55 protein-coding genes and 1 tRNA gene (2 of these 56 cut by a window edge) are annotated in these 56658 nt (G+C 61.6%); 21 read left to right on the top strand and 35 right to left on the bottom strand.

Features of this window, described 5'->3' with window-relative positions:
- The 4 genes from CHEJ32_RS0108680 to CHEJ32_RS0108665 form a co-directional block, all read right to left on the bottom strand.
- On the bottom strand, positions 1-246 hold the start of the coding sequence (locus tag CHEJ32_RS0108680) for an AAA family ATPase (RefSeq protein WP_028033521.1). The gene continues 270 nt to the left of window position 1, outside the view; only the first 246 of its 516 coding nucleotides appear in the window; the start codon lies at positions 244-246; the stop codon falls past the left edge of the window.
- Positions 247-377: 131 nt separating this feature from the next.
- Positions 378-1208, bottom strand: a complete 831-nt coding sequence (locus CHEJ32_RS0108675; RefSeq protein WP_028033520.1) for a sulfite exporter TauE/SafE family protein — start codon at positions 1206-1208, stop codon at positions 378-380.
- 5 nt (positions 1209-1213) lie between these two features.
- Positions 1214-2077, bottom strand: a complete 864-nt coding sequence (locus CHEJ32_RS0108670; protein WP_028033519.1) for an NAD(P)-dependent oxidoreductase — start codon at positions 2075-2077, stop codon at positions 1214-1216.
- 107 nt (positions 2078-2184) lie between these two features.
- Entirely contained in the window at positions 2185-2883 is a 699-nt protein-coding gene (locus CHEJ32_RS0108665; protein WP_028033518.1) for a fumarylacetoacetate hydrolase family protein, read from the bottom strand.
- A gap of 222 nt (positions 2884-3105) precedes the next feature.
- On the opposite strand from CHEJ32_RS0108665, the gene CHEJ32_RS0108660 reads away from it, so the two are divergent.
- From CHEJ32_RS0108660 to CHEJ32_RS0108615, 10 genes are all read left to right on the top strand, one after another.
- Positions 3106-4140, top strand: coding sequence for an ABC transporter substrate-binding protein (locus CHEJ32_RS0108660; protein WP_028033517.1), 1035 nt, complete (start codon positions 3106-3108; stop codon positions 4138-4140).
- Positions 4140-4958, top strand: coding sequence for an ABC transporter ATP-binding protein (locus tag CHEJ32_RS0108655; protein ID WP_028033516.1), 819 nt, complete (start codon positions 4140-4142; stop codon positions 4956-4958). Before CHEJ32_RS0108660 ends, CHEJ32_RS0108655 begins: the two co-directional genes overlap by 1 nt.
- Positions 4955-5803 carry an ABC transporter permease gene (locus tag CHEJ32_RS0108650; RefSeq protein WP_028033515.1) on the top strand — a complete coding sequence of 283 codons (849 nt, stop codon included), beginning with the start codon at positions 4955-4957 and terminating at the stop codon, positions 5801-5803. Before CHEJ32_RS0108655 ends, CHEJ32_RS0108650 begins: the two co-directional genes overlap by 4 nt.
- Before the next feature lie 28 nt (positions 5804-5831).
- A complete protein-coding gene (locus tag CHEJ32_RS0108645) occupies positions 5832-6557 on the top strand; it encodes a GntR family transcriptional regulator (RefSeq protein WP_198023841.1) in 726 nt (241 codons plus the stop codon).
- A gap of 323 nt (positions 6558-6880) precedes the next feature.
- On the top strand, positions 6881-7621 hold the full coding sequence (locus CHEJ32_RS0108640) for a FadR/GntR family transcriptional regulator (RefSeq protein ID WP_028033513.1): 741 nt from the start codon (positions 6881-6883) through the stop codon (positions 7619-7621).
- 35 nt (positions 7622-7656) lie between these two features.
- Entirely contained in the window at positions 7657-8646 is a 990-nt protein-coding gene (locus tag CHEJ32_RS0108635) for a TRAP transporter substrate-binding protein (RefSeq protein ID WP_156936647.1), read from the top strand.
- A 98-nt stretch (positions 8647-8744) separates the two neighbouring features.
- The gene (locus CHEJ32_RS0108630) at positions 8745-9212 is read left to right on the top strand and encodes a TRAP transporter small permease (RefSeq protein ID WP_028033511.1); all 468 of its coding nucleotides are present in this window, start codon (positions 8745-8747) and stop codon (positions 9210-9212) included.
- A 5-nt stretch (positions 9213-9217) separates the two neighbouring features.
- On the top strand, positions 9218-10495 hold the full coding sequence (locus CHEJ32_RS0108625) for a TRAP transporter large permease (RefSeq protein ID WP_028033510.1): 1278 nt from the start codon (positions 9218-9220) through the stop codon (positions 10493-10495).
- Between the two features lie 20 nt (positions 10496-10515).
- On the top strand, positions 10516-10962 hold the full coding sequence (gene rpiB, locus CHEJ32_RS0108620; RefSeq protein WP_028033509.1) for a ribose 5-phosphate isomerase B: 447 nt from the start codon (positions 10516-10518) through the stop codon (positions 10960-10962).
- Positions 10963-11265: 303 nt separating this feature from the next.
- Positions 11266-12270 carry a YncE family protein gene (locus CHEJ32_RS0108615; RefSeq protein ID WP_245261030.1) on the top strand — a complete coding sequence of 335 codons (1005 nt, stop codon included), beginning with the start codon at positions 11266-11268 and terminating at the stop codon, positions 12268-12270.
- 402 nt (positions 12271-12672) lie between these two features.
- Here the strand turns inward: CHEJ32_RS0108615 and CHEJ32_RS0108610 are convergent, their stop codons facing one another.
- Positions 12673-14274, bottom strand: a complete 1602-nt coding sequence (locus CHEJ32_RS0108610) for a Na/Pi cotransporter family protein (RefSeq protein WP_256375667.1) — start codon at positions 14272-14274, stop codon at positions 12673-12675.
- Positions 14275-14422: 148 nt separating this feature from the next.
- Complete coding sequence (locus CHEJ32_RS28050; protein WP_371179794.1) at positions 14423-14539, bottom strand: hypothetical protein; 117 nt, start codon at positions 14537-14539, stop codon at positions 14423-14425.
- Here CHEJ32_RS28050 and CHEJ32_RS28045 point away from each other — a divergent pair.
- Together CHEJ32_RS28045 and CHEJ32_RS0108600 are read left to right on the top strand one after the other, a co-directional pair.
- Positions 14539-14850, top strand: a complete 312-nt coding sequence (locus CHEJ32_RS28045) for a hypothetical protein (RefSeq protein WP_371179793.1) — start codon at positions 14539-14541, stop codon at positions 14848-14850. The genes CHEJ32_RS28050 and CHEJ32_RS28045 overlap by 1 nt on opposite strands.
- Positions 14851-15255: 405 nt before the next feature.
- Positions 15256-16287, top strand: coding sequence for a LacI family DNA-binding transcriptional regulator (locus CHEJ32_RS0108600; RefSeq protein WP_028033505.1), 1032 nt, complete (start codon positions 15256-15258; stop codon positions 16285-16287).
- A gap of 6 nt (positions 16288-16293) precedes the next feature.
- Here the strand turns inward: CHEJ32_RS0108600 and CHEJ32_RS0108595 are convergent, their stop codons facing one another.
- The 8 genes from CHEJ32_RS0108595 to CHEJ32_RS28040 all read right to left on the bottom strand — a co-directional run bounded on the left by CHEJ32_RS0108595 (position 16294) and on the right by CHEJ32_RS28040 (position 25574).
- The gene (locus CHEJ32_RS0108595) at positions 16294-17127 is read right to left on the bottom strand and encodes an inositol monophosphatase family protein (RefSeq protein ID WP_034658091.1); all 834 of its coding nucleotides are present in this window, start codon (positions 17125-17127) and stop codon (positions 16294-16296) included.
- Positions 17128-17163: 36 nt separating this feature from the next.
- On the bottom strand, positions 17164-18036 hold the full coding sequence (locus CHEJ32_RS0108590) for an inositol monophosphatase family protein (RefSeq protein ID WP_028033503.1): 873 nt from the start codon (positions 18034-18036) through the stop codon (positions 17164-17166).
- Positions 18037-18075: 39 nt separating this feature from the next.
- A complete protein-coding gene (locus CHEJ32_RS0108585; protein ID WP_028033502.1) occupies positions 18076-19200 on the bottom strand; it encodes an ABC transporter substrate-binding protein in 1125 nt (374 codons plus the stop codon).
- 64 nt (positions 19201-19264) lie between these two features.
- Positions 19265-20392 (bottom strand): ABC transporter substrate-binding protein, encoded by a 1128-nt coding sequence (locus CHEJ32_RS0108580; RefSeq protein ID WP_028033501.1) that lies wholly within the window; start codon positions 20390-20392, stop codon positions 19265-19267.
- Positions 20393-20492: 100 nt separating this feature from the next.
- Positions 20493-21644 carry an ABC transporter substrate-binding protein gene (locus tag CHEJ32_RS0108575; RefSeq protein WP_034658090.1) on the bottom strand — a complete coding sequence of 384 codons (1152 nt, stop codon included), beginning with the start codon at positions 21642-21644 and terminating at the stop codon, positions 20493-20495.
- Between the two features lie 24 nt (positions 21645-21668).
- Positions 21669-22838, bottom strand: a complete 1170-nt coding sequence (locus CHEJ32_RS24245; RefSeq protein ID WP_051469552.1) for an ABC transporter ATP-binding protein — start codon at positions 22836-22838, stop codon at positions 21669-21671.
- Between the two features lie 9 nt (positions 22839-22847).
- Positions 22848-24698, bottom strand: a complete 1851-nt coding sequence (locus CHEJ32_RS0108565) for an iron ABC transporter permease (RefSeq protein ID WP_028033499.1) — start codon at positions 24696-24698, stop codon at positions 22848-22850.
- Positions 24699-25208: 510 nt separating this feature from the next.
- Positions 25209-25574, bottom strand: coding sequence for a GtrA family protein (locus CHEJ32_RS28040; RefSeq protein WP_198023840.1), 366 nt, complete (start codon positions 25572-25574; stop codon positions 25209-25211).
- Here CHEJ32_RS28040 and CHEJ32_RS24240 point away from each other — a divergent pair.
- On the top strand, positions 25494-26549 hold the full coding sequence (locus CHEJ32_RS24240; RefSeq protein ID WP_084032729.1) for a glycosyltransferase family 2 protein: 1056 nt from the start codon (positions 25494-25496) through the stop codon (positions 26547-26549). The two genes, CHEJ32_RS28040 and CHEJ32_RS24240, sit on opposite strands and share 81 nt — an antisense overlap.
- A 1078-nt stretch (positions 26550-27627) precedes the next feature.
- On the opposite strand, the gene CHEJ32_RS0108550 is transcribed toward CHEJ32_RS24240, so the two are convergent.
- Positions 27628-28827 carry an MFS transporter gene (locus CHEJ32_RS0108550; RefSeq protein WP_028033498.1) on the bottom strand — a complete coding sequence of 400 codons (1200 nt, stop codon included), beginning with the start codon at positions 28825-28827 and terminating at the stop codon, positions 27628-27630.
- Between the two features lie 12 nt (positions 28828-28839).
- Positions 28840-29664 carry an aldo/keto reductase gene (locus CHEJ32_RS0108545; RefSeq protein ID WP_028033497.1) on the bottom strand — a complete coding sequence of 275 codons (825 nt, stop codon included), beginning with the start codon at positions 29662-29664 and terminating at the stop codon, positions 28840-28842.
- 167 nt (positions 29665-29831) lie between these two features.
- Between CHEJ32_RS0108545 and CHEJ32_RS0108540 the strand changes: the two genes are divergently transcribed.
- Complete coding sequence (locus tag CHEJ32_RS0108540) at positions 29832-30749, top strand: LysR family transcriptional regulator (RefSeq protein ID WP_028033496.1); 918 nt, start codon at positions 29832-29834, stop codon at positions 30747-30749.
- A 312-nt stretch (positions 30750-31061) separates the two neighbouring features.
- Here CHEJ32_RS0108540 and CHEJ32_RS0108535 read toward each other — a convergent pair whose 3' ends face one another.
- Positions 31062-32027, bottom strand: coding sequence for an NmrA/HSCARG family protein (locus tag CHEJ32_RS0108535; RefSeq protein ID WP_245261039.1), 966 nt, complete (start codon positions 32025-32027; stop codon positions 31062-31064).
- Between the two features lie 11 nt (positions 32028-32038).
- Between CHEJ32_RS0108535 and CHEJ32_RS0108530 the strand changes: the two genes are divergently transcribed.
- Both CHEJ32_RS0108530 and CHEJ32_RS0108520 read left to right on the top strand, forming a co-directional pair.
- Entirely contained in the window at positions 32039-32452 is a 414-nt protein-coding gene (locus CHEJ32_RS0108530; RefSeq protein WP_028033494.1) for a helix-turn-helix domain-containing protein, read from the top strand.
- Positions 32453-33081: 629 nt separating this feature from the next.
- Positions 33082-34101, top strand: a complete 1020-nt coding sequence (locus CHEJ32_RS0108520; protein ID WP_245261027.1) for a Tim44 domain-containing protein — start codon at positions 33082-33084, stop codon at positions 34099-34101.
- A 241-nt stretch (positions 34102-34342) separates the two neighbouring features.
- Here CHEJ32_RS0108520 and CHEJ32_RS0108515 read toward each other — a convergent pair whose 3' ends face one another.
- The 6 genes from CHEJ32_RS0108515 to CHEJ32_RS0108490 form a co-directional block, all read right to left on the bottom strand.
- Complete coding sequence (locus tag CHEJ32_RS0108515; protein ID WP_028033492.1) at positions 34343-35311, bottom strand: ABC transporter permease; 969 nt, start codon at positions 35309-35311, stop codon at positions 34343-34345.
- The gene (locus CHEJ32_RS0108510) at positions 35308-36306 is read right to left on the bottom strand and encodes an ABC transporter permease (RefSeq protein WP_028033491.1); all 999 of its coding nucleotides are present in this window, start codon (positions 36304-36306) and stop codon (positions 35308-35310) included. Before CHEJ32_RS0108510 ends, CHEJ32_RS0108515 begins: the two co-directional genes overlap by 4 nt.
- Positions 36303-37844: a sugar ABC transporter ATP-binding protein gene (locus CHEJ32_RS0108505; protein WP_028033490.1), complete on the bottom strand. Its 1542-nt coding sequence runs from the start codon at positions 37842-37844 to the stop codon at positions 36303-36305. The genes CHEJ32_RS0108510 and CHEJ32_RS0108505 overlap by 4 nt, the downstream gene beginning before the upstream one ends.
- Before the next feature lie 71 nt (positions 37845-37915).
- Positions 37916-38896: an ABC transporter substrate-binding protein gene (locus CHEJ32_RS0108500; RefSeq protein ID WP_028033489.1), complete on the bottom strand. Its 981-nt coding sequence runs from the start codon at positions 38894-38896 to the stop codon at positions 37916-37918.
- A gap of 128 nt (positions 38897-39024) precedes the next feature.
- Positions 39025-40686, bottom strand: coding sequence for a GMC family oxidoreductase (locus CHEJ32_RS0108495; RefSeq protein WP_028033488.1), 1662 nt, complete (start codon positions 40684-40686; stop codon positions 39025-39027).
- On the bottom strand, positions 40679-41440 hold the full coding sequence (locus CHEJ32_RS0108490) for an FCD domain-containing protein (protein ID WP_028033487.1): 762 nt from the start codon (positions 41438-41440) through the stop codon (positions 40679-40681). The genes CHEJ32_RS0108495 and CHEJ32_RS0108490 overlap by 8 nt, the downstream gene beginning before the upstream one ends.
- Before the next feature lie 253 nt (positions 41441-41693).
- On the opposite strand from CHEJ32_RS0108490, the gene CHEJ32_RS0108485 reads away from it, so the two are divergent.
- A complete protein-coding gene (locus CHEJ32_RS0108485; protein ID WP_028033486.1) occupies positions 41694-42788 on the top strand; it encodes a mandelate racemase/muconate lactonizing enzyme family protein in 1095 nt (364 codons plus the stop codon).
- A gap of 54 nt (positions 42789-42842) precedes the next feature.
- Here the strand turns inward: CHEJ32_RS0108485 and CHEJ32_RS0108480 are convergent, their stop codons facing one another.
- The 3 genes from CHEJ32_RS0108480 to CHEJ32_RS0108470 all read right to left on the bottom strand — a co-directional run bounded on the left by CHEJ32_RS0108480 (position 42843) and on the right by CHEJ32_RS0108470 (position 44820).
- Positions 42843-43151, bottom strand: a complete 309-nt coding sequence (locus tag CHEJ32_RS0108480) for a hypothetical protein (RefSeq protein WP_028033485.1) — start codon at positions 43149-43151, stop codon at positions 42843-42845.
- Positions 43152-43196: 45 nt separating this feature from the next.
- Positions 43197-43832 (bottom strand): SGNH/GDSL hydrolase family protein, encoded by a 636-nt coding sequence (locus CHEJ32_RS0108475; RefSeq protein WP_034658089.1) that lies wholly within the window; start codon positions 43830-43832, stop codon positions 43197-43199.
- 130 nt (positions 43833-43962) lie between these two features.
- Complete coding sequence (locus CHEJ32_RS0108470; RefSeq protein ID WP_028033483.1) at positions 43963-44820, bottom strand: alpha/beta fold hydrolase; 858 nt, start codon at positions 44818-44820, stop codon at positions 43963-43965.
- Between the two features lie 204 nt (positions 44821-45024).
- On the opposite strand from CHEJ32_RS0108470, the gene CHEJ32_RS24235 reads away from it, so the two are divergent.
- Both CHEJ32_RS24235 and CHEJ32_RS0108460 read left to right on the top strand, forming a co-directional pair.
- Entirely contained in the window at positions 45025-45504 is a 480-nt protein-coding gene (locus CHEJ32_RS24235) for a DoxX family protein (RefSeq protein ID WP_084032728.1), read from the top strand.
- Between the two features lie 99 nt (positions 45505-45603).
- Positions 45604-46083, top strand: coding sequence for a VOC family protein (locus CHEJ32_RS0108460; RefSeq protein WP_028033482.1), 480 nt, complete (start codon positions 45604-45606; stop codon positions 46081-46083).
- A 369-nt stretch (positions 46084-46452) separates the two neighbouring features.
- Here the strand turns inward: CHEJ32_RS0108460 and CHEJ32_RS0108455 are convergent, their stop codons facing one another.
- Positions 46453-46728, bottom strand: a complete 276-nt coding sequence (locus tag CHEJ32_RS0108455; RefSeq protein WP_028033481.1) for a DUF2277 domain-containing protein — start codon at positions 46726-46728, stop codon at positions 46453-46455.
- Between the two features lie 1016 nt (positions 46729-47744).
- A tRNA-Leu gene (locus tag CHEJ32_RS0108435) sits at positions 47745-47829 on the bottom strand.
- Positions 47830-48002: 173 nt separating this feature from the next.
- On the opposite strand from CHEJ32_RS0108435, the gene lipB reads away from it, so the two are divergent.
- Positions 48003-48785 carry a lipoyl(octanoyl) transferase LipB gene (lipB, locus tag CHEJ32_RS24230; RefSeq protein WP_084032727.1) on the top strand — a complete coding sequence of 261 codons (783 nt, stop codon included), beginning with the start codon at positions 48003-48005 and terminating at the stop codon, positions 48783-48785.
- A gap of 406 nt (positions 48786-49191) precedes the next feature.
- On the top strand, positions 49192-49545 hold the full coding sequence (locus tag CHEJ32_RS0108420; protein WP_028033480.1) for a VOC family protein: 354 nt from the start codon (positions 49192-49194) through the stop codon (positions 49543-49545).
- Between the two features lie 142 nt (positions 49546-49687).
- Here CHEJ32_RS0108420 and CHEJ32_RS0108415 read toward each other — a convergent pair whose 3' ends face one another.
- The 7 genes from CHEJ32_RS0108415 to CHEJ32_RS0108385 form a co-directional block, all read right to left on the bottom strand.
- Positions 49688-50377: an ABC transporter ATP-binding protein gene (locus tag CHEJ32_RS0108415; protein ID WP_028033479.1), complete on the bottom strand. Its 690-nt coding sequence runs from the start codon at positions 50375-50377 to the stop codon at positions 49688-49690.
- The gene (locus CHEJ32_RS0108410; RefSeq protein ID WP_028033478.1) at positions 50378-51661 is read right to left on the bottom strand and encodes a lipoprotein-releasing ABC transporter permease subunit; all 1284 of its coding nucleotides are present in this window, start codon (positions 51659-51661) and stop codon (positions 50378-50380) included. It lies immediately after the preceding gene.
- On the bottom strand, positions 51658-52986 hold the full coding sequence (gene proS / locus CHEJ32_RS0108405; protein WP_028033477.1) for a proline--tRNA ligase: 1329 nt from the start codon (positions 52984-52986) through the stop codon (positions 51658-51660). Before proS ends, CHEJ32_RS0108410 begins: the two co-directional genes overlap by 4 nt.
- A gap of 376 nt (positions 52987-53362) precedes the next feature.
- Positions 53363-53632 carry a DUF1467 family protein gene (locus CHEJ32_RS0108400; RefSeq protein ID WP_028033476.1) on the bottom strand — a complete coding sequence of 90 codons (270 nt, stop codon included), beginning with the start codon at positions 53630-53632 and terminating at the stop codon, positions 53363-53365.
- Between the two features lie 189 nt (positions 53633-53821).
- Entirely contained in the window at positions 53822-54226 is a 405-nt protein-coding gene (gene mce, locus CHEJ32_RS0108395) for a methylmalonyl-CoA epimerase (RefSeq protein ID WP_028033475.1), read from the bottom strand.
- Between the two features lie 8 nt (positions 54227-54234).
- Entirely contained in the window at positions 54235-55902 is a 1668-nt protein-coding gene (locus CHEJ32_RS0108390; RefSeq protein WP_028033474.1) for a ribonuclease J, read from the bottom strand.
- A 14-nt stretch (positions 55903-55916) separates the two neighbouring features.
- Positions 55917-56658: the 3' portion of a biotin--[acetyl-CoA-carboxylase] ligase gene (locus CHEJ32_RS0108385; protein WP_028033473.1), read on the bottom strand. The gene runs 83 nt beyond the window's last position; 742 of the gene's 825 nt are visible here — the last part of the coding sequence; its start codon lies off the right edge, out of view — the gene reads right to left on this strand; the stop codon is at positions 55917-55919.

Below are 56658 nucleotides of genomic sequence, written 5' to 3'. Positions count from 1 at the left end.
CGTGGTGAATCCCGCTCCGACAAAGCGGCGCACCGCATCCATGGCGATGTCCTGCCGCAGATGGAGCTGCGCGATGGCTTCGGTGCTGAGCACAGGCCCCATCACGGCGCCTCCCTTGGCAATCATGCGCAGGAACGCGTCCCCGCCGACATGGGCAGATTTTTCGAAGCGCTGCACGAGCGCCTTGGCAACGGTAGACTTGCCGGCAGCCATTGCCCCGGTGACGACGTAGAGCGGTGCAGTCATTTGATGTCCTGGGTCAGTTCAAAAGCGAGCCTGGCAGCGCGGCACCTGCCATCCGAATAGGCTCAACCAATGCGCGGAGCCAAGCTCTTTTTGGCAGCGCCGGCGTACCAGCTGGTACAGGGTACGCCAGGCTATCCCAGGAGATCCCAAAGAAAACGAAGGGACACCAAAAGGAGGAACAAGCCGAATGCGGTCTCAAGCGTGCGTTTCGGCAGGGCATGCGCCAAGGCTACGCCCAGACGCGTGGTGAGAAGCGAGGTTGGGATCGTCAGGGCGAAAGCAGCCAGCGAAACGAAGCCGATGGCGTCCGGAGGAAGGTCGGGCCGGCCATAGCCGGCAATCATGTATCCCAGCGTTCCCGGAATTGCGATGAGGACGCCGACGCCCGCCGCGGTGGACACCGCCCGGTGGATGGGCACGCCGTGCAGCGTCATCACCAGGTTCGACACCGCCCCGCCGCCGATACCCATCAGCGCGGATACGAGCCCGATCGCGGCGCCATAGATGCGCAGCACGCCTTTTGACGGCAGTTCCTCGCGTAAGCGCCACCCCTTTCCGCCCGTGAGCAGCTTTGCCGCATTCACCGTCGCCACTCCGACGAAGACCGCCTGAAAAACCGCTGGATCGGCGTAACGCGCGATGGCGGCCCCAAGCAGCACGCCGACAAGCACCGGCACCGCCCAGATGCGCAGGAGCGCCATGTCCACGGTTCCCTTGGCATGATGCGCCCGAGCCGAACTTATCGAGGTCGGCACGATCACGGCCAGCGATGTTCCAACGGCGAGGGGCATAGCCACCTCGGGATTATAGCCAAGGACGCCGAAGATCTCGTAGAAGACCGGGACTGATATGGCGCCTCCGCCAATCCCGAACAGGCCGGCGAGGAAGCCGATCGCCGCACCGGCCACCACAAGGGCGGCGATCAGGGCGAAAAGCGTCTGTGGATCAGCGAATATCTCCAAGGCACTTAACCCAGAAGCATGCGCGTGAGGCTCGCGCCGTCGAAACGGCCGAGTCCTTCCGCGAGCGCGCGAGCGTAACTGGCTCTTACCGTCTGGGATATCGGCAGCTCTTTGCCGCCCGCGGCCGCGAAGCGCAATGCCAGGTCGAGGTCCTTGGCCAGACCGGAAATGTCGAAGGTGCCCGGCTGGTCCTTACCGCCCAGCGTATCCACCACGACCTGGGCGCGGTTCTTCAGCACAGCCGGCCCGGCCGAACTGTCCGCGATCAGTCCCACCGCCTTCTCCGCCGGGATCCCCGCATCGTCCAACAAGACCAACGCCTCCGCCAGCGTCTGCCAATAGATCGCCAGCGGCAGGTTGATGGCGAGTTTCATCTGCGCGCCGCTGCCTACCGGCCCGAGATGCTCGACGCGGCGGCAAAGTTGCTCCAGAACGGGCCTTGCACGGGCGAATGCGGCATCCGACCCGCCTGCCATTCCGAGAAGTTGCCCCTTCAGCGCGGGGGCGACCGTGCCGCCGACCGGACAGTCGACGAAGTCTGCTCCGGCAGCAGCAATTTTCGCCCCCACCGCGCGGCTTTCGTCCGGCAGGATCGTGGACATGTCGATGACGAGCCGCCCACCGATGCCGGCAGCGATCAGCCCATCGGCGACCGCGTTTACCGCGGTGCCGTTCGTCAACGAGATCAGAATGACGTCCGATCCGGCCAGTGCAGCAAGGTCGGACGCGAGGCCAGCGCCCGCTTGCGCGGCCTCTGCGGTGCGCGCCGGCGTTCGGTTCCAGATCGTCACCTCGTGCCCGGTTTCGATAAGGCGGCGCGCGAACGCTGTGCCCATCCGGCCGGCACCAGCAATTCCGATAAGGCTCATTGTCTTCCCCCTCCCCCTCAATCCAGGGACCAACGTCGTCCCGCCGGCCCGCAGCCCTTCGATGATCCGCCTCGCCTGCCCTCGGCGGGGGCGAGGCGGTCACGCAGTCACACTGCGGGTGCCCCTATGCGAAGCTGCATCGGGGCGAGCCCGTCGACGGAGCAGTCGAGCACATCTCCCGTCACCACGGCCCCGACCCCCGCCGGCGTTCCCGTCATGATGATGTCGCCGGGCATGAGGCGGTGCTGCTCGGAAAGCTTGGCGATGATCTCGTCGATCTTCCAGATCATAAGCGAGATATCGGAATCCTGTCGAACCTCGCCATTCACCTTGAGCTTGACGTGACCGGTGGTGAGCACGCCGCAGTCTTCAACTCGGGTGATCGGGCCGACCGGCGCGGAAAGGTCGAAAGCTTTCGTCACCTCCCACGGCAGGCCTTTGGCCAAAGCAGCGGCCTGATGGTCGCGGCGTGTCATGTCCAGCCCGACGGCGTAGCCGAAGATGTGTTTCGACGCGTCCGCCTCGGAAATGTTGTAGCCCCCCGATTTCAGCGCAACGACCAGTTCGCACTCGTAATGGAAGTTGTTCGTGAACACCGGATAGGGAATTTCCCCGCCATTCTTCACGATCGCATCCGCCGGCTTCATGAAAATCACGGGCGGATCGCGCTCGTCGGCGTTCATCTCGCGGATATGGGCCACATAGTTCTTGCCGATGCAATAAATGCGCCGGACCGGGAATTTTTCGTCCGAGCCGGTGATGTCGAGATGCGCCTGGGGCGGCGTCGGAACGGCGTAAGAAACCAAAGATGTCCTCCCTCATGAATGACTGGCAACCTGACGGCTGCCGCTTGAAGTCGCGCCACGATTTCCCATAACGGCCTCGAGATCAAGATATGAAATCACTGTTTTCGTAATTTCATATATTCTTTTGCAATCCGCGGCGGTTCGTATACCTTTGAATGATGGGCGCTGGCGGCCATCTTCACCTGTCGGTGCCCAGCAACGATGAGTGGGAGGAAGGAACTCATGACGCTTAGAACTCAGGTATCGCGCCGCACCTTCGCAAAGCTGACTGGCGCCGGCATTGCGACCGCGGCGCTGGGCATGCCGGCGATCGTGCGTGCGCAGACTGCGATCACGTTCGCCGTGCCGAACCCGTCGGCTCTGACCTGGCTGCCCTACTGGGTTGCGGTCGGAGAGGGTTATTTCGAGGAGGAAGGACTTAACCCCACGCTGGAGGCGATCGACGGATCATCGGCTGTGCTCCAGGCAATGTCAGCGGGCCAGGCGCAACTGGGAGCGCCAGGACCGGGACCGGTACTGGGCGCACGTGCCCGCGGCGTCGATGTCAAGTTCATCTACAATCTCTATCCGAAGTCGGTCTTCGGCCTGCTGGTGAAGGAAGAGAGCGAGTTCAAGGAGCCCGCCGACCTGAAAGGACAGGTGATCGGCGTAGGAACCGCGGATGGCGCCGAAGTCTCCTTCACCCGGGCCATCATGGCCGATCTCAATCTGGAGGAGGGTACCGACTACACGTTCTTGCCCGTGGGCGACGGAGGTACGGCGGCGGTGGCTTTCCTGCGCGATGAGGTCGCGTGCTATGCCGGCGCCGTCTCCGATGCCGCGATCCTCGCCGCGCGCGGCCTGAAGCTGCGCGAGATCACCCCGGAAGCCTATCTCGGCTTCTTCGGCAACGGAATCGCGATCTTGGAAAGCCAGATGGCGGCAACACCCGACCTGGCGCCGAAATTCGGCAAGGCGCTGGTGCGCGGCACGAAATTCGCGATGGATCCGGCCAACAAGGACAAGGCGCTGGAGCATTGCGCGGCGGGCAACCCGCAGGAAGGCGAGGACAAGAACTTCGCGGCTTCGTTGCTTGAGGGTGTGATCTACCGGATGACGCCGACTGAGGCTTACGCTGCTCAGGGCTACGGCTATCAGCCGCCTGAGCACTGGCAGAAGATCCACGATTCTGCAGTCGCATCGGGGGCCCTCGAAAAGCCGCTGGACGATCTGTCGTCTGTGTACACGAACGAATTCGTGGCGGGCTGGAACGCCTGATGACGATGGTGAAAACCCGCCCGCTGAGTGCGGAACCGGTCGCGCGGGAAGCGCGGCCGGTCTATGAGATCGAGCGGCTGGCGAAGACCTACGCCCGCAACAGCCTGACCGCGCTCACCGATGTAAACCTGACGCTTCGCAAGGGCGAGTTCGTTTCCGTGATCGGCTCGTCCGGTTGCGGAAAGTCGACGCTGCTCAAAATCATGGCGGGGCTCCTGCCGCCCACCCGGGGACGTGTCGTGCTCGAGGGGCAACCGGTGCTCGGGCCGCGGCCCGATATCGGCATGATGTTCCAGCAGGCGACCCTCTTGCCGTGGAAAACCACGGTCGAGAACATCGTGCTGCCGATCGAGATCCGGTCCGGCCGCGGGGCCGCGAAGGCTGCCATGGCCCGTGCGCGCGATCTGCTGCAACTCGTAGGACTCGGCGAGTTCGGGAATGTCTATCCGGGTGAGCTTTCCGGCGGCATGGCGCAGCGCGCCGCCATCTGCCGCATGCTCATCGCGGATCCAGCCGTCCTTTTGCTCGATGAGCCATTCTCGGCGCTCGACGAACTTACGCGCGACTTCATGAATATGGAGTTGCAGCGCATCTGCATGGAACGCCAGGCAACCGCCTTCCTCGTCACCCATTCGCTCGCCGAAGCGGTGATACTGTCGGACCGGATCCTCGTCATGCAGGCTCGCCCCGGCCGGATCGTCGAAGACGTGCCGATCGATCTGCCGCGACCGCGAACGCTTGAAATGATCAACACACCGCGCTTTGGCGAGATCGTGGCGCATATACGCAACCTACTTGGCCGGGAGGCTTTCGCATGACGGATGTTTCGCATACGGAACGTGCGGATACGGTCTGGGTCGAACGGGACGCGCTGATCGATCGAATTCCGCGATGGCTTGCCATGACGATCCTGTTCGTGGCGGTGGTCGCGATCTGGGACCTCGTCACGCGCATGGGCTGGGTGTCTCCCATCATCCTTCCCAGTCCGCGGGAAACGCTGGACGACCTGATCTTCGTCGGGCACAACCTGGTCACCGGAGACTATATGTTGGGGGCGCTGTGGACCACGACGCTGACCGTCATCTATGGATTCCTGATAGCCGCGGCGATCGGGTTTTCATTGGGTGTATTGGTGGGAGAAACAAAGTTCGGGGAACGGGCCGTCATGCCCTACCTCGTCGCAATCGACACGATGCCCAAGATCGCCTTCGCGCCCCTTTTCATTGCGTGGCTCGGTTTCGACATCTCCTCGAAAGTGGCGCTTGCGGCTTTCATCGCTACTTTCGCGATCGTGGTGGCGACAGCTGCGGGTCTTTACGCCGCGTCGGAAAACGAGCGAATGCTGTTCAAATCCATGGGAGCGTCGCGATTCCAAACGCTGATCCGGCTCAAGCTGCCGACCGGCCTTCCCTACATCTTCACCGGCCTGAAGATCGCCTCAGTCGGCGTGATGGCCGGCGCGATCACAGGAGAGTTCCTGGGCGGCGGCAAAGGATTTGGCGCGCTGATCAGACAATCGGCCAGCCAGATGAACACGCCGCGCGTGTTCGCTCTCATTCTCTATCTCAGCCTTCTCGGACTGGCGCTCTATTTCACGATCGCGTGGGCGCAGCGCAGATTTGTGTTCTGGAACAAGTCCGAACGTCAGGGCGCAATCGGCTGAGATGAGCAGTCGCGGCATTGGTGATGTAGTGGAAGTCAGAAATCTATCGGAGCAGGCCTATGACAGGATTCGGCACGATATCCTGTACGGCGAACTGTTCCCCAACGAAAAGCTCCAGATAGACGCCATTTCCGAGCGTTACGGGATCGGAGCCGTGCCGGTGCGCGAGGCCTTGAACCGGCTTTCGTCGGAAGGCCTCGTCGACAGGAAAAGCCATCGCGGCTTCTTCGTGGCAACCATCTCGATGGCCGATCTCGAGGAACTGGTGAAGACGCGCGTCTGGCTGGAGACACTCGCGCTCGAACAGTCGATGCGCAATGCGGACGAGGCGTGGGAGGATGCGCTGGTGGTAAGTTATCACCGTCTAGCGCGTACGCAGCGGCTGCTGCCTACCGAGACGGGGCGCGAGATTTCCGAGGAATGGGAGGTTCGGCACAAGGCATTCCACTTGCTGCTTCTGGATCGCTGCGGATCGAGCTGGTTGCTGGGGTTCTGCTCGACGCTGATGGACCAGGCGGTGCGGTATCGGAACCTTTCGATGAATACAAATCCGAGCAAACTCCGGCGCGAAGGCGCTGCGGCCGAGCATCAGGCGATCCTCAATGCCGTGCTCGAACGCAATGTGGAGTTGGCGTGTCAGCTGCTGACCGAGCATTACCATATTACCCTTGAGGGCCTTCGCAAGGTGATCCCGAGCCAGTCGGATTCCGATATGCCGCAGTCACGCCGGGCGGGCGGCGGTTCGCTCAGATAAGGCGAAGCCTAGCCGATCCGCATATCGCCCGATGTGCCTCTGCAACGGGCGTAGCTTTTTGCGCTCGCGCAGCTCCGCCCTCCCCTCTTCCCACCGCCGGTTGCAATGCCCCTGTCGATGAGGATCGAGTGCAGCAGCTCGTCGTTCGCTGTCCGCACAAACTTGGTCAGCGCTGAAGATGGCCGGCCTGCCCGTCAAGCATCGAGGGGTTGCGGAGTGGGCTCCCCGTGCCGCCGCACCTGAACCTGGGAGTGCTTGACAAGAGACGGCTGATCGGGAATCAAGTGGTCTGACCACTGTAATGCCAGTGGGGAGGAGCCCCGATGTCCACCGTGCTAGCCGAGAGCAGTGATCTTTCAGGCGCCGAGAAGGTGTTCGCCTTCTTCCGTGATGCGCTGCTCGACGGCTCGTTGAAGCCCGGCGAACGCCTGCTCGGCGAGCGGGAATTGTCCCTGAAGCTCGGCGTGTCGCGCCCGCTGCTTCGCGAGGCGTTGCGCTCGCTAGCAATGCTTGGCTTTCTCGACATCCGGCATGGCAAAGGGGCCTATGTGCGCCAGGCCGATATCAACGTCCTGTCCGATTTCTTCACCTTCAGCCTCGCCCAACAGCCGGACATCCTCGATGACGTGATGCAGGCACGGATTGCCATCGAGTGCCAGGCCATCAGGCTGGCCTGCGAGCGCGCCACCGAAAGCGACCTCAAGCGCATCGGGTCGAGGCTCACCCAGCTGATGGATACGCTTCACGACCCGGTCGAAGGCGGTGCGGCCGACTTCGCTTTCCACCAGGCGATCGTCGAGGCAAGCCACAGCGAGGCTCTGACCACGCTTTACGGAGCCATCGGCGAGCTGCTGCGCCGCAGCCATGTCCAGCGCCGTGAAGTAACGATCTCCGAGCCCGGCATTGTCGACTACCTCGTCGAGGCGCACCGGGAGGTGTTCCTGTCGATCCTGGAGCGGGACGCAAATGCCGCTGATCTCAAACTCCGCGATCATTTCGCGATCGGCGACGAGTTCCGCCGCCGCAGCCTCATCTCGGCCTTCACCAGGAGGCCGCAGACCTAAGCAGAAGCATGAAGAACAAAGGGAGGATTTTCGACATGCTGCAGAGGACCATCATCCGCGCCCTGACCGGTGCCGCCTTTTTGGTGGCAATGGCGGGGGCCGCGCTCGCCGTCGAATTGCGATATGCGCATGTGGGGGCAGAGGGCGACATACAGACGATCTTCGCCGCCGAGGCGGCCAAAGGCATCGCTGCCGCCACCAACGACGAGGTCACGCTGACCGTTTATCCGGCAAGCCAGCTTGGCGGCGTCGCCGAGATGGTCGACGGCATCAAGATGGGCTCCATCTCGATGGGCCACCACGATTTTGCCTCGCTCGCCCGCCTCGTACCCGAGGTTGCGGTGTTCAATGCGCCCTTCATCTATCGCGACGGCGAGCATGCCTTGAAGGCAACCGATCCGGCGACCTCGCCGGCGCTTCAGGCGATCAACGAGAAGCTGATCGCACAAGGCGTGCGCATCATCGGCCGTATCTATCGTGGCGATCGGCAGATATCGTCCAATTTCCCGGTGAAGTCGCCCGCCGATCTTGCCGGCAAACCGTTCCGTGCCGTTCCGCTTGAACTCTGGGTTTCGATGGTGAAGGGCTTCGGAGCCATTCCGACCCCCGTCGAGGTCGCCGAACTGCCGACTGCTCTCATGACGGGCGTTGTCGTCGGCCAGGAGAACCCGCTCACCATGATCGCGTCGAACAACCTCAACGAGGTGCAGTCGCATATCTCGATGACCGGGCATATGCGCGCCGTGCTTGCGGTGTTCGTCAATGAGGAGGTCTGGCAGGGCCTCACCGAGGAGCAGCGGGCGGCGATCACGAAGGTGCTGGACGAGGAGGCGAAGAAGTCGCTTCAGCTGGCACAGGAAGGTGAAGCCCAGCTTGTCGAAGAGCTCAAGGGGCGTGGCATGACCATCATCACCGAGGCCGACGGGCTGGACGTCAACGCGTTCCGCGAGAAGGTCAGCGCCCAGATCGCCCAGGATTTCCCGAATTTCACGCCGCTCATCGAGCAGATCCAGTCAGTGCGGTAAGTCTTCTTGGCGTGCCGAGGCGCCCGTCGCTCCGGCCGCCCACCAGACCAATTGTCGGCGGCGCCTTGCGTGCCGAGCGATCTTCAGGGAGGGACCGGATGCGCATTCCAGAACGCATTCTCACGGCATTCGTGGTCTTCATCATGGCGGGGCTCGTGCTTGTGCCGACAGCTCAGGTCATCACGCGCGGCGTCTTCGTGCTGCCGTTCATCGGGGCGGAGGAGTTTACGCGTTTCCTGCTCATCTGCCTGATCTTCTGTGCCTACCCGCTCGTGGTGCAAAATGGCGAGAACATCGTGATGGGGGAATTCAAGGCCGCGATGCCGAAGCGGCTGCGCGGGATCGTGAACTGGTCGATCTCGATAAGCGCAATCGCCGCGACGGGCTTCATCGCCTATGTCACCGCCACCAACATTTCGCGCAATCTCACAAACGCGACACCAACTCTCGGGATTCCGTTCTGGCTCTTTCTTGGCGCGACGCTGTTCGGCTTCGCAGGCGCCGCGCTGATCCACCTCCTCCACCTGCGCAAGCCGCCGCAGGCCGATACCAACATCGCGGTCTGACGCCCATGGGTTTTGCAGTCGTCATCGCCTTCCTGGCGCTTTTCATGCTCGGTTTCCCGGTGGTCTATGCGATCCTGCTGCCGTCCATCGCCTATGTGATCATCGAGGGCCTGCCACTCGGCCTTCTCGCGCAGCGCATCACCTACGCACTCGACTCCTTCCCGCTGGTCGCCGTGCCGCTGTTCATCTTCGTCGGCAACCTGATGAACCTGTCGGGCATCACCGACCGCATATTCCGCTTCGCCTATACGCTTGTCGGCCGCATCCCGGGGGGCTTGGCACAGGTGAACGTCTTCGGCAGCCTCGTCTTCTCAGGAATGTCGGGCGCCGCACTTGCCGATATCGGCGGGCTGGGCCGCATCGAGATCGACGCGATGAAGAAGCGAGGCTTTGATCCTTCCTTTGCAGGAGCGGTGACGGGCGCTTCAGCGACGCTCGGGCCAATCTTTCCGCCATCGATCCCGCTGATCGTCTACGGCTCGGTCACCAGCGTCTCGATCGTGCAACTGCTGGTCGCGGGCATCATGCCGGCAATCGTCTGCACGGTGCTCCTCATGGTGACCGTGCTCATCGTGGCGATCCGGCACAAGCATCCACGTGCCGAACGCTGGCCGACGCCATGGGAGGTCGCTCGCGACTTCCTGCCGGCGCTGCCCGCCATCATCGCGCCCGCGCTGATGGTCGCCGGCATGACCTACGGCGCCTTCACGCCGACGGAAGCTGCGGCCATGACGGCGATGTACGTGATCGTGATAAGCGCCGTGTTCTACCGCGAACTCACCATCGAGCACCTGTGGAACTCGGCCGTGCTGACGGCGCGCAGCTCGTCCGCGATCCTCATCATCGTCGCAGCCGCAGCACTTTTCGGCTGGATCCTCGCCGTGGAGCAGGTGCCGCAGACCTTCGCGGCAGCACTCCTTGGCCTTTCGCGCGACCCGCTGATGCTGCTCATCATCGCCAACCTCATCTTTTTCGTCGCCGGCATGTTCCTGGATTCCACGACGGCCACACTGCTCCTGGTTCCGATCATCGCGCCGCCGCTGGTGCTGGCAGGCGTCGACCCCGTCCAGCTCGGCATCGTGACCATCTTCAATCTGATGGTCGGACTGCTGACCCCACCAATGGGCCTGTCGCTGTTCCTGGTATCGGATATCGCAAAGGTATCGATCCGGCAGCTGCTCAAGGCGCTGCTTCCCTTCTACATCCCGCTGCTGACCACGCTCGCGATCCTCACCTTCGCGAAGGATTTCACGTTGTGGCTGCCGCGAATGATCGCCCAGTAACCTTCCGGAGATCCTTCAAGATGCGCATTGTCATCGGTTCTGACCACGCCGGCTTCCCGCTCAAGGCGACCATCATCGATCACATCAGGTCGCTGGGGCACGAGGTGCATGACGCGGGATCCTACGACCCCAATCCGGTCGACTTCCCCGACATCGCCAAAATCGTCACCTCGTCGATCATCGCGGGCAAGGCCGACCGCGGACTCATGGTCTGCGGCACAGGCGTCGGCGCCTCGATTGCTGCAAACAAGGTAAAGGGCATCCGGGCCGCGGTCTGTCACGATATCCACTCGGCCCATCAGTCGGTAGAGCACGACGACGTCAATGTCATGTGCATTGGCGCGCAGATCGTCGGCCCCTGGCTCGCCAAGGATCTGGTCACGGCCTACCTGCAGGCGGAGTTTTCGACCGACGAGGATTTCCGCCGCCGCGTGCAAAAGCTTGCGGAGATGGACGGCGAGCGCTGACCATCGCCAGCCTATCTATCGTGACACCAAGCCTGTGCATCTTTTGTTGCCGCCGATCATGTTGCCGGTGGCCGACAATGGGAGGCACTCCATAGCTTGATAAAGAACCTTGGCTCAGGCGCGCTGTCTCCATGAGCCAGCCGGTCGAAGATCGGTTTGGATCATACCTGACGCGAAAGAGTCCGGCGGACAGGTCTAGCTGCCAGCATTGACTGTGCCGTAAGGGTACGGGATCGTCCGATTGAGGCATTGTACCAATTCCACTTCGGAATTAGCATTCGGCTTCACGCAGTGAGCGTAAAAATGCCTTGCCTCTCCGATCCCCGACGGCTGACGATCTGGACCGCCCTTTTCGCCGCAGTCCAGCTTGCGAACGCTTACGCCGCCGATTCCGGCCCTCTGCAGCTCGAAAGCAAGATCCCTCTCGGCGACGTGGCAGGCCGGATCGATCATCTGGCGGTCGACCTCGACCGGCAACGCCTGTTCGTGGCCGAGCTTGGCAACAACAGCGTTGGGGTTGTCGACCTGAAGAAGTCGCAGGTGGCTGCACGCATCGGCGGCCTTGAGGAGCCCCAGGGCGTCGCATATCTGGCCTCTGCCGGCACGCTTTACGTGGCAAGCGGCGACGGGTCGCTCCGGCTGTTCCAGGGGCCGGATCTGAAGGAAACCGGCCGCATCCAACTTGGCGAGGACGCAGACAACATCCGCATCGACAGCGATGCCAACCAGCTGTTCGTCGGCTATGGGGATGGAGCGCTGGCGATCATCGACGCGGCAGCAAACCGAAAGAGCGGCGACGTCCCCCTGGATGGCCATCCCGAAAGCTTCCGGCTTGAGAGCGGCGGAAGCCGGATTTTCGTGAACGTTCCCGACGCACACATGATTGAAGTCGGCGACCGCCAGCGCCGGGAGGTGATAGCCCGCTGGCCGACTGGTCAGGCGAGCGAGAACTATCCAATGGCGCTGGATGAAGCTTCCGGGCGGCTGCTCGTTGCATTCCGCAAGCCGGCGACGCTGACCGCTTTTTCAATGCAGGACGGATCGCCTGTCGCAAGCACAGGGGCATGCGGCGATGCCGATGACGTGTTCGTGGACGCCAAGCGCCGCCGGATTTATGTCAGCTGCGGAGAAGGGTATTTGGATGCCTTCGAAGCGGAAGACGGCAGCCTCCGCCGGATCGCTCATGTTCCCACCGCGCCCGGCGCGCGCACGTCGCTATTCGTCCCCGAGCTCGACCGCTTGTTCCTAGCCGTGCGGGCACATGCTGAAGAACAAGCGGCCGTCTGGATATATCGACCGGCATGGTGAGAGGTTCTTTGCAGACCTGCGCCTCTTGCCGCAAGATCAAGTTGCGGACATGGAGATCAGGTCGACATCCGGATGGCCCAGGCACTCCACTACCTTTTGGCAGGCCGCTTGGGCCTCGATGCTCAATATCGAAATGGCCGGTCGGATATACGCGCTGGAGCGCCGAAGAATTGATCGAGGCCGTTGCACACTCTTCATGATTCGCACCTGGGAACCACATTTCAATCCGTGACTGCTGCCTGAATGGATCAACTGGGGGGACGCACAGAATTTCGGATGACCGGCCGGTAAGCTTCTCATGGGGACGGAAGGATTTCGTGATCATACCATGAGAAGCGCCCCACTCCAGCAGAAGCGCCCCACTCCAGCAAAAGCGGGGATCAGCTGCGATCAGGCTTTCGCCTACAGGTCCGATGCCGGGCGGAGGCGGGTGTCACTCAGGGCGCCGATGCCGTCGAGTATGGGATAGGCGACGGATATAAGATGCGCGTTCACTCGCTTCAGATCGCGCAGGATATCGAGATGCAGGCCGGAGGTCTCGACCGTCTCGGTGCGGCGGGCGCGCAGGCGCTCAAGATGCCGTTCCGCCGATTCCGCTTCCAGCCGGCGGACATCGACCTTGCACCCCACCAGCTGGCGAGCAAGCTCAGGATCGCGCGAGAGGAAGACGCTCTGTGCGATCTGCAGGATGTCGAGCGTGCGATGATAGAACGCCATGATCTCGGCCATTCCTTCGGCGGAGAAGGCAAGCTTGCGTTTCGCCTTCTTGGCCGCCAGATCCGACAGCCCGCTGTCGATGATGTCGCCGATATGTTCGAGATTGACCGCATAGGACATGATCTCGGATGCGCGCTGCATGTCCTCAGCGTCGAGTTTCTCCTGGCCGAGGCGGGCGAGATAGGTCTTGATCGCGCCGTGCAATCGGTCGACCTGATCCTCGATGCGGGCGAGCTCTGCGCGCATGTCGGGATCCGAGGTTTCAAGAGCTCGCATACTCCCCTCCAGCATGTCACGCACCATGTCTCCCAGGCGCAGCGTCTCGCGCGCCGCGGCGGAAAGCGCGATGGCCGGCGACCCCATGGCGCTGTCGTCCAGATAACGCGGACCGAACATATCCTCTGGCATGGACGGCACCAGCCGCTCCATCATCCGGGTAACCGGTCCGAGAACAGGCAGGAAGATGAGCAGCAAGGCCAGAGAAAATCCGACATGAGCCGCAAGCGCCAGCGCTCCCGTGGATGGCCAAAATGGCGCGGCGAGCGCTGCCACATAGGCTGCACCGAAGGTAAGCGCGACCGCACCCGCCGCGCGGATCGCTAGATTGGTGAGAGCAAGGCGTTTTGCCTCCACGCCTTCATGCAAGACCGCCAGATAAGGCGGAATTGCGCCGCCGAGATTCGCACCGGCGACCAGCACAAGCGCCAAAACTGGTGTCACGACGCCGCCGTTTCCCAACAGAACGACGAAAAGCACGACGGCAAGGCTCGACGAGGCAAGAAACGCAAGACCCGTGGAAAACAACAGAGCGAAAATCGGCGCATTCTCCAGCCCGCGCAGCATCAGGACGACAAGAGACGATTCACGAATAGGTGCTGTCGCCTCTCCAAGGAGACGAAGAGCGAGAAGCATCAGCCCGAGCCCGAGGATAGAACGGCCGATGCCCTTTCCCCGGGAGCGGTGGCTACGAAAGAATACGGCCACCCCGATCAGGATCATCAGAGGCGCGAGCCAATGCAGGTCCATCGACAGGATGGCCGCAACAAGCCCCGTCCCGACATTTGCCCCAAGCATGACGGCTTGCGCCATCGTTCCCGAAAGAAGATCGCGCGCAGCAAAGGATGCGGTGATGACGGCCGTCGCCGTGCTGGATTGGACGGCGATTGTAGCAAGCATACCCACCAGGACGGCGGAAATCCTGTTCTTGGTGCTGCGTCCGATCCAGGTGCGCAATGAAGTGCCGAACGCGCGCAGCATCCCTGTCTTGATGAGACGAAGTCCCCACAGGAGCAGCGCGCCGGCGCCAAGCAGATCGATCAGGATCAGCGTTGAGGAAATTTATTTGCCCTCCAGCAGGTCGATTGCATCCGATGCTTGCCGGGCCGCCTCCACCAGCATCGGCTTTGGCGTCTCGAACCATTCGTCGGGCCGCAATTCACGTTTGACACGCACATGGGCAAGTGCGTCGTCCAATGTGGGAAAGCGTTCCGGCAAATTTTTGTGGAGGTAAAGAGCCACAAGCGCCACGGAGCGGCTGCGCCCTCCCCGGCAATGCACCAGAACATTGCCACGCTCACGGTGCGGATAGCTCTCCTTTTCAGGCATAACCTGCTTCAGAGCGCCATCAAGGATGTAGTAGCCAGCAAGCATCATCCGCGCAGGATTGCCCTCACCGTCGATAAGGCCGATTTTGTAGGCTCGCACGACTCCGTGCCCTGCGGCCACCTTGCCGGGCTCCTCCTTTTGCACGGGATCATTGACGTAATTGAAGTCGAGATTGACCGCACAATTGATCACCGTGGTAATCCCCTGCTCCTTGAGCAGCGCGATGTCGCGGGCGCCCTCGGAATCCCCGAGATATAGCGACACCCCGTCCTCCCCCAATCCGGTTGCGATGAGGCTTATTGCCGGGCGGTCATAGCGAGGTGAGAATTGCATCATCAAAGGTCTCTCGTTCTTGTGGTTGGAGTCTGCCGGGCCCATCCGGAATGGGCCCCTCGAAGCCGGATGAACACAGAAGCCCAGATCGCCATAGTTTGTTTTGCACAGGTGTGCAAACGCGTCAACGCGGCGACTGAGGTAATTCCTTCGCATCTGGCCACTTCGCATCCCATAGCGTTGGCGCCGCAAGGGCCGCCATGGTGAAGGGGACGGTTGCTCTCCCGGCTTGGCTCGCGTTATAGAGTTTTCCGGTCCGGTGGTTTCATCGCCGGCAAAGAAGCGCACACCCGTGCAAAGACACAGCAGACAATGCTCAACAGGAAGAACATGACGGCTGCGAAGGGAAGCAGGCTCCAGAGCAGATCCTTCGTGAGTGCGCAGCAGGTTGCCGAGCGTGCCGGTGTTTCGCGCTCGGCCGTCTCGCGTACATTCACGGATGGAGCCAGCGTCTCCGAAGCCACGCGGAAAAAGGTGCTCGAGGCCGCCGAGGCACTCGGCTATCACGTGAATCACCTTGCCCGGGGGCTGATCAGCGACCGCAGCAACATCGTCTCGCTCGTCGTGACCGACATCGCCACGCCATACCAGTCGAAGATGATCGAGGTCCTCACGCGACGGCTGCAACTCGCAAACAAGGTGGCTATGGTGATCAACACCTCCGGCGAGACGGACAGCGTGGAAAGCGCGTTGCGGCAAACCCTGCACTACAGGGCCGATGCTACGATCGTGCTTTCCGGACAGCCCAAAGCCTCGCTCATCGAAACGTGCCTCAACAACGGGCAGCACGTGATACTCGTCAACCGCGAAGAGCTCGTGCCCGGCCCCGAAACCGTGATCGTCGCCAACCGCGCCGCGGCCCGTGAGGCCTTCCACATGCTCCGGCGCGCGGGCTGCGAAAGGCTCGCCGTCGTTGCATCCGACGTAGGCAGCGCTAGCGTTTCCGGGCGCGAAAGGGCATTCGTCGAAGCGGCGAAGGAAGCTGGAATGGAAGTCCGCGTGACGCGGTTCGGCCCTACCGCCTATGCTTCGGGCGCCGAGATCGCCCGCCTGCTCCTCAGCCGCTCCGACCGGCCGGACGGTGTATTTTGCGTCACCGACCTTCTTGCTTGTGGCTTCATGGATGCCGCTCGAAACGAATTCGGCCTCAATATCCCCGAGGAACTTTGCGTGGTAGGCTTCGACGATATCGAGCAGGCCGGCTGGTCGTCTTACGAATTGACGACCTTCCGGCAACCGATCGATCAAATCGCAACGCATATCGTCAGCCAAATCGATCATCAGCCTGATTCACGGATTGTCCACGAGCCGGTGCGCTTCCAGGCCGATCCTGTCTGGCGCAAGTCGGTCCGGCCCAAATGACGGCCTCTATTTGAGCGCGATTCCGGTGGCGGACTGCATCAGATCTGCAGCCCCGGGAGCAACGGCTAGCACGGGACCGCCCTTTGCCAGGCCACCGTTTTCTAGATACGGGCTCACCCTTCCGCCCGCTTCCTCGACCAGGAGGAGGCCGGCAAGGCAATCCCAGGGCTGCATGTGCAACTCCGCATATCCATCCGAACGACCATCCGCGACATAAGCAAGCCCCAGGGCGCCGGTGGCGCCGCGGCGCGCATTGGCCCCCGCCTTCAAAATGCCTGCCAATGCGTCGAGATAGTCGCTGTTGGGCACGCGGGTGGACCAGCCGAGTTCGACGCATGCAGCGTGTGCGTCGCGAACATCCGAAACACGGACTGGCTTTCCGTTGCGCGTGGCACCCCTGCCTTGCCGTGCGAAGTAAAGCTCGTCGTGGGCAGGATCAAAAACGGCTCCCAGCGCGATCACCCCGTGCGAGACGAAGGCGATGGAGACGCAGTAGTGCGGGATGCGGCGGGCGAAATTGGCCGTACCGTCGATGGGATCCACCACCCAGATCTGTGGGGAGAGAACACCGCCGGATTCCTCGCCGAGAAAACCATCCTCGGGAAACGCCGATTGAAGGCGGTTTTGCACCAGTTCCTCCACCGCCGCGTCTGTTACCGTCAGGAAGTCCTGCGGCCCCTTCATGCGGTAGGCAAGCGTCTCAGCGCCGGAGAATGCGCGCTGCGCGAGCCTTCCGGCCTCGCGGGCAAGGTCGATCAGGAAGGCTTCTCGCCTGTCCAGTCCCGGATCGGAAGGAGTAGGGCCGGACTCGGCGCTCAAGGTAGGAGATAGGGCCGTCATTGCATGCTTGCTCTTTTCTGGATGGTTCTTGCGATGTCATTTTGCGGCTTTCGCCCGGGTTTCCGACACGAGGCGCGCAACATTCATCAGTGTCGGGTAATTGGCGCCCTCCCCCAGCGCGACATATCCGGGACAGGCGAAATCGGGCGTCGCCGGCGGCTTGTGAAGAGCCAGGGGCATGTAGGTCCCCCGGGCCTGCTTCAGGATCAGGATTGCGGCGGTAACGTCCCACGGATTGACGCCGAAGCCCGCTGCTGCATCGCACCAGCCAGCCGCAACTGAGCAGATGCTGAGGGCCGAACTGCCCGGCCTCCTCAGCGTGGAGAAGGCTTCGACCAGGGTGCCGAAATGATCGAGCGCCGCCTCGCGCCCATCTGAACGGAAATCTCGCTCAACTGGATAGCCGGTAATCAAGATGGCGTCGCTTTCACGCGGCGTGGAGCGGGAGCGTAGTGGTGCAGAGCCGAGCCAAGCTCCTTCCGCGTCGGCGCTAAACGTGAGATCGGCAACAGGATCGAGAACTGCACCCGCGATGATTTCACCTTCCACGACCGCCCCGATCGAGACGCACCAGAAGCCTTGGCCGCGCGCAAAATTCGCCGTCCCGTCAATCGGATCTATGTACCAGTGGATCGACCCCTGGCCGGTCGCGCCGCCCTCCTCGCCGAGGATCGAAGAATCCGGAACCTCACACAGAATGAAATCGATCAGCCGCTTCTCGGTTTCCTTATCGTGCACCGTCACGACGTCATGGAAGTCGCGCTTGGTATCGATCACCATCGGGGAACGGAATGCATTGACGAGATAGGGTTGCACGGATCTCGCTGCTCGAATGGCTACCTCACGCAGATGGCGCGACAGGGTAGCCTCGGTGACGGAAGCACGCGGGAGCGTGGTGAGATTGGTCATCGTGTTCTCTTATTGAAACGAGCTCCTCGGTTCCGAGGGCTAGCGGGAATAATTGGAGCGCCAGAGATCCTGCCAATCCTGCCGGTTGTCGAAATCGTCGATTGCCGTTTTCATCTCGAACGCCATCAGCCGGTCTAGGTGTTTGCCGATCCCGGATGCCTCCTCCGCGTGGATGGGCACGGAGCCATTCGCCGATATTTTGCCGTCGATCGTCTGCGGCGCGATCCCTTCTTCCGTCAGGAGATAACGGATGAAGAGGCGGGCGGCGTTCGGACTGTCGGTACCAGAGGCAATCATGCCAAGGCCGGGATAGAGCCAGCCTGCGAAAGGCTGCATATCGGCGCAGATGCCGAGCTTGTATCCGTGAGCCTCGTTGTCGCGATATTTGGCCGTGGAGACGATCCCGAAGAAGGGTTCGCTCTGGCCTGGCGCGCCGATCGCCTCGGCGACGGCGGATGAATCGGCAAGGAGTGGCTGGTTCTGCGCGAAGGCCTTCACCCAGGCTGCGGTGGCGCTGCGTTCCTCCGTCTCAAGGGGTTTGCCGAAATAGTCCTCGTATGCCTGCGCCATTTCAGCGTCGTGATGCATCTCCATCTGGTTGAACCAATCGGCGTAATTCGGTTTCACCAGTGGATCGAGCATTGTCACCTTGCGCGCATGAGCGGGTTCGGTGAGCTGCCAGATATTGCTGACAGGACAGGCATCGAAAACCTCGGTGTTGTAGGTCCACACGTGCGGATCGGTGACGATAACCAGCGGATCGTGGGCAGCGGGCGAAATGTCGCCGGCCAGATCCTGAGGCACCCAGCTCTGTACCAAGCCGGATGGGATCAGCTGGCCGGCGATAGCCGCCACATCCGCAGCCACCGAGACGTCCCCCACTACGTTGCCCGCCCTGCCCTCACGGATGAGCAGTTCGATCTGTTCGGCCTCGTTCACTTTACGGCCTGTCGCCGTCACACCGTATTTCTTGCTGAAGGCCTCTGCGGTCTCGACGATCTTGCCTGTGACGGCGTAGACGGTGATGGGCGGTTCGCTCCGAGCCTTTTCGACGAGAGCTTCCAGATCGAATGCCGTTGCCGGCTGGCTCATAGAGGGAGCGACCACGGCCAGCAGCAGCGCCAAGCCTGCAAGGCCGGTGGTGCAGTGTAAGATCCTTTTCACTTCGGTTCTCCTCCCGCTCGTCGCTGTTCCTGAGGGATGGGCCGTCATGGCGCGCGCTTCGGCATCAGCGCTTGTAATGGACACGCCAGAAATCCTGCCAATCCTGGCGCGAGTCCCAGTCATCGAGTGCGCTGGCAGCGTTGTAGCCGAAGACCTTGTCGACAACGGACATCAGCCCGGACGGCTCGTCATCCGGCATCTTGACTTCAGTATTGGTAGGGATCTTTCCATCCACCATCTGCGGCTCGATCCCCTCGCGTGTCAGCACATAGTGAACGAAGAGCCGAGCCGCATTGGGACTGTCCGTACCGGCCGCAATGAGAGCGAGCTTCGTATAGCTCCACCCCACCCACGGCATCATTTCCTTGCAAAGGCCAAGCACATAGCCGGAATCGGCATTGTCGCGGAACTTCGCCGAACTCAACAATCCGAAGAATGGATCCTCCTGCCCGGATGCGCCCACAGCCTCCGAAACGGCGTCATCGCCGTCGGTCAGCAACGGCCCGCTCTCGGCAAGCGCCTTCACAAAGGCAGCCGTTGCACTCGCCTCTTCCGTTTTCAGAGGCTCGCCGTAATAATCCTCATACGCTTTCTTCAGCGCCTCGTCGCCATAGGTCTCCATCTGATTGAACCAATCCGCGTAGTTCGGCTTGGTGAGAGGGTCGACCATGGCGAAGCGGCCCTCCCATTTCGGATCCGTGAGCTGCCAGATATTGGTGACAGGGCAGCTGTCGTGAGCTTCGGTATTGTAAGCGAAGACATTGGCATTCGTGGTCACCGCGAGCGGCTTCTGGAATTCGGCCGGAATCTTGCCTGCCATGTCCGGCGGTAACCAGCTTTCGAGGAAGCCCTGCGGCAACAATTGCGCGACGGTGGCCGGCGTGTCGGTCAGCATCGCCACGTCGCCTTGTACGTTGCCGGCCTGCGCCTCACGTATGATCTGTTCGAACTGCGCGGCGGCCGAGACTTTTATACCGGTCGCCTGCACTCCGTATTTCTTGCTGAAAGCCTCCGCCATATCGACGATCTTGCCGGTGCTGTCATAGACCGTGATCGGCGGCTCCTTGCGCGCCGCTTCGATCAGCGCATCGAGGCTGAAGTTTTCCTCGGCCAGCACCGCAGCGCTCGTGCCGGAGAGAAGTCCAGCCGCTATGATGAGGCTCTGCACGCATCCTGCATTTAAGCGGGTCATAGCATCTCCTTGTACGGGGATTGCGCGTGCAACTCCCCGCATCCTCCCTGTATTGTCTTCTTCTGCTGGCGCCCGGCGGCTCACCGCCAGGACACGTCGGTCAGCGCGTATAGTTCACGCGCCAGAAATCCTGCCAATCCTGCCGCAGGTCGAAATCCTGCAGCGCCGTGGATAAGGCGTAGGGCATTAGCTGGTCGAGAATCTCACCCACACCCGAGGGCTCATCCGGATGCATGGGCACTTCGGTGTTGGACGAGATCTTGCCATCGACCGTCTGCGGAGAAATCCCCTCCTCCGTCATCAGATAATGAAGGAAGAGGCGTGCTGCATTCGGGCTGTCTGTCTTCGTCGAAACGACCCCGATGCCGGGATACATCCAGCCGGAGAACGGCTTCACGCCCGTGCAGATGCCGAGCTGAAGGCCGTCCGGCGCGTTGTCGCGGAACTTTGCTGTCGAGACCAGACCGAGGAAGGGCTCGGCTTGCCCCTTGGCACCGACCGCCTCGCCTGCCGCAGAGTCGGAATCCGTGAGCAGCGGCGCGTTCTGCGCGATCGCTTTCACCCAGGCACGGGTGGCGCTCGCCTCGTCGGTCTCCAGCGGTTTTCCATAGTAAGCTTCGTAGGCTGCAGCAACCGCAGCGTCGTGGTGCATCTCCATCTGGTTGAACCAGTCGGTGTAGGAAGGCTTGCCGAGCGGATCCTGAAAGGCGATCTTGCGCGTCCACGCCTTGTCGGTAAGCGCCCAGATATTGTCCACCGGGCATTTGTCGTAAACCTCGGTGTTGTAGGCCCATATATTCGGCGAGGACACGACGACCAGCGGGTCCTGCAAGGCCTCTGGGATTGACTTGGCGAGGTCCGGCGGCAACCAGCTCTCGACAAGTCCTTGAGGAAAGAGCTGTGCCATTGCGGGCGGGACGTCCTGTACAACGGACACGTCGCCAACGATATTGCCGGCCTGCCCCTCGCGGACGAGCAGCTCGATCTGCGCACCGCTCGAAACCTTCGAGCCAGTTGCCTTGACGCCGTATTTCTCCGTGAAGGCGTCAGCGATCTCGACGATCTTGCCTGTGCTGTCATAGACGGTGATCGGCGGCTCGGCGCGTGCGGCCTCTACGAGCGCATCGAGGCTGAAATTCTCCGGCGCCCAGGCCTCCTCCGCCCGGGCCGGCGACGCGCTCGTTCCTGAAAGCAATGCCGCCGCTCCCAGCCCAGCGGCAAAGCCGGCCCATCTTCGTGTATTTACCTTCATTCTCCTCCTCCTTCTGCCGCCTCGTCAGGCGACTTCCCTGCAGCCGGCCATCTTCCGGACCGTACCCAACTCGCTTGGACGCAGTTGCTCATCGGCCATTGCCGATCGCCTGCCCTGTCGATCGAACACATGAAGTGCTTGAGGCGCGACGTGGAAAAAGCCTGTATCGCCCACCCTGAATCGGGGGGGCTGGTGGATTGTCAGGAACAGCTTTGCGTCAGCAGCCTCGAGCTCCAATATCCAGCTTCCCCCTGTCGGCAGAATTCCCGAAATCCTCATCTCCCCGGAAAGGTGACCTGCGGGCAATTCGGCCCTGCTGGAGACGGCTGCGATCGCTTCCGGCCGCAGTCCGACCGAGCCGATCTCCGTAAGCTGCGGGTAGTGACTGGTGAGATAGTCCTGCGCGAGCGCTGTGAGACCGGTTGCCGGCCCCGTGTCCATCTCGATGATGTTGATCGGCGGGCTGCCGACGAATTCCGCGACGAACCGGTTGGCCGGCCGGTCGTAGATATCGTTCGGCGTGCCCACTTGCTGCAGCTCGCCCTCGCTCATGACGGCGATCAAGGTGGCAAGCGTCATCGCCTCCCACTGGTCATGGGTGACGAAAACGATGGTTGTCTTGAATTCCTCGTGCAGCCGCTTGAGCTCGGCGCGCATTTCGAGGCGCAGCCGCGCGTCGAGATTGGAGAGCGGTTCGTCCAGGAGCAGAACATCCGGGTTTACTGCCAGCATGCGCGCCAATGCCACGCGCTGCTGCTGGCCGCCTGAGAGCTGCGACGGGTAGCGTTTGCGATACTGCTCGATGCCCAGCGTGCGCATCACGCGGTCCACGCAGGCCTCCCGCTCAGCTTTGGAGACACGGCGCAGACGCAGGCCGAAATCGATATTGCGCTCGATCGTCAGGTGCGGCCAGAGCGCGTAGCTTTGGAACACCAGCCCCATCTCCCGCCGCTCCGGCGGCACGAAGGTGCCGGAGGCGACGCAATCAACCACCCGGTCGCCGATGGCGATCCGGCCCGCCGAAAGGTGCTCAAGGCCAGCAATCATCCTGAGCGTGGTGGTCTTGCCGCAGCCGGAGGGACCCAGCAGGCACATGAACTCGCCGTCGCCGATCTCCAGGTTGAGGTTGGACACGGCGTTGGCAGCGTTTGCGCCATAGCTCTTGTCTGCGTTCTGCAAAGCAATGGTAGGCATGATCCTCCCTCAGCTCCCTAGTCCGTCGGCCAGATTGGTTCTTGTGAGTTTCTGGGCGAGAACGGTCCCGAAATACGCGATGCCGGCGATGATCAGGACCACGGCATTGGCGGCCTGCGTGTAATTGTAATCGACCAGACGGAGCGAATAGGTGGTGAGCACGTCCGTTGCCGGTACCGCCAATATGACGAAGAGGCTCAGCCCCTTGATGCCGGAAATGAACGGCAGCAGGACGCCCGTGACCAGCGCGCCCTTCTGGATCGGCACGATAATGGCGATCATGCGCCGCAGCCACCCCGCGCCTGCGATCTGTGCCGCCTCCTCGGGGTCCTTGCCGAGCTGCATCATGGCGGAAATTCCGGCACGCGAGGCGTATGGCATCTGGTCGGCGACCAAGGCCAGCATCAGGATCGCCGCGGTGCCGTAAAGCGCGGGAATGGGGCCGCGCTGGACCGCAAAGAGCGAGAGGTAAGCCGCGGCAAAGGCGATGCCAGGAACGAGATACGGCAGGAACGTCACTTGCCGCAGGAAGCCCGAAAGCGGCCGTACCGGCGTGCGAACCACCACGTAGCCAACGAGAAGCCCCAGCAGTCCGGAGCACACTGAAGCGGTGCCCACGATCCTCAACGTATTCCAGGCCGCCTGCCAGAGATCGGGCGTCAGGAGCACGCCCTCACGCAGCGCCACCGTATCGAGATTGCGGCCGATCCAATAGTCGAGGGTGAAGTTGGACCATGAGAAATCCGCCGGAAGCTTCATCACCGTGGAGAGGAAAAGTGTCAGGATCGGCAGGCCGACGGACAGCACGAATATGAGGGCCGCAAAGACAGTGGCAGGCAGCCGGAATATGCCGAGCGCAGTGCGGCGGGCCATCGCGCCCTTGCCGCCGACCGTAACGAATTTCCGCGCTTCGCGGACAAGCCGCGCATCCACGAGAAGCGTGATGATGCCGATAAGCATGATCGCTCCTGCAAGCACCGCCGCCACGCCGGTCTGCCGGGACGAGATGCTGCGGTAAAGCGATGTGGCGAGCACGTCGTATTTGACGGGCAAGCCCAGCACATAGGGAACACCGAACTCCCCGAGACATTTGGCGAAAATCAACACCACCGCGCTCATCACGGAGGGCAGCATCAGCGGCAGCATGATCTTCCAGGCCACCGTGTAGGGTCGCGCGCCGAGGACGCGAGCCGAATCCTCGAGTTGCGAATCGAACCGACGCAAGGCATTGCCGAAAAGAAGGATGACGAAGGGCGTGTAGTGCAGTGCCAGGATGATGGTGATCGGCACCTGTCCGTAGGCCAGCCAATCGGGTGGCGAGAAGCCGAGGGTCTCGAACCAACCGAGCTGTCCGCCAACCGAACGGTTCTTGAAAAGGGTGGTCCAGGCAAGCGCGAAAGTCCACGCAGGCAGCATGTAGGGGACGATGAGCGCAGTGGCGAACCAGCGCCGCGCGAACATATCGGTGCGGCTCAGGAGCCAGGCCAGGATGCAGCCGATCAGCACGGACACACCGATTGCGCCGAAGGCGACCGAAAGCGTGTGGTAGAGCGGAAGCCAGAAAAGATCCTGCGCCACCGGCGAGAACATCGTGCGGTTTACATAGTAGAGCGTCCACTCGCCGATAGCGGCGCCGATCCGCCTCTCGTCGCCGAACTGCACGCGACCCGCGTCCATCAGAAGCGAAAGAATCGGGACGACGATCAGATAGGTGAAGAGTAGCGCCATGAGCACGCCGATGAGCGTGGTTGGCTCCCGCAGGGCGATCCGGGCCTTGTAGCGAAGCTGTCTGCCGCGCGTCGGCCGCGAGAACTCCACCGGTCCCCCGGCCGGAAGCGCTCTCCTTCCGTCGAAACTCATCGCCCACACCACATAGGATGTGCGCGAAAGGCCTCTGATGCGTCTCCCGGCGCAAAAACCTTTGGCATTTTTCCTCCCAACGCACGGACGCTCGGCTCCCGGAAGCACTCTCCCGCGCCCCTCCTCCACCGGCCGCGAGCATCCTGGTGACAGGATTGTCCGGCGGATATCGACTGTCAAGCGATTTTTGCACAGCTGTGCACAGCATGCGCTAGAGAATTTTCGCCGTCTTGTTCGTCCATGTTAATCTACCGTGGGCCGAACGGAGAGGAGGCTCGTTCCTTTCTTGCACAGGAGTGCACCGCAAACTTTAAAATCAACAGCCGCATGCAAATCGAGCGGATCTGAGACCGAAGGAAGTTTTCGAATGTCTCACTTGTCTGCGCGATGACTTTAAGCTTGGCGTCGCTCCGACCGGCGAAGATGCCTAGCCAACTGGGCCGACGTCCTTCAGAACGCGATTACGCGCCTAGCAATTCGAGCGCGGACTCGCGCCTCTAGCAGAGCGGCCTAGCGGAAAACCCAAAATCTCAGGCAGGCAAATGAAATAATCGGCCAAGCCAAAGCGAATGAGAGCCCTATCAATTCGAGAGGAAGTTCGGTCCACCTGCTCATCGCCGCTACATAGAATGAATTAAGAATGACGCCTGCCACAACGATTGATAAAAAACGCCACGAGGTCTGCGCATGGGGCCTTTTCGCGGTGAAGGACCAGTAGTAGTTGAGCAGATAATTGACGGCTGTTGCGATCGTGTAGGCTGCTGCGTTGGCCAGCACGGAATGTTGGGGGATTAGATGCACGAGGGTCGCGAGAAGACCGATATAGACGAAGACCGACGCCCCGCCGACGATTCCGTAGCGCAGGAGTTGCGCCATGACCGGTCTTTTAAGCAGTCCAGCAATGTTCGTAATCATGCTGCCATCGAAAAGGTAAAGCTTATTCTCCCTCTGCACAATGAGGAAACGAACATCAAGGCCGTCGCCGTCGAAGCTATGTCAGCCCTCAAGGAGGCCGGATATAAGCCCTCGATCCTGCTGGTAGACGACGGCAGTACCGACTCGTCAAAGGACGTAGTTGAGTCTCTGTGCGAAAGTCATCCAGAATTCTCCTACATTTCTTTCTCCAGAAATTTTGGCAAAGAAGCCGCCATTATGGCCGGCCTTTCAGAAGCCGGGGAAGATTTCGATGTTCTTGCTTATATGGACAGCGACGGGCAGCATTCCGCATGGGATCTCGTGCGCCTCATTAAGGAAGCGGAAGACCCCTCGATCGATATGGTGTGTGGCGTAAGAACTGATCGCAGCTACCAGACAAGGTTCGAACGCTGGATGACAAAGGGCTTCTACAGACTTTTTCATCACCTAAGCGGACGCCCAATTGATGAAGGCGCTGGGGACTTCAACGTTTTACGTCCGAAGGTCGTGCACGCGCTCCGCCAAATCCCTGAAGAATATCCCTTCATAAAGGGCTTGGTTGGATGGATCGGGTTCAGAAGAAAGCTCGTACCTATCATCATTCGCCCGCGCAGAGGTGGAGAACCCAAATCCATCACTAGGAAAAAGTTCACGCTTGCCTTCGGCGCCTTCCTTTCTTTCAGTTCATGGCCATTGCGCGTATGGTCATTGGTCGGGGCATCAGTGGCTCTTTTGGCGTTCCTTTACCTTGTCGTAGTCTTGGCCGAGACCCTTATGAGAGGGCGCGACGTTCCCGGTTATGCTACGATTGTCGCCCTCATCCTCTTCTTTGGAGGCGTTCAACTCCTGTCGATTGGGATTGTGGGGGAATACATCGCCCGTATCTACGATGCATCAAAACATCGCCCGAGATACATCATTAGAGATCGGAGTTAGCGACAATCCATTGGTTCTGTGGCTGGCATAACACTCGGCTGGAGCATACTTCCTCGCCTGCTCCAAGTTGAAATTGGATAGTGGCGTAGACGAAAACTGAACGACCACTATTCGCGGTGGCCAATTGATTATCGTCGCAATTACAGTCAGGCATATATCTCGCGAGATAGCATTCTGGCCAATTGTTCCTAGGCTAAATGTTGGAAACTGGACTAGACTTCCGCCGACGCGGCGCGAACAGGTTCATAGAAAAAAACGTATCCGCCTTCGTGAAGCGAAGTCCCCCAACCCCCTATCAAACATTATTGGGAAGCTCACAAGAACGGTATAGGCGTGAGCAAGTAGCGCCACAAAACCGCAGTTCTTCCACTCAGGTCAAAGTCGATTGCGCCAGCGAGCAACAAGGCGACAACCATCTCGGTAATTATAAAGCGGTTAGAATAAGAATAGACCATCTGACAACGTTAGCCGTCCCCCTCCTCCTCTCTCGCAGGTACAATCCAATTGCGATCACTATCAGGAATTGCGCCAAAGTTAGGTGCCCGATCCTGTAGACGAGGACAGGCATTTGCACGTTGAGACCAACTGCAAGCATCAGTGGACCCAGCTGCCCTCACTCGGCTTTACGATAACAGCAAAGAGCGGAATTGCGTCAGTGAATGCTACAGTTGTCCCGGCAGGCCGCTTCATCGAGTTGATCCGCGATAGCGGCAATGCCCATAGCCATCACGGAAGGTCCAGAAGAGAGCCGCCGCCAATCCTTCTGGTTCGCGGCGCCCTTGTTCGATCTATCCCAACCCCTGAAGCTCTTCAGGGCGTGTTTAGAATGTTTGGGCGTTACAACGGTGGGCCGACTTACACGTTGTTTGCAATAGCTTGTTGCTACCGCCTCTTAGATCGCGCACGACCCAGCAGAGACGATGGTAGCAGCAATACTTCCTCTGGCGGCCGTAAAATAGTGCCAACAGCCGGATTCAGCGCAGGCGTTCTCCGCAACCAGACCACGCCATTGACGACCTCGAAAAGCTGCCCACCCTGGAGGAGAATGTCGTGTCGACATTCTGGGTCTTTTCACGCGTCATGCTTCGCAGGGCTGCAGAATGCTGCTCTTCCGGCTCCCTAGCCAGACCAGCGCCAAGCCGGCAGCGGCGAGAACGCCGCCGGCGATCGAGACTGAGGCATAGCCCAGGCCAAGGCTGATGACTCCTGCCCCCATCGCGGCCCCGAGCGCGTTGCCAAGATTGAAGGCTCCGACATTGATCGAGGAGGCAAGGCCCGGCGCTTCCGCCGCAGCCTGCATCACCCGCATCTGCACCGGCGGAACAATCGCAAATGCCGCCGCGCCCCAGAAGAGGAGACCGACTGCCGCCCCCACATGACTGCCGAAGGCCAGCGGAAGGACCAACATGATTAGGGCAAGCGCACCGAGGAACATCTTGGTCGCGCCGTCGAGCGACCAGTCTGCGAGCCGCCCGCCCAGCCAATTGCCGATGGTGAAGCCGATGCCGATCAACGCCAGCCCGAAAGTGACGAAGCGGCCTGACGCGCCCGTGAGCGTCTCAAGGGTGGGCGCGACATAGGTGTAGAGCGTGAACATCGCGCCGGCGCCCATGACGGTGGTCGCCATGGCAAGCAGCACCGAAGGCCGGGTGAGCACGCGGAGTTCGTGCTTCACGTCCGGCATCGCACCGCGCCGGCCCTTCGGAAGAGCGACCCAAAGCGCCGCGATGGCTGCGATGCCAATCAGTGCCGTTCCGGCGAAGGCCATGCGCCAGCCGATTTGCTGGCCGATCCAGGTGGCTGCCGGCACACCGCCTATATTGGCGATCGTCAGCCCCATGAACATGGTGGCCACGGCGCTTGCCTGCTTTTCTTTTGGCACGACGCTTGCCGCCACAACCGCCCCCAAGCCGAAGAAGGCGCCGTGATTGAGGCTCGTCACGAGACGCGCAGCGAGCAGCGTGAAGTAGCCCGGCGCCATCGCCGACATCAGATTGCCGATGGTGAAGATGGCCATCAAAAGGATCAGCGCCGTCCGCCTGCCGAAACGGCTGAAGGCCAGCGTCATGATTGGCGCGCCGACCATCACGCCGATCGCATAGGCGCTGATGAGGAGCCCCGCCGTTGGGATCGAGACATCGACTCCCTGCGCAATGACGGGCAGAAGCCCCATCGGCGAGAACTCGGTCGTGCCGATGCCGAAGGCGCCGATCGCAAGAGCGAGAAGCGCCAGACGGGCGGACAAGGTTTCTTCGGCCGTCGAGACATGGGTGTTCATGATCGATGCTCCTTAAGCGTCCCAAGCGGGAGCAAGGCCGGGCGGGCTGACGAGCCGTCCGTCGGAGCGGGCAAGCCCGGCGATGGCGGCCATGTCGGTTTCGTCAAGGGCGAAGTCGAAAATCTCGATGTTTTCGGCGACGCGTGCTGGGTTGGCCGTCTTGGAAAGGGCGATATGGCCCTGCTGGACCAGCCAGCGCAACCCAATTTGTGCGGCGCTCTTGCCATATTTGGCGCCGATCCGCTGCAGCACCGGGTCCTTCGGCACTGCGCCGTCGGCCATGCCGTAATAGGCCGTGACGGCGACACCGCTGCCCTGTGCGGCCGCGACAAGCGCGCGCTGCGGCAGATAGGGATGCAACTCGATCTGGTTCGTGACGATCGGCGCCCCGGAACGTTCGACGGATTCCCGCATCTGCGCGATGTTCTGGTTGGAGACACCAATGAACCGGGTTTTGCCGGCGGCCTTGACGGCATTGAGCATCTCGATCTGTGCCGCGACCGGAACCTTGTCGGCCGGCCAATGCAGAAGAAGGAGGTCAACCTGCTCGACCTTCAGCTTGTCGAGGCTTTCGTCAACCGAAGCGGCGAACCTGCCGGCGCTGTAGTTGTCGACCCAAACCTTGGTGGTCAGGAACAAATCCTCACGACGGACCCCGGCGCGCCGCAGCGCGCGGCCAAGCGCGGCTTCATTCTGGTAGATTTGCGCGGTATCGAAATGGCGCAAGCCCGCCTCGATCGCCGTGGGGATGATGCGCTCTACCTCAGCCTCGGACATACGGAAGACGCCGAAGCCAAGAGCGGGGATGGCCGCGCCATGAGCGGTGACGGTTTGCATTGCAGAATTCCTTTTGGATTGGTTGGGCGGCAGCGTTAATCAGGCGACGCGAAGGAGTTCGAGGGTGGGAGCGATTGCATACCACCTCAGATAAAGTGCCTGTTCCGACTTGATAATCACTTCTGTTTCCACATCATCTGTGAAACGAAATCATAGCTGAGGCATGCATGGACAACCGGATCGGCGAGATGCAGGTTTTCCTGCGCGTGGTGGAGACGGGCAGTTTCTCGGAAGCCGCGCGGCATTTGCGCATGACGCCCTCTACGGTCAGCAAGCTGATCTCGCGCGTGGAAACGCGGCTCGGGGTGCGTCTTGTCGAGCGCTCCACCCGGCGTTTGTCTCTGACGATGGAGGGGCAACTCTATTATGAGCGCAGTCAGGCACTCCTCCAGGATCTCGACCTGATCGAGCGGGAACTTTCATATGGGGCCACGGCGACCGGCGGTACGGTCCGCGTCAACGCCTCGGTCGCATTGGGGGTGCTGGGCCTGGAGCCGCTCTTGCCCGAGTTCTGGCGCACTTATCCCAATATCGTCGTCGATCTATCGCTGTCTGACGAGATCGTCGATCTCTATCTCGATCGTACCGACATCGCTTTCCGGGTGGGACCCCTCCCCGATTCCGGTATGATGGCGCGCCGGATCGGGGTCGCCCGCCGGAAGATTGTGGCGGCGCCCTCCTATCTCGGCCGCTGCGGGACGCCGCGCAAGGTCGAAGACCTCTCCCGGCACAATTGCCTGGGCTTCAACTTCCGGCGCGCTGCACCTGTCTGGCCGCTCAGGCAAAGCGGGCGAACGGTCGATCGCGTGGTGAATGGATCGCTGCTCGCCAACAATGGCGAGACGGTGCGGCGCATGGCACTCGCCGGCGTGGGGCTTGCCCGCATGGGCGACTATCATGTGCGGGCCGACATTGCCGCTGGCCGTCTGGTGGAAGTGCTCGCCGATGTGATCGAACCCGACGAAGAAGAGATTCACGCCGTCTTTCTTGGAGGGCCCAGAATGCCGCAGCGCGTGCGCGCCTTTCTCGATTTCGTCGTGCCGCGACTGCAGCAGTTCCTCGGCGACGGCGAAGAAGGCCGATGAGGCCCCGTTAATTCATCACCGGCCTTGCTAAGGACAAAGCCCGGGTGGCGCCCCACTCGAGCGCATGAGCGCCTTAGATAGATGCTTCCGTTCATTTGAGGATCGGCAGCAGAAATGGTCCGACGAGACGCGCCTCCATTCAAAGTCGTCGTTTCCGCAGCGCAATGACGTGAATGCGTCCCCATACCGGACATTCCGACATCTCACGCTTTTATCCAAGACCGACATCAGGCCTAAGGTTTTTACCGATTTGGGGTGGTTTCCTGCCAGTCCGCTATGAAACGCCATTACTCTAACGAGGACGAAGGCGGGTCAGGAGGATGATGCTCGCAAGGCTTCATCAAGCGACCTGCGCCCATTGCCAGCAAGCCAGGACGCGAAAGTCAGCAGGTCGGGATTGATTTCGCGCATGAATTTCAGATCGACCTGCTCGGCAAGCGGCCCGTCTTCCAGGCTCTTTGCCATATGCGCGAGATCAGCGTTTGCAGCGAGAACGTCGTCGGGAAAACGTTCATAGGTTATCGGGCAACCGGCTGCTTCGCTGAAGGCTGCCTCAAGCTCGCGCCCGGTCAGGCGGTCGCTCGCGATCTTAAGCGTCCTGCCGCCGAAACGGGGCCTGTCGGCGAACACTGCAGCAACAAACCTGCCGATGTCTTCCACTGCGGTAAGCTGAATGGAATGCTCCGGTCGGATCAGGGACACCAGCCGGCCCTCATCCAGACCGAAGCCGGGTCGCACCAGCATTTCCATGAAAATCGTCGGCCGGATGATGGTCGTAGTCATGGCCAGTTCCCGAACATGTGCTTCGATACGAGGCTTGGCGTCGAAACGCGGAACACCTGTCAGTTCATTCCCCACGCTGGCGCCCGACGAGTAGACAAAATGGTTGATGCCGGTTTCAGCAGCGATATCCGCAATCGAAATGCCATGACGGACTTCGTCCTCGGCGGCCAGGTTGGCTGGCAGTACGCTAAAGACACCGTAAGCGTCTTTCATCGCTGAGCGGATAACATCGGCCTCTTCAAATGAACCCTGCACAAGCTCGACGCCTGCATTCCGCAATTGCAGCGACGCAGCTTTGGTGGAATCCAGAACGAGTGCGCGAACAGGCCATCCCGCCTTCAACAAGGCTTTGGCGACTGATCCTCCCTGCCTTCCGGTAGCGCCGAAAACCAGAATGGGGTGTTTGCTATTGGTCACTTGAAACCCTCGCGTTAAACAAGGGCCATCCATATATACGAAAAATGTTCGGTCGGAAGACGGCACATTTTTCAGCATCAGGCACAAGGATGATACTCTTGGACAAAGAGATCGATGCCGGCACATTGCGCGGATCAGAGAACGACAGACACTTCAGACCCATCCCGTCAAACGGGGTCTGCAGCCTGCTGAGTGACAAATGGACTCTGCCGGTTCTTTGGCGTCTTTCGCTCGCGAAGGATCATCGGCTCCGATTTTCAGCTTTGAGAAAAGAGGCCGGCGAAATCACCCACCGGATGCTGACGCTCACGCTGCGCAATCTCGAGCGCGAAGGATTTGTCGTACGTCACTATTTCCCCGAAGTGCCGCCGCGTGTCGAGTACGAGCTGACGGAGATCGGCCAAGGTGCTTTGCGCGCCCTTGAGGGATTTAATTTCTGGGTCCACGACAATCTGGACTCCATCAAGGCGCGCCGGCGCGCTTACGACCAGGCGGAGTTATAAATCCAAATCCCCGAAATTGGCTCAGATGTCGGCCCAGGTTGGCAACGCTCGGCTACGCCCGCTTTCAGCATCGTCGATCGTTGCCCTGGACGGCCGACTTGGGGTCGGCTGCTGAATGGCAGCTTTCCCAGTTTCTCAGCCCGAACCGGACGGTTCGGAATCGGCCCCATCCTGTCACTCTCGCTAACTGATCGAGCGGCAGCTTTCGGGAGACCGCCACAGGTCTTTGAATGGCCGAGATGGGGGCGCAAGCGGACGCCGGCATCACCGAGATGCTCAACGGCAGCTCATTGATTGTCCCCGGACCGGACAGTCCGCTCTGGGCCCTTTTTCAGGCACAGTTTGCCTGTCGGCCTTACGCCGCCGAATCGGACTTGCGCTCGACGTGATAGGATACTCCACAACGCTGGCATGCGCCGCCGGCAGTTGCCGAACGAACCGACGCCGTGCTTGGCAACTTTGCTGCCGCATCGAACATCCCGCATCCTTGCAACGGGAGCGGGATATTGCCATATCCAGCGCAGCGGACCGGGCCCCTGGCGAACTTCTTGAAGCGTCGCGATGTCGGACCGTTTGGATATGCGCCCGCTTTGCGACGGTCGTAAGCGGGCAACTGGAGGAACGGTGCGATGATGCGCTTCGGACGCTTTCGATTTATTGCTCTTCTCTCGGCGGCCTTCGTCGCCATGACACTAGTCTCAGTGGACTTTGCCGAGGCGCGTCGCGGCGGCAGCTTCGGCAGTCGCGGCCTTCGCACGCAGCAGACGGTGCCGCCCACACGGACCGCCCCGAACCAGACCGGTCCCGTCGAGCGCAGCATGACGCCGGCGCCGAACGCGGCGACGCGTCAGCAGCAGACCATGGGCCAGCAGCAGCGACCCGGCCTGTTCAACGGACTGGGTGGCGGACTGATGCGCGGCATCCTGATCGGCGGTCTGTTCGGCATGCTGCTCGGCTACGGCTTCGGCGGCATGGCAGGCGTCCTCGGCTTCCTGGTCCAGTTGCTCCTGATCGGCGCGCTCATCTGGCTGGCGATGGCCTTCTTCCGCTCGCGCAGCCAGCCCGCCGTTGCGGGCGGCGCACCTGCGCCAGAGCCGGCCCGCGGCCCAGATTTCGGGCAGCGCTCCCAGCGCGATGCGGCACCTCGATCTGCGCCTGCCCGATCGTCTGCCGGATTCACACTGCCGCGGATCGGAGGCGGCGGCGCGGTGGCCGCGACACCGCAGATGACCGACATCACCCTCGACCCCGCCGATCTCGACGTGTTCGAGCGCCGGCTGGGAGAGGTGCAGCGTGCCTTCGCGGATGAGGATCACGCCGCTCTCCGTCGCCTCTCGACGCCCGAGATGGTCTCCTACTTCTCCGAAGAACTTGCCGACAACGCCAAACGCGGCGTGCGCAACGAGGTATCCGGCGTGCGGTTGCTGCAGGCGGATATTGCTGAAGCGTGGAACGAAGGCGAGGAAGATTACGCTACCGCCGCCTTCCGCTATGAGGCGATCGACGTCCTGCGCGACCGCGTCACAGGTGCCTTGGCCGGCGGCGTTGAGGAGCCGACCGAGACGGTAGAGCTTTGGACCTTCGTGCGGAAAAACGGCGGCGAGTGGAAGCTGTCGGCGATCCAGGATGTAGACGCTCAAGGCGCCTGATCTGCTGGTCCTGCCACAATATTAAGCGACCAGCTTTTCGGTAAACGGGTCGACCCATCGCCAGGTCAGAACCTTGTCTCCTGATTTGCGTCTAGTCGAAACGGCCGGTCTATGCCGATGCCTATTCTTAGATCGGCGCAGACTGTCAATCCATGGCCTTTGCCAGCCATGGAGGTGCCCCCGGATCTCGCACGCAGAACTGTTCGATAGGGGCCGGGATGCCTGCCGCGGCAGGCCTGGTTCATGCGCTCCTTGTGTGTTGGCGGGTGAGCCTAGCCTGCAGGAGGACAACCGCCAGCAGAAACAGGCCACGAACGACGGATTGCCAGGCGGCGGACAGGGAGATCCAGCCTTTTCCGTTCTCGAAATTCAGCACGTTGAAGAGGATGCCAAGCAGGAGCACGCCGGCGAGCGTGGTCAGCACCGAGCCGCTGCCCCCGGTGAGCAGCGTGCCGCCGACGACGACGGCGGCGATGGCGAAGAGCTCCCAGCCCACGCCTTCGGTCGGCTGGCCCGCGAAGCCCAGCGCGGCCAGCAGAACGCCCGCCATTCCCGCCAAACCGCCGCTTGCCAGATAGACGAGGAAGGTCACCCGCGCCACCGGCAATCCCATCAGCCGCGAGGCATCTTCCCCGCCGCCGATGGCGAGCACGGTGCGTCCCGTGCTGGTGTAGTTGAGCAGGATCGCGCCGAGCAGGTAGGCGATAATAGCGATGGCGGCCGGCACCGGGATGATCCACAACATGCCGTGGCCGACCAGCATGAAACCGCTGGTGGGTGAGATCGGGACCGACGTCTGTTTGGAAAGAAGCAGGGCAGCGCCGCTCGCTGCCAACAAGGTGGAAAGCGTCGCGATGAACGGCATGATGTTGGCGCGTGTGACCAGGAGCCCGTTGACGAAGCCCACAAGCAGCCCCGCCCCTACCCCGCCGCCGATACCTGCTGCCATGCCATAATGGCTGGCCATCGCCGCGGCCACGCTGCCGAGCGCCGCCGTGGACCCGACGCTGAGATCGATACCGCCGGTCATGATGACGAAGCACATGCCGAGCGCAATCAGCGCGAACATGGCGTTGTAACGCACCACGGTCGTGACATTGAAGGCGCTAAGAAAATTGTCGTATCGCCACCAGCCGAAGAGGATAAGCGCAGCGAGCGCGATGAGAACGCCGTACGTGCCTACCAGCCGGGCATACTGAGCGCGGTTCATGCGCGCCTCTGCTGCTGCAGCCAGACTGCGAACGCGATGATTGCCGCCTTGACGATCAGTGCCGCCGCATCCGGCACGCCGTTCGCAAGCAGGGTATAACGGACCAGTTGTATGGTGAGCGCCCCGAGCAAGGTGCCGAGGATCGTCGCTCGGCCGCCGACGAGCAGCGTGCCGCCCACGGCCACTGCCGCGATGGCGTCGAGCTCCATGCCGAGCCCGACCAGGTTGGCGTCGCTGGCCGAGTTGATGGCGATCACGACGAGGCCTGCTATTCCTGCGCAGAACCCCGAGATGGCGTAGACGGCGAGCTTGGTGCGTTTCACGGCGATCCCGGCGAGCTCTGCCGCCCGTTCATTGCCGCCGGTGGCGAGGATGGATCGGCCGAAGCGGGTGCGGCGCAGCATCCATGCCGCGATGATCACCAGCGCAACCATGATGATCACCTGAACCGGGATGCCGAGTGGCCGGCCGAGGCCGATCCACTGGAATTCCGGCACGCGGAAGACCTGCAGGTTGGAATTGGTCATCGCCTGGGCGATGCCGCGGCCGGCAATGAACAGTATGAGCGTCGCGACGATCGGCTGGATACGGAATTGCGCGACCAACCAGCCATTGAACAGACCGCACAGCGTCGCGGCGAGGATGGCGGCCGCCATGCCGACTGCGACGGCCAGGGCGACATTGCCGCCGAAGACCGGGCTCAGGAAGATCAGCGGCGCCAATGCGCCGGCGATCGCCATGATCGAGCCGACCGACAGGTCTATGCCGCCGGTCGCGATCACCAGCGTCATACCGGTGGCGACGATGACGATGGTGCAGACCTGGGTCAAGTTGACGTTCAGCGTTTGCAGCGTCGCGAAGTTGCGGGTGAAGAACAGGTTGAAGACGATCAGCAGCAGAAGTGCGATCAGCGTTCCGTAACGTGCCAGGAAGCCGAAGAGGTCGAAGCTCGCGGCAGGGCGGCTGTCGCTGCGGCTCGAAGCAGCGTCAATCATTGCGCGGCCTCCTGATCGTGATGCGCGACATGGCCCTGCGCCATGGCGGCGAGGATGCGCTCCTCGGTGATCTCCTCGCCGGAGAGTTCAGCCACCGTCCGGCCCTCGCGGAGCACGAACACCCGGTCTGCACCTTCGACCACCTCCTCGAGTTCGGAGGAGATCATCAGTACTGTCAGACCGCTATCTGAAAGCGAGCGGATCAGGCGCTGGATTTCGCCTTTCGCTCCCACGTCGATACCGCGCGTGGGCTCGTCCAGGATGAGCACGTCAGGGTTCATCGCCAGCCAGCGGGCGAGCAATACCTTCTGCTGGTTGCCCCCCGAAAGTTCGCGGATTTTCTGCGCCGGTCCGGAACACTTGATGCCAAGTTCCTTTATAAAGCGCTTCACCACCTCGCGCTGGCGCTTCTCGTCCACGACGCCGTTGCGGCTGATCCGGGGCAAGAGCGCAAGCGTCATGTTTTCGGCAACGCTCATATCGGGCACGATGCCTTCCATCTTGCGGTCTTCCGTTACGAAGCCGAGGCCTGCGTCGATGGCATCGCGGGGGTGCGCCGGGGCGAACGGCCGCGCTCCAAGCGACATGCTGCCGGCGCGAGGACGATCGGCGCCGAACACGACGCGCGCCGTTTCGGTACGGCCGGCGCCGAGCAGACCGGCGAAACTGGCGATCTCGCCGCGGCGCAGCCGAAAGCTCACGTCACGGACCGCCTGGCCGGCCGCAAGGGATTCGGCGACGAGCACGACATCGCCCTCACCGTCCGTCGCCGAGCGGCTGAACGCCGTCGCATGACCGGCGACCTTGCTCACGTCGCGGCCGAGCATCTGCGAAACGAGCTCGAGCTTCGTTATTTCGGTCATGTTCGCGCTGCACACCGTGCTGCCGTCGCGCATGATGGTGACGCGGTCGCAGACTTCGTAAAGCTCATCGAGTTTGTGCGAGACGAAGATGACCGACACGCCATTCGTCTTGAGCTGACGGATGACGTCGAAGAGGACGCCAACCTCCTGCTCGTCCAGCGAAGAGGTCGGCTCGTCCATGATCACGAGGCGCGCCGAGAACCCGATCGCCCGCGCAATCGCCACCATTTGCTGGGTCGCAGTGGAGAAATCCATGAGTGGCCGGCGGACGTCGAGCTTCACCCGAAAGCTGCTTAGAAGACGCTCTGCTTCTTGATGCATGGCGCGCCAGTCGAGCAGGCCGAAGCGCCGCTTTTCGCGCCCCAGGCAGATGTTCTCGGTGACGCTGCGCAGCGGCACCAGGTTGATCTCCTGATAGATGGTGCTGATGCCGCTCGCCTGCGCCTGCTGGGGGGAGTTCGCCTCCAACGGCCGGCCAAGGTACGTCACTTCGCCGGCGTCGCGGCGGTGATAGCCGGTCAGCACCTTGATGAGAGTGGACTTGCCGGCGCCATTCTGGCCGATGAGCGCGTGAACCTCGCCGGGCCTGACCTCGAGCGAAGCCTGCCTCAGGGCCGGAATTCCGGCGAAGCGCTTGTCTATGCCGCGCATGGAGAGCAGCGCGCCGTCGATCATGAGCTTGTTCCCCTCGCGGGAAGAGTAGAGCAGGCTGCGGCCTAGCGCCAGCCGCGGCCTGCACCGTCTCGTCAGTACGCGGTGTCCAGCAGCTTGGCCGCGTTTTCGGGCGTATAGATCTGGTCCGGATTGATGATCACCGGCGGGATCTGTTCGCCATTGGCGTAGGCTACGGCAGTGTCGAAAGCCTTGGGTCCGAAGCGCGGATTGCACTCGACCACGGCTTCGATCTTGCCGTCAACGACCAGCTGCACGGCTTCTCGGCCGCCGTCGATCGAGAACACCAGGCAATCCTCGCGGCCGGCCTTGCGGCCGGCAGCCTCGAGCGCCGCGATCGCGCCGATCGCCATCTCGTCATTGTGGGCGTAGATGACATTGGCTTCCGGGTGCGCCTGCAGCAGGGTTTCTGCGACCTGCCGTCCCTTGTCGCGGGCAAAGTCGCCCGACTGCGACGCCACGATCTGGTAACCCTCATGCTTGGCGAGGTACTCATCGAAGCCTTTCTTGCGGTCGTTGGCCGGAGAGGAGCCGACGGTGCCCTCGAGCTCGATGATGGTCTTCTTGTCGCCGTTCATGTTTACGAGATATTCGGCGATCCGCTGGCCTTCTTCGATGAAGTTGGAGCCGATGAAGCACACATAGTCCTCGCCGGGTTTCGCCAGGCTCTGGTCGACGTTCCGGTCAAGCAGGATCACCGGGATGTTCGCGGCCTTGGCCGCCATGATCGCTGGTATCAACGGCACTTCCTCGCGCGGGGCAAGGAAGATCAGGTCGACCTGCTGCGCGATCATGGAATTCACATCGGCCACCTGTTTGGCTGCGGAACCGGCGGCATCGGTATAAACCAACTGCCACCCGCGCTTGGCCGCTTCGTCCTGCATGGACTTTGTCTGAGCCAGACGCCACGGATTGTTCGATTCCGTCTGGGCAAAGCCGACCTTGTAGGTGTCCTTCTTGGGCAGGGGCGGCGCCGCAGCAAAGGCGCGCCCTGCCATCGAGGCTGCAGCCGCTGCCGCGGCTGATGAAATCAGCAGTTTGCGACGGGTAATCATCTTGTACTCCTCCCTATTGTCCTGGACATGTATTCCTCCCTGTTGTCCTGGATGGTTTTCTATGCACGCCTCAGCAGCCGGGGTCCCCTCTCCTCTCTTCGTCGCCGGCCGCGCGCGTATATGTCGCATCAAGCCACACAGCGGACCTCGGTATCGATGCCAGAGCTAGCTGCCGACTGGCTCTGAAGGATGAAGCTCGCACAGCGGTCCCCAAGCATCATGGCCGGCGCGGCGGTATTGCCGGAATTGATGTTCGGACAGGCGGACATATCGGCAACGCGAAGGTTCTCGATTCCTCGAACGCGCATGGCCGCGTCGAGAACGGCCATCGGATCGCCGTCGACGCCCATGCGCGCCGTCCCTGCCGGATGATAGTTGGTCTTCACGGTCTTCTTGCAATGGGCCGCCAGCGCCTCGTCGCTCAGATCGTTCGGGTCCGGCCTCAGTACCCGGTCGATGCGGTTGCCGAGCGGCGGGTTCTGGAATGCGCGCAGGAAGAATCTCTGACCGGCGATCATCATCGCCATGTCATCGCTGTGCTTGAGCAGATGCGGCGAAACGATGGGCATGTCGGCCGGATTGGCCGAGGCCAGCCTGACGAAGCCGCGAGACTTCGGCTTGGTCACCACCGTCGTCACGGTGACGCCGTATGTAGGCTTGATGAGCTGCAGGAGGTCGCGGTCGAGATAGACGAAAGGCACGCAGAAGGCCTGAATCGTCGGCTCCGCATCGGGATCCAGGGGATTGACGAAAGCACCCGCCTCGACGCCGGCGGAGGTGATGACGCCGGTTCCGAACACCTTGAACTGGATGCCGTGCATGAGCATGCGCCATCCGCTGGTGTGTGTGAAATAGCCGTAGGGGCCGTTGCATGTCGCAAGGATCGGGACCTCGGGATGGTCGATCAGGTTCTGTCCGACGCCCGGCAGATCGGCCACCACATCGATGCCGTGTGTCCTGAGCTCGTCTGCAGGGCCGATGCCGGACAGCATCAACAGCTTCGGAGTGACCAGCGCGCCCGAGGAGATGACTATATCGGCATCGGCGAAGGCGGTCCTCTCGACCTGACCGTCGCTATAGGTCACTCCGACTGCGCGCTTGCCCTCGACGACAATTCGGCGGGCGGCGGTATTCAGCTTCACCTTCAGGCGCGGATCCTTGCGCAGCGGCTCTATGAACGCATAAGCAGCGCTGCTGCGTTTGCCGCGTCGGTTCATGAACTGGTAGAAGCCGACACCTCGTTGGCTTTCTCCGTTGAAGTCGTACGTAAAGGGAACGCCGAGCCCCTGCATGGTCTGGACGAACCAGCGCGAGACGTCATCGATATGGCCGGGATCTGAGACGAGCAGAGGCCCATCGCTGTTGTGCCGCTCGTCGTAAAGCCGGTTGTTCCCTTCCATGTTGCGGAAGTGCGGCAGCACATGCCGCCAGTCCCACCGCACGCCGGCATTGTTGCCGCGCAGGAGTTCGTCCCACTCGTCGTAGTCCGACGGCCGCCCGCGCATATAGACCTGGGCGTTGACCGAGGTCCCGCCGCCCAGCACATTCCCCTGGCTGATCTCGTGCACCCGGCCGTCCAGATGTTCCTGCGGCGTCGTGCGGTGGTACCGCATGAACTTGCTGCCATTGATCATCTTGAAGATGCCCGGCGGCATATCGAGCAGCGGATGATGATGGGACGGGCCGGCCTCGAGCAGGAGAACGCGCCGGCCCGCCTCGACCAGCCTAGCGGCTGCGACGCATCCGGCCGCGCCGCCTCCGATGACGATGTGATCGTATCCCTCACGCATCGGCCGGCCCCGCGTCTGCAGCCGGATCGGCAAAGGTGCCGCGGACATATTCCCATGCGGCGCCTAAGTGGTTTTGAAGTGCCCTCTCGCCCGCATCAGGGTCCCGTTCGACGATGGCCTCGCAGATCTCTCGATGACTGAGATAATTGATGCGGTTGCGCTCCGGGGAGCGGAGCATCCGCTCCCAGTGCGGCGCCAGCCAGGACGTGAACGCCTTGTGCAGCGCGGGGAATACCGGGTTGCGCGGAACCTGGTAAAGCACGCCATGGAAGGCCACGTCCGTGGCGTAAAAGCGTTGCGAGTCCGGTATGGCCTGTTCGTTCGCCGCCAGGGCGGAGCGGAGTGCGGCAATATCCTCCCTGCGGGCGTGAAGCGCAGCGTGCCTCACCAGCGCCGCCTCCAGGAACACCCGCACGTCGTATAGGTTCTTGACGCCGCCGCTGCTGCTCAGGAGATGCGAAACGATGCCGCCGACGGCCGACAAGGCCGCATCATAGCCCGGGCGTCGGACGACGGGCCGGAACCGGTGGCGCGCTTCGACCAATCCACGGCTCGCAAGGCGCGCGATGGCCTCGCGCACGACCGTTCGGCTGATCCCATATTCCGCCATCAACTCTCGCTCGGCAGGAAGAAAGGCGCCGTCCGGCCATTCTCCGACGGAGATGCGGGATTCGATATGCACGACCACGGCATCCGCCGCGCGCGCCGTGGCGCGGGAGACGGTCTCGCTCGGCAGCTCGGGCTCCTCCAGCATGCGTGTTCCTGCCGTTGCACAGACATATTTGATCCGACAGATCGAATAAAAGCGCAAGCCGCATTCTATTTTTGTCGTACAAAAATGCGAAAAGATGAGTTTTGCGTTGACTATCGCGTGGCTATGGCGCCTTCTTTGCCCCAATTCGTCAGACCAAACAGAGATCTATCGTGCTTGAACAAAAGCTCCCGGAACCGCCCGGAGCGACCGTCGAAGAGGGCTTGGTGATCCTGGCCGGCAATGGGAGGCGAGCATGAGCAGCAAGATTGCCGACATTCGATGTCAGCTGTTCCGTGTGCCACTGCGCGAGGCCATGAGCGACGCCAAGCACGGCACCCATACGCATTTCGAGCTCCTCACCGTCACAATTCGGCTTGCCGACGGCAGCGAGGGGACAGGCTACACCTATACCGGCGGTAAGGGCGGCCGAGCCATCAGAGCGGTGATCGAGCACGATCTCGTTCCCTTCCTGATCGGCAGGGATGGTGCCGATATCGATGCCATTCATGATTGGATGTGGTGGCACCTGCATTATGTGGGGCGTGGGGGGATCACGGCCTTCGCCGTGTCAGCGGTCGACATCGCGCTTTGGGATCTCCGCGGAAAACGCGAAGGCCAGGCGCTGTGGCAGATGGCAGGTGGCGCCGGCCGCACGGCCAAAGCCTATCGCGGCGGCATCGATCTCAATTTCCCCCTCGATCAGCTCCTTTCGAGCGTCGCCGGATATCTCGACGCAGGCTACACCGCGGTCAAGATCAAGGTTGGCCAGCCGACGCTCGAGCAGGACGTCGCGCGCGTGAGGGCGGTGCGCGAAATGATCGGGCCCGATGTCACCTTCATGGTGGATGCCAACTACGCGCTGGACGTGCCGCAGGCGATCGCGGCGGCGAAAGCCTTCGCACCCTATGACATCTACTGGTTCGAGGAGCCGATCGAACCGGATGACTATCTCGGTTATGCCACGATCGCAGACGCAACCGGCATGCCCTTGGCTATGGGCGAAAACCTCCATACCGTTCACGAATTTGGATATGCCTTGGCTCAGTCGAAGCTTTCGTTCATTCAGCCCGATGCCAGCAATTGCGGCGGCATCACCGGCTGGCTGAGGGTAGCTGCCCTGTTCGGGCCTGCCGGTATTCCCGTCTGCAGTCACGGCATGCAGGAATTGCATGTCAGTCTGGTTGCCGGATACCCAAGCAGCGGCTGGGTCGAGGCGCACAGCTTCGACATCGATCAGTATACTACCCGCCCACTGCTTCTCGACCAAGGGCAAGCGGTCGCACCGGAAGAGCCCGGCATCGGGGTCACCTTCAATTGGGAACTGCTCTCGCCTTATGCCACGGAGTAATCGCACTTGACGCACTCCTAATCATAGCTCGGGGCCGTCGCACCGGAAGGCTGCCTATAGAAGCTGGACGGTATGTGCGCGGATGACGATGCTTTCTTGCCGAAATCGGCGTTCCAGTTCCCGGCGATAATCGCGCCACCAACCTTCATCGATCTCGGGCACCATGACCTCGAAGATGACGATTTCGTCCCGGTTGGCAGGCTCGCCTACCTGCTTCCACAGACCCTCGGCGGGAGCCCGTGTGAACGCTGTCAGCCCGCCAAAGGTCTCGGTGAGGTCTCGCCGGACACGCCTGAAATTTTCCTGCGGGAGAGCGATCCCGTCATTGTCGTAGAGGGGAAGGAGGAGTTGAACGAGATGCATGTTCCAACGGGCCCTATTGGGAAGCTCGTAGAGTGAAGACGCTGATCAGCGGGCGAAGACCTCCGTCCGCCTCCCGGAAAAATCGTGTTCCGCGATGAGAGCCGCGATGGCTGACGCAATCTTCGCGCCGCCCCGCACCGAGGGTTCGATTGGATTGGCAAAGTCGGCATCGTCATCGCAGACCAGGCGCAGGTCGATGACCGGCAAGCCACGCGAGAACGCCGCTCGGGTGATGACGTCGTTGAAGGTCGTCAGTGCAGTCGCCGCAAGCCTGCGACGCTGCGGGTCGGGAAAACGCGCGTCGTAGATCGTGCATAAAGCCGTGGGCAGGTCTCGGCGCTGGACCCCATCCAGCATCGTTCTGTAATCCTGCTCGAACTGCTCCCGGGCACCGCTGATCCTGTCCAGAGCCTCGGCCACCGAACGAGCCTCCTGGTCCAAAAGCCCGGCGTGACGAAGAGCATCGTTGCCACCGATGCTGACAACGAGATGGCTCGCATCCTGCGGGAGCCGTTCAAGCTGCCGCTCGATGCCGTCCGTGGCAGCGCCGTCGACAGCATTGAGCGTAGCACGCCAACCCTTAGGCAGCCGCTCCCGCAACTGCCGCACGACGTCGGATCCGCCTGCGACATAAGCAGCGTTGTCGAAGATCGAATCCCCAAGAAGAATGATATGCGGCATGGCGTGCTCCGTTGATGCCTCTGCCTCCGATGTATCAGCGCCAGAGGCAAGATGGTGGGTCGCAGCGGCAGCTGCAAGCGCAACCAAGAGATTGCGACGGCTCGGACCGCCCTGAGACCGGGATTGCACCTTAACCGTCCAGGAAGGTTAGAAGGGCCGCATTCACCGCGCTGGCCTCTTCCCGTTGCACCCAATGCATCGCCCTCTCGAAAGGCTGCAGGCGGCCAATATTGCAAAAGGACAGGCTGCGCTCGGCCAGTCCTCCTTCCAAAGCGTGATCCTGCATACCCCACAAGACCAGGGTCGGCGTCGTGATCGGCTCCTTCACGCTCGGGCGGAAGCGAAGGGCTCGATACCAGTTGAGCATACCTGTAAGCGCTCCCGGCTGCTGCCAGGCCTGACGGTATTCCGCGATTTCCTCCTCCAGGAAGGCGCCCGAGCGGCTGGATGTCCTGAGCGCTCGGGCGAGCAACGCCGAGTGGCGCGCACCCAGGACGGCTTCGGGCAGAACAGGAACCTGGAAAAACGCGGCATAACTGCTCCGCAGCAGCTGCGTCGGCGAGCGCAGGAGGTGGGCAAACAGCGCCTCGGGATGGGGCGCATTCAGGATGACAAGCTTGTCCAAGCGCGAAGGCAGCTTCGCCCCTGCCGTCCAAGCGACGACGCCACCCCAGTCATGGCCGACGAGGTGGAAGCGTTCAATGCCGAGCGCGTCGGCCAGGGCCACGACATCGCCAAGGAGCTTGGCCAGCGCATATTCGCGGACGCCCTTTGGCTTGTCGCTGACATTGTAGCCTCTCTGGTCGGGAACGATGACCCGGAATCCGGCGGAGGCTAGCGCATCGATCTGCCGTCTCCATCCGATCCAGAAGTCGGGGAAGCCGTGCAGGAGGATGACCGGCTTACCCCCGGCAGGACCTGCTTCGACGACATGGAGCCGAATGTTCCCGGCATTGACGAACCGATGTTCAGGCGCGAACGAGATCATCGCCACTAACGTGGCCGTCGCCAATGAGATCCGGCCCCACGGCCACTTCGTGACCATTTTCATCACGACGCAAGCCGGGATTGCCCCCCTGAAGCACATGCCGGACAAAATTCTTCTCGGTTGCCCCGATCGCTGTCGGACTCGCCGCGGGTTGTCCGTCTTAAAGCAGGCGCAACAGGCGCATAATACCTAAGGAGGGAAGATATGAACACATCCGCAATGGTCTGGACCGGCCGCGTCCTGACTGGCGTTTTCGCCCTGTTCATGCTTGGCGCATCGATCGCGCCGAAACTGCTGGGAATGTCCGTCGCCGAAGAGACCATGGCGCAACTCGGCTGGCCTGCAGGATATGCCTTCTCAATCGGTCTGATCGAGCTGACATGCCTTGTGCTCTACCTCTTTCCCCGCACCAGCCTGCTCGGTGCGGTTCTGATGATGGGGTTGCTGGGAGGCGCGATGGCGACGCAAATTAGAGTGGAGAATCCCCTCTTCAGCCATATCCTGTTCAGCATCTATCTCGGACTGTTCATGTGGGGCGGGCTATGGCTTCGCGACCAGCGCCTTCGGGCTCTGTTCCCGCTCGCCGCCAAACGCTGCGACACGAACGACGTGCCGGCCACAACGCCTGCATTGCTGGAAAAATCGAGCAGCCCTGTCGGAAGGGCAGCCGGTCGTTCGTCCTAGTGAAGCCCCGCAAGGCGAAGGCTAGAAGATTTGGTTCTGTCGTACCAACCCTCCCTTGCAGATACGGTGCTGACACGTAATCCACGACGGAGATCAGAGATGAGCAAATTCGTGACCTGCCTGTGGTTCGACCACGGCGAAGCAAGCAAGGCGGCCGCGTTCTACGCCGCCACCTTTCCGAACAGCCATGTGGATCGCGTGAATGCGTCCGCATCCGACTATCCCGGCGGCAAGGAGGGCAACGAACTCACCGTGGAGTTCACCCTGCTCGGCCAATCCTTCCTGGGCCTGAACGGCGGCCCGAACTTCAAAGCGAACGAGTCCGTCAGCTTCATGGTGCTGACCGAAGACCAGGAAGAGACCGACCGCTACTGGAACGCGATCGTCGGAGGCGGCGGCAGCGAAAGCGCCTGCGGCTGGTGCAAGGATCGGTGGGGCTTCTCCTGGCAGATCACGCCGAGGCGGCTGATGGAATTGACGACCAGCCCCGACCGGGCCAAGGCCAAGCGCGCAATGGAAGCGATGATGACGATGAAGAAGATCGATATTGCAGCGCTGGAAGCCGCAGCAGCGGGCTAGCCCTAGGCAGGCGGGCCCTGGTAACTCGAAAAATGGAACTGAACATTCCAATACCCGTCAGTTGCACCGGGCTTCGCCACGACGCTTGAATAGGTCTACTGCATTTCTGGAACCTGACGCGGTTGCAACCGGGCTCCCTGCCTTCGGTTACTCGGCCGTGGGCGAACGACGCAGCAAGAACAGATCGTTCTTTCGAACCTGACCACCGGGCCATGCACTCGGTGGGCTTTTTGAAACTCGTTCCCGGCGAGGACGTTCGTCTAGGGCCATGTTCGATGATCCGGAACCTCATCCCAGAGGTGCAAGTGACCGTCACCTTAGGCTGCGAGAAGTCGGTGTTTCGGGAACTACGCGCCGAATGAGGATAGCTCAGCTGGCGCGCATATAACGCTGCCTGGCCCGCTCGCGTGCCTTGGAAGCGACGACTTCGCGGTCTTTGGGCGGCGCCTTGGTTTCCAGAGCCTGCAAGAGCTTGTGCACAGATCGCTCGATCTCCTCCACGGCAGTATGAAATGCAGTTTCATTGGCGTGCGAGGGCCGCGTGGTTCCAGAGATCTTGCGCACGAACTGAAGCGCCGCGTCGTGGACTTCGTCCTTGGTGGCTGGCGGCTCGAAGTTGAACAGCGGCTTTATGTTTCGGCACATGGTGTCCTCCTTCGCTGGTGGTGTAGTGTTGCACTAGCTCCAGATGGATGCAACACGACGCCAGAGGGAGTGCAGGTGCTTACGGGATGTTCGCATGATGTCTCGGATTCCGCGCGCCACGAGGCAAATCCGCTATGACTGTTCCACTCTCGGCCGTCTCTGCCCGTCGGTTCGGCAGAGTGCGACAAGCCGCCTTTCGCTGACGCCCTCGTCTCAACTGTCATATCGGCGCTGATCACATCTGGAATCAGTCATTCGGAGCATTTGCGATCGTCAGAACCTGCGCACCCAGTTTGATACCGAACGCATGGTCCTGGCTGTCACCTCTTTGTGCCAGAGGCATGCTGTGGTCGAATGCGACTTTCCAGCCTCCACACCGATCAAGGCGTCCATCCCGACGGGGGAAATATCGACAATCGAGGCATAGGGCACCCGGATGGCATCGCTGGCACCGGCGAGGCTCGAGCCCCCGAATCGTGAGTATTCGAACCGGCCGCGCGTAGTGAGCCTACTCCAAATGGTGGAATGGCTTGGACCCACGGACCCATGATGTCCCAGAGGGTGTCGTGGTTTGTTATCAAAACGAGGTCCCCAGATGTCCCAACCCGTCTTTGTGGGAATCACGCGTGGAATGCGAATCCGGACTGGCGCATAAGGGAGATGAGCAGTTCCGTCCCGACGGGGCTCGTACCGGCCGAGAGCCGGGCAGCTAATCGCCGGCCTGAGCCGATGGCGAATCGCCACTTGCGCTTCCATAACGCAGACTGTCGAGGGTTTTGGGTGCAGCAGCCCGCAAGACATCGATGAAGAGCCGCCGGGCGACAGCTGCCATAGATGACGAGCGAAAGCGCGATGGTTTGCTCATCAACCCCGATCAGCTTGATAGTGAACCGGACCGATGCTGTTCGGCCGCGGCTTCCTCGCATCGCCGCATCGTCTATCGCAGATCAAAAGCGAGATCGCCGGAGGCCCGGAGGTCATCGATCAAGAGGCTACAGGATCTAGCTGAGAAAGTCTGGTGCGGTCGAGAAGACTCGAACTTCCACGGGTTGCCCCACAGCGACCTCAACGCTGCGCGTCTACCAATTCCGCCACGACCGCACGGACAGAAGGCCGGTAAGCACCGGCAGGGCGCATGTAGCAAATCACCTCTGGCGAAACAAGCCTGCTGAACGCAAATATGCAAAAAGTAGAATAATGCCCAATTCTCCTTCCGCGGCGCTGGACCCATCATCGTTTTCGGGCCATCAGCAAGGCGCGGAGCAAGAGGAAATATGGACCGTAGCAACCAGAATCAGTTTCTTCCGCGCCTTCCCTCGCCACCCGTCGAATGGCGCGTCGAGGCCGGCCTCACGCCCTATGAGACCGCACTTGCCTTCATGGAAAGCCGCGCCGAAGCGATTCGGGCCGGCTGCGCCAACGAGATGGTCTGGCTCGTAGAGCATCCTCCCCTCTACACAGCCGGAACGAGCGCTGATTCGCAGGACCTGCTCGATCCCGGCGAACTGCCGGTCTACCAGACCGGACGGGGCGGAGAATACACCTATCACGGGCCCGGCCAGCGGGTGGCCTATGTGATGCTCGACCTCAAGCGCCGCCGCGAGGATGTGCGCGCCTTCGTCGCCGCACTCGAGGAGTGGATCATCACCAGCCTCGCCCATTTCAACGTGAAAGGGGAGCGCAGGCAGGGCCGCGTCGGCGTATGGGTGGTACGGCCCGACAAGCCCCCCCTCCCCGACGGCACGTCCATGGAAGACAAGATCGCCGCCATCGGAATCCGCTTGCGCCGTTGGGTCAGCTTTCACGGCATCGCGGTCAATGTGGAACCGGAGCTCAGCCATTTTTCAGGCATCGTGCCCTGCGGTATCCCTGACTTCGGCGTGACCAGCCTTGTTGATCTAGGCCTGCCCGTCACCATGGCTGACTTTGACGTGGCGTTGAAGCAGGCGTTCGAAGAGGTCTTTGGCCCGTGTGAATCCCAGGATCCGCCGCGCTCACCCGAAGCTAGGACGCTGGATTCACACCCGCCAGCATCCGGAATGTGCCGTGATCAATAGTGGCTCCTCCTGAGGAGCGCCGGCTGCTCTCAGAGAGAGGGCGTTCGGGCAACACCGGGCAATGTGGTACATCGTTTTTCGCTGGCGCACGCTTTCGGCCGCGGCCAGTCAAATCATTACGATCCAAGTCGAAACAGCGAGAACAAAGGAGCCCAATGCGATGAGGGAAGCAAGATCCTGCGCGAATTCCGTCATGTGTCTCTCCTGTGGACAACCGTGGGATAAAACTTGATATGATCTCTATATGTTCTATTTTTGTTCGAGTCAACAGAACAGTCGAGCCATAGGCTCTGCGGGGAGGCTATGGACGCGATGGCACGGGGCTGTCGAGGACGACGGGCTTGGGTTGGAGCAGCCCAGCGCTTGATCGGGGACCAGATCCGGCAAACGCCTGCGGAGGGATGAGTTGAAGGTCAGGAGAATCGTCGCGAATATAGCGACCTCGGATATCGAGGCGGCCGATGCGTTCTACGGCAAGGTGCTCGGGCTCGAACCGCTGATGGATCATGGGTGGATTTCCACCTATGGATCGGAGCAGCAGATGACCGTCCAGATCAGCTTCGCCTCGGAGGGCGGATCCGGCACGCCAGTGCCAGATCTATCGATCGAGGTGGACGACCTCGAAACTATTCTTGACCGGGTGAAAAACGCTGGCATTCCGATCGAATACGGGCCCGCGATCGAACCCTGGGGCGTGCGACGTTTCTTTGTTCGGGACCCTTTCAGGAAGCTGGTCAATATCCTGGCCCATACCGCGTGAGTGTCAGCGGTCGAGCGAGCGTCAGCCACTCAGATAGCCCTTCGAAAAGGTGGCAGTCCAGCTGCACCAGGGCAACTTCGCAAGCCTGCTCCGGTTAGCCCTATCTATCCGTGGGCACATGGGTGGAAAGGCAAGCTGCCAGTTACTTTTTCGGCAGTTCCACGACGCGCCCTTCCGAGAGGGTGACGCGGCGGTCCATTCGCGCTGCAAGCTCTTCATTGTGCGTCGCGATCAGCGCCGCCAGGCCGGAATGGCGCACGATGGCCTCAAGAGCCTCGAACACATAGCCGGCCGTTTCGGGATCCAGATTGCCGGTGGGTTCGTCGGCAAGCAGGACCAGCGGCGCGTTTGCCACAGCGCGCGCGATCGCGACGCGCTGCTGCTCGCCGCCTGAAAGCTCGGACGGTCTGTGTTCGACGCGGGGGCCCAGTTTCATATAGGCGAGAAGCTGGCCGGCGCGCTCCCTTGCCTCCGCCGGGCTCAAGCCGGCGATGAGTTGCGGCATCATCACATTCTCGAGCGCGGTGAATTCCGGCAGAAGGTGGTGAAACTGATAGACGAAGCCGATTTCCTTCCGGCGGATTTCCGTCCTTCTGTCATCGGAAAGGCCGGCGCAGGACTGCCCGTTGACGACAACGTCACCGTCATCGGGATGTTCGAGCAATCCCGCAATATGGAGCAGCGTCGACTTGCCCGTGCCCGACGGGGCGACAAGGGCGACCATCTCGCCCGGCAGAAGCGAAAAATCAGCATTTTTGAGGATTGTAAGCGTGTTCGGTCCCTGAACGTAATGCCGGTCGACCGACTTCAATTCCAATACGCTTGTCGGCATCTACTCGTATCTCAAGGCGTCAACCGGATCGAGGCGCGAGGCGCGCCAGGCCGGGAAAAGCGTTGCCAGGAAGGAAAGGATAAGCGCCATGAGGACCACGGAAATCGTCTCGTCGCTTTCCATATCCGCAGGCAGTTGGCTGAGGAAATACACTTCCGGATCGAAAATCATGGTCCCGGAGAGCCAGGTGAAGAACTCGCGAATGCTTTCCACGTTGAGGCAGATCAGCGTCCCGAGAACAAGGCCGGCAAACGTCCCGGCAACGCCGATCGAAGCGCCTGCCATGAGAAAGATTCGCATTATCGAGCCGCTTGTCGCGCCCATTGTGCGCAGGATGGCGATGTCATGCCCCTTGTCCTTCACGAGCATGATCATGCCCGAAATGATGTTCAGCGCGGCCACGAGCACGATCATGGTCAGGATCATGAACATGACGTTTCGCTCCACCTCGAGCGCGGAGAAAAGCACCTGGTTGCGCTGGCGCCAGTCGGTGATCGACACCGGACGCTGCGCCGCCTCCTCCACAAGCGGACGCAAAGCCTCGACGCTGTCGGGCTGATCGACAAACACTTCTATGAACTGCGCAAGGCCCTCGACATTGAAGAAGAGCTGTGCCTCCTCCAGCGGCATGAAGACGATCGAGGCGTCGTATTCCGACATGCCGATCTCGAAGACGGCAGTCACCGGATAGGCCTTCACGCGCGGCGTGGTGCCAAAGGGCGTGACATCGCCTTCCGGAGCGACAAGCGTGATGGAGTCACCTACCGCAAGACCAAGATTCGCCGCCATGCGGGAGCCGACCGCCACACCCTGCCCCGCCGCAAAATCGACCAGGGAGCCAGCGCGGATGTTTTTTGCGACCAAGTCGACCTTCGTCAAATCCTCGGCACGCATCCCGCGCACCAGCGCGCCCGTGCCTGCTCCGCTGCGCCCGGAGGCGAGCACCTGCCCCTCCACGAGCGGCATCGCGTATCTCACTCCCGGTATTTGGGAGATGCGGCCCGCAACGGCTTCGTAATCGCTCAAGGGGGAATCGATCGGCTGCACCACGATGTGGCCATTGACGCCAAGAATGCGCGTCAGGAGCTCGCCTCGAAAGCCGTTCATCACAGCCATGACGACGATGAGAGTGGCCACTCCCAACATAATGCCGAGGAAGGAGATCAACGCGATAACGGAAACGACGGTTTCCTTGCGGCGCGAGCGCAGATAGCGCCAGGCGACAAGCCGCTCGAAATAGGAGAAGGGTCTGATCGCCCCGTTTGCCGCCTCGGCCTTGCTCATCGCTTTGCGCCGAACCGCTCCGCCACAGCCGAGATCGGCAGGGTCTGGCGCTCGCCAGTGGCGCGGTTCTTCACTTCGACCTCGCCGACGGCCACCCCGCGGGGGCCGACAATCACCTGCCAGGGGAGCCCGATCAGGTCTGCCGTTGCGAATTTGGCGCCGGCCCGCTGATCCGTGTCGTCATAGAGCACCTCGCGGCCGGCTGCGGTCAGGCCTGCGTAAAGCTCCTCGCAAACCCGGTCGCATTCGGAATCGCCCGCCTTCATGTTGATGAGCGCCAGTTCGAAGGGAGCGACGCTTTCCGGCCAGATGATACCGTTTTCATCGTGGCTCGCTTCGATGATCGCTGCGGTGAGCCGCGAGGGGCCTATGCCGTAGGAACCCATGGAGACGAAATGCTCCTGCCCGTCGGGCCCGCTCACCTTCGCATTCATCGGCTTGGAGTATTTCGTGCCGAAGTGGAAGATGTGACCGACTTCGATGCCACGGGCGGCAAGTTGATTGCCCTGGGGGACGCTCGACCAGGCGTCTTCGTCATGCATTTCGTCGGTCGCCGCATAGAGCGTCGTCCACTCCGTCACCGTCCGGGCGATTTCCGCATCATTGGCGAAGTCTATCTCGGCCGAGGGGACGGGCAGCTCAAGGAAGCCACTGTCGCAAAACACAGCGCTCTCGCCGGTCGAGGCGAGGATGATGAATTCATGGCTGAGGTCGCCGCCGATCGGGCCGGTGTCGGCACGCATCGGGATCGCCTTCAACCCCATGCGCGCGAAGGTGCGCAGATAAGCCACGAACATCCTGTTATAGGCTGCCTTCGCGCCCTCGTAATCGAGATCGAAACTGTAGGCGTCCTTCATGAGGAATTCGCGGGAGCGCATGACGCCGAAACGTGGGCGCACCTCGTCCCGGAACTTCCACTGGATGTGGTAGAGATTGAGCGGCAGATCCTTATAGGATTTCACATAGGCGCGGAAAATATCCGTCACCATCTCCTCATTGGTCGGTCCATACAGCATGGCGCGATCCTGCCGATCGCGGATGCGCAGCATCTCTTTGCCGTAATCGTTATAGCGCCCGCTCTCGATCCACAGATCGGCAGACTGGATGGTGGGCATCAGAATCTCCTGAGCACCCGCGCGATTCTGCTCCTCGCGAATGATCTGGCACACCTTGTCGAGAACCCGCTTACCCAGCGGCAGCCACGAGAAGCTGCCGGCGCCCTGCTGACGGATCATTCCGGCGCGCAGCATCAGCCTGTGGGATACAATCTCCGCCTCGCGGGGGTTCTCTTTCAGGATGGGCAGGAAATAACGCGATACACGCATGAGTCTATCCAAGGCGAGAGTGAGGCGGAATCATTTCCACCGGCCAAAGTGGTGAGGTTTCTTATCGGTTTCGGGGCAAGTTGAAAACCCGCCCGGCAAGTTGTGGAGCCGGCTCCGCAAGCACTGTCAACCATTCCCGCAACCCCTGTCATATGAATGCAAAATTTCGCGTGACATTGAGTCAAAACTTGGTCTAATGTACCCACCACAAAACAAGAGGGTGGGACAATGAATCCGCCCTTACTACGCGGTCAAAAGTCTTGGGAGGATACGGTCCTGGCGCGGTTTCTCGCAGCCGCCGTTTAAAGAAACGGAAGCGGATCGGACGCGTTCTAGTTGCAAGGCTTTTGCCTTGCTTTTTTTTTGCAGAAACTTCCTAGCGGAATTCAGGGACGACCCGGGGAATGTCGTCGATCGTGTAGCCGAAGACGCGCGTCACGACGTAGAAGGCTGCAAAGATGATCAAAGTCAGCACCGTCGTGCGGATCAGCGCGCGCATCATATGCGGCCCGCGCGGCGCGCTCGAGGTCGTTCCGAGCACGACGTCCTGCTCATCATCTTGGGTGCGCAGCCCGATCGGCAGCGACACGAACAGCATCAGCCACCAGATGATGAAAAAAACCGCAACGAGCGATATCCAGCTCATTTGAACTCTCCGTAGGCGACCGGCGGTAAGGTTCCAATGGCCGCTGCTGCTTCCATACGCATCGATAAGGCCGCCAGATGATCAATCCCAGCCTGGATGTGACGCAGCCGTCCCAACAAGCTGTCTTCCAATCCGTCCTAAATACTCTCTAGGTCTGCCCATTGAAATCGCTGGCAGCGCGGCGTGCCGTCACACCTGCTCAAGCTCGACCAGCGTTCCGGAGAAATCCTTGGGATGAAGGAAGAGCACCGGGTTGCCATGAGCGCCGGTTTTGGGTTCCCCATCCCCCAGTACGCGGGCGCCGCTTGCCAAGAGGCGGTCACGTGCGGCGCGGATATCGTCAACCTCATAGCAGATGTGGTGCATGCCGCCCGTCGGGTTTCTTTCTAGAAACGCTGCAATGGGCGAATTCCCGCCAAGCGGTTCGAGCAGTTCCACTTTGCTGTTGCCGAGGTCGATAAAGACCACCGTCACGCCATGATCCGGCAGAGCCAAAGGAGGTGAGACGTCGGCGCCGAGCAGGTCGCGATATCGCGCCGCAGCCGCTGCCAGATCCGGCACCGCGATCGCCACGTGATTGAGCCTGCCCAGCATTGCTTCCCTCACTGGGTAACGAATACCGTCACAATGGGCTTCTTGCCCCAGGCATCGTTCGCCGCCGCGCGAACGGCGCGCCGAACCGCCTCTCCCACAAGATCAAGATCCCTGCGATTGCCGCGGGGTATGCTGCGCACCGCTCCGATGGCTGCGTCCAGCATGATGTCCTCAAGTGGCTCGCCTGCCGCGTCCGCATGCGCAACGCCGATTGCCACAAGGTCCGGATCGCCTGCGAGGTCATAGCGGTCATCGAGCACCACGTTCACAGCGACATGGCCCGCGAAGGAAAGCTTGCGCCGCTCGCGGACACCCACCGTCTCATCCGTGCCGATGACCTTTCCGTCGCGATAGATGCGGCCGAAAGGAACCTGGTCGATGATCTCGGCAGGTCCGGGCGAAAGCCGCAGCATGTCTCCATTCCTGACCTGGACCACTTCCGGGATACCGGACATAGCGCCCAGGGATCCCTGTGCGACGAGGTGAGCGGCCTCCCCATGCACGGGAACCAGGATGCGCGGCTTCACCCAGTCATACATCTGCTTCAGCTCGCTCCGGCGCGGATGGCCGGAAACGTGGACCAGCGCGTCGCCATCCTCGATCACCTTTACTCCCTGCTCGATGAGCTGGTTTTTGATGGTGAGAATGGCCTTTTCGTTCCCGGGAATGACGCGGGAGGAGAAGACGACGGTGTCACCGGGCGAAAGCGCCACATTGCGCATCTCGTCGCGGGCAAGCTTGGCGAGCGCCGCGCGCGGTTCGCCTTGGCTTCCGGTGCACAGGATGACCGCATTCTCGCGGGGAATATACCCGAAATCCTCTTCCGAGAGAAAAGGCGGCAGCCCATCCAGATAGCCCAGTTCGGCAGCCACATCGATGACGCGCTGCAGAGAACGGCCAAGGACAAGCACCTGCCGGCCCGCGTCGCGCGCCGCTTCCGCGATGGAGCGGATACGGCCCACGTTGGAGGAGAAGGTGGTGACGGCGACACGCCCCGACGCCTTCTCGATAACCTCTTTCAATCCCTTTCCAACATCCTGCTCCGACGGGGAAACGCCTTCGCGGAGCGCGTTCGTGGAATCACAAACCAGGGCGAGCACGCCCTTTTCGCCCAATGCGCGGAAACGGTTCTCGTCCGTCTTCGGCCCCAGTTCGGGCGCCGGATCGATCTTCCAGTCGCCAGTGTGGATCAGCGTTCCCGCCGGCGTGGTAATCGCAAGCGAGACGGGCTCGGGAATGGAGTGGGCGACCGCAATCGCCTCGATCTTAAAGGGGCCGACGGTGAACGTCTCCCCGGCCCTGTAGATCGTAACCGGCACCTTCGGCGCATTCGTCTCCCCTTCCCGCTTGGCCTCGAGCAGTCCGGCGGCAAAGGGCGACATCCAAACATTTGCCTTCAGCCGTGGCCAAAGATCCAGCAGCGCGCCGTAGTGGTCTTCATGGGCATGGGTGATGATGATGCCCGCGAGATTGGGAAGCTGTTCCTCGACGAAGCGGGTGTCCGGCAGAACGAGATCGACCCCTGGCAGGTTCTCGCCGGGGAAGCTCACCCCACAATCGATCATGATCCAGGAGCGGTTGTCGCGCGGCCCGTAACCATAAAGGGCCAAATTCATTCCAATCTCGCCGACTCCGCCCAATGGGCAGAAAACCAGTTCCGCTTCGCCGGATGCCACGCCCTCTCCTTTTCCTATTCCCTCACTGACGCCACGGCGCCAAAATGCACATCACCCGCGGCAATCAGGAGCCGCGATCCATCATCTTCCCTTACGACGAACCGGCACTGGTCGTCGATTGTTTCAAAGGTGCCGCGCACCACGCGCCCGTCCGCCCGTACAGAGACCATAGAGCCGAGACCTGCGGCCTGCTCGAGCCAACGGTTGCGGATGGCTGACATCCCTCCCGGTCCTCGCCAGAGATCGAAATTGTCGACCCAGGCCGCCGAAAGCGCTTCGAATACCCGCTCGGCATCACAGTCGACGCCGAGCGTCTGCAGAGAGGTTGCGGGATAGGGCGTGTCGACCGGATGCGAAACAATATTGACGCCGATCCCGATAGCCACCGCAAACCGCCCTTGGTCCAGGACAGAGGATTCGAGAAGGATGCCGGCTAGTTTGGAACCATCGGCGAGCACATCGTTTGGCCACTTGAGCTCAAAACGGTTGCGCTTCCCCTTCTCTTCGCCACCATCAATTCCGATGCCGAGTCGGGCCGCCGGCGCCACTTGGCGCAGCGCATCCGAAAGCGACAGGCCCGCGACGAAGCCGAGCGTCGCGGCCATGCCTGGCTCGATCCTGTCGGCAAGAAGCAGGGTGGCTGCGAGATTCCCGGGAGGCGTGGCCCAGGCGCGGCCACGCCTCCCGCGCCCGCTTGTCTGGTTTTTCGAGACGATCCAAAGCTTTCCTGGATCGCCTTTCAGCGCAGCTTCAAGT

The sequence above is a fragment of the Chelativorans sp. J32 genome, from assembly GCF_000518985.1.
GTDB lineage: Bacteria > Pseudomonadota > Alphaproteobacteria > Rhizobiales > Rhizobiaceae > Chelativorans.
This window is presented reverse-complemented; position numbering and strand designations above follow the sequence as displayed.

Excerpts from the sequence above, each read along its gene's own strand:
- CHEJ32_RS0108670 (WP_028033519.1), bottom strand. The coding sequence starts at position 2,077 with ATGAGCCTTATCGGAATTGCTGGTGCCGGCCGGATGGGCACAGCGTTC.
- CHEJ32_RS0108660 (WP_028033517.1), top strand. The coding sequence starts at position 3,106 with ATGACGCTTAGAACTCAGGTATCGCGCCGCACCTTCGCAAAGCTGACT.
- CHEJ32_RS0108655 (WP_028033516.1), top strand. The coding sequence starts at position 4,140 with ATGACGATGGTGAAAACCCGCCCGCTGAGTGCGGAACCGGTCGCGCGG.
- CHEJ32_RS0108650 (WP_028033515.1), top strand. The coding sequence starts at position 4,955 with ATGACGGATGTTTCGCATACGGAACGTGCGGATACGGTCTGGGTCGAA.
- CHEJ32_RS0108640 (WP_028033513.1), top strand. The coding sequence starts at position 6,881 with ATGTCCACCGTGCTAGCCGAGAGCAGTGATCTTTCAGGCGCCGAGAAG.
- CHEJ32_RS0108635 (WP_156936647.1), top strand. The coding sequence starts at position 7,657 with ATGCTGCAGAGGACCATCATCCGCGCCCTGACCGGTGCCGCCTTTTTG.
- CHEJ32_RS0108630 (WP_028033511.1), top strand. The coding sequence starts at position 8,745 with ATGCGCATTCCAGAACGCATTCTCACGGCATTCGTGGTCTTCATCATG.
- CHEJ32_RS0108625 (WP_028033510.1), top strand. The coding sequence starts at position 9,218 with ATGGGTTTTGCAGTCGTCATCGCCTTCCTGGCGCTTTTCATGCTCGGT.
- rpiB (WP_028033509.1), top strand. The coding sequence starts at position 10,516 with ATGCGCATTGTCATCGGTTCTGACCACGCCGGCTTCCCGCTCAAGGCG.
- CHEJ32_RS0108615 (WP_245261030.1), top strand. The coding sequence starts at position 11,266 with ATGCCTTGCCTCTCCGATCCCCGACGGCTGACGATCTGGACCGCCCTT.
- CHEJ32_RS28045 (WP_371179793.1), top strand. The coding sequence starts at position 14,539 with ATGCACCAGAACATTGCCACGCTCACGGTGCGGATAGCTCTCCTTTTC.
- CHEJ32_RS0108600 (WP_028033505.1), top strand. The coding sequence starts at position 15,256 with ATGACGGCTGCGAAGGGAAGCAGGCTCCAGAGCAGATCCTTCGTGAGT.
- CHEJ32_RS0108595 (WP_034658091.1), bottom strand. The coding sequence starts at position 17,127 with ATGACGGCCCTATCTCCTACCTTGAGCGCCGAGTCCGGCCCTACTCCT.
- CHEJ32_RS0108590 (WP_028033503.1), bottom strand. The coding sequence starts at position 18,036 with ATGACCAATCTCACCACGCTCCCGCGTGCTTCCGTCACCGAGGCTACC.
- CHEJ32_RS0108580 (WP_028033501.1), bottom strand. The coding sequence starts at position 20,392 with ATGACCCGCTTAAATGCAGGATGCGTGCAGAGCCTCATCATAGCGGCT.
- CHEJ32_RS0108575 (WP_034658090.1), bottom strand. The coding sequence starts at position 21,644 with ATGAAGGTAAATACACGAAGATGGGCCGGCTTTGCCGCTGGGCTGGGA.
- CHEJ32_RS24245 (WP_051469552.1), bottom strand. The coding sequence starts at position 22,838 with ATGCCTACCATTGCTTTGCAGAACGCAGACAAGAGCTATGGCGCAAAC.
- CHEJ32_RS0108565 (WP_028033499.1), bottom strand. The coding sequence starts at position 24,698 with ATGAGTTTCGACGGAAGGAGAGCGCTTCCGGCCGGGGGACCGGTGGAG.
- CHEJ32_RS24240 (WP_084032729.1), top strand. The coding sequence starts at position 25,494 with ATGCACGAGGGTCGCGAGAAGACCGATATAGACGAAGACCGACGCCCC.
- CHEJ32_RS28040 (WP_198023840.1), bottom strand. The coding sequence starts at position 25,574 with ATGGCGCAACTCCTGCGCTACGGAATCGTCGGCGGGGCGTCGGTCTTC.
- CHEJ32_RS0108550 (WP_028033498.1), bottom strand. The coding sequence starts at position 28,827 with ATGAACACCCATGTCTCGACGGCCGAAGAAACCTTGTCCGCCCGTCTG.
- CHEJ32_RS0108545 (WP_028033497.1), bottom strand. The coding sequence starts at position 29,664 with ATGCAAACCGTCACCGCTCATGGCGCGGCCATCCCCGCTCTTGGCTTC.
- CHEJ32_RS0108540 (WP_028033496.1), top strand. The coding sequence starts at position 29,832 with ATGGACAACCGGATCGGCGAGATGCAGGTTTTCCTGCGCGTGGTGGAG.
- CHEJ32_RS0108535 (WP_245261039.1), bottom strand. The coding sequence starts at position 32,027 with ATGCTGAAAAATGTGCCGTCTTCCGACCGAACATTTTTCGTATATATG.
- CHEJ32_RS0108530 (WP_028033494.1), top strand. The coding sequence starts at position 32,039 with ATGATACTCTTGGACAAAGAGATCGATGCCGGCACATTGCGCGGATCA.
- CHEJ32_RS0108520 (WP_245261027.1), top strand. The coding sequence starts at position 33,082 with ATGATGCGCTTCGGACGCTTTCGATTTATTGCTCTTCTCTCGGCGGCC.
- CHEJ32_RS0108515 (WP_028033492.1), bottom strand. The coding sequence starts at position 35,311 with ATGAACCGCGCTCAGTATGCCCGGCTGGTAGGCACGTACGGCGTTCTC.
- CHEJ32_RS0108510 (WP_028033491.1), bottom strand. The coding sequence starts at position 36,306 with ATGATTGACGCTGCTTCGAGCCGCAGCGACAGCCGCCCTGCCGCGAGC.
- CHEJ32_RS0108505 (WP_028033490.1), bottom strand. The coding sequence starts at position 37,844 with ATGATCGACGGCGCGCTGCTCTCCATGCGCGGCATAGACAAGCGCTTC.
- CHEJ32_RS0108500 (WP_028033489.1), bottom strand. The coding sequence starts at position 38,896 with ATGATTACCCGTCGCAAACTGCTGATTTCATCAGCCGCGGCAGCGGCT.
- CHEJ32_RS0108495 (WP_028033488.1), bottom strand. The coding sequence starts at position 40,686 with ATGCGTGAGGGATACGATCACATCGTCATCGGAGGCGGCGCGGCCGGA.
- CHEJ32_RS0108490 (WP_028033487.1), bottom strand. The coding sequence starts at position 41,440 with ATGCTGGAGGAGCCCGAGCTGCCGAGCGAGACCGTCTCCCGCGCCACG.
- CHEJ32_RS0108485 (WP_028033486.1), top strand. The coding sequence starts at position 41,694 with ATGAGCAGCAAGATTGCCGACATTCGATGTCAGCTGTTCCGTGTGCCA.
- CHEJ32_RS0108480 (WP_028033485.1), bottom strand. The coding sequence starts at position 43,151 with ATGCATCTCGTTCAACTCCTCCTTCCCCTCTACGACAATGACGGGATC.
- CHEJ32_RS0108475 (WP_034658089.1), bottom strand. The coding sequence starts at position 43,832 with ATGCCGCATATCATTCTTCTTGGGGATTCGATCTTCGACAACGCTGCT.
- CHEJ32_RS0108470 (WP_028033483.1), bottom strand. The coding sequence starts at position 44,820 with ATGATCTCGTTCGCGCCTGAACATCGGTTCGTCAATGCCGGGAACATT.
- CHEJ32_RS24235 (WP_084032728.1), top strand. The coding sequence starts at position 45,025 with ATGAACACATCCGCAATGGTCTGGACCGGCCGCGTCCTGACTGGCGTT.
- CHEJ32_RS0108460 (WP_028033482.1), top strand. The coding sequence starts at position 45,604 with ATGAGCAAATTCGTGACCTGCCTGTGGTTCGACCACGGCGAAGCAAGC.
- CHEJ32_RS0108455 (WP_028033481.1), bottom strand. The coding sequence starts at position 46,728 with ATGTGCCGAAACATAAAGCCGCTGTTCAACTTCGAGCCGCCAGCCACC.
- lipB (WP_084032727.1), top strand. The coding sequence starts at position 48,003 with ATGGACCGTAGCAACCAGAATCAGTTTCTTCCGCGCCTTCCCTCGCCA.
- CHEJ32_RS0108415 (WP_028033479.1), bottom strand. The coding sequence starts at position 50,377 with ATGCCGACAAGCGTATTGGAATTGAAGTCGGTCGACCGGCATTACGTT.
- CHEJ32_RS0108410 (WP_028033478.1), bottom strand. The coding sequence starts at position 51,661 with ATGAGCAAGGCCGAGGCGGCAAACGGGGCGATCAGACCCTTCTCCTAT.
- proS (WP_028033477.1), bottom strand. The coding sequence starts at position 52,986 with ATGCGTGTATCGCGTTATTTCCTGCCCATCCTGAAAGAGAACCCCCGC.
- CHEJ32_RS0108400 (WP_028033476.1), bottom strand. The coding sequence starts at position 53,632 with ATGAGCTGGATATCGCTCGTTGCGGTTTTTTTCATCATCTGGTGGCTG.
- mce (WP_028033475.1), bottom strand. The coding sequence starts at position 54,226 with ATGCTGGGCAGGCTCAATCACGTGGCGATCGCGGTGCCGGATCTGGCA.